The sequence below is a fragment of the Haemophilus sp. HN_Hi08 genome, assembly GCF_049824455.1.
Lineage (GTDB): Bacteria > Pseudomonadota > Gammaproteobacteria > Enterobacterales > Pasteurellaceae > Haemophilus > Haemophilus influenzae_D.
On the sequence record NZ_CP187493.1, the window covers coordinates 1,557,129 to 1,614,799 of the forward strand.

The window sequence follows — 57,671 nt, forward strand, 5'->3', positions numbered from 1 at the left end:
CGGGGGAAAGTGGCGCGAAGCAACGGAAGGGGGCTTTCGATAATATATTTCCTTTAGTCTTCGACAGCTCCTAAAGTAAACAAAGAAAATAAAAATTTCTTATTAATTTATAAAAAAGGTAAACAATATGTCAGAACAAGAAGTTAAAGAATTAGATCTCAATGGCGAAATGCTCGTTCGTCGTGAAAAATTAGCCGCATTACGTACAAAAGGTAATGCATTTCCAAACAAGTTTCGTCGTGATACTCTCGCACAAGATTTACACAATCAATATGATGCAGAAGACGGGGAAATCTTAAAAGAAAAAGGCATTGAAGTACAAGTTGCTGGTCGTATTATGACTCGCCGTGCAATGGGTAAAGCAACTTTTATCACTATTCAAGATATGAGCGGTAAAATCCAGCTTTACATTGCACGCGATAATTTGCCTGAAGGCGTTTATAAAGATGACGTTGGTACTTGGGATTTAGGTGATATCGTTGGCGTTAAAGGCACTTTATTTAAAACAAAAACTGATGAACTCACCGTTAAAACTACGGAAGTTCAACTTTTAACTAAAGCACTTCGCCCATTACCAGACAAATTCCATGGTTTAACCGACCAAGAAGTTCGTTATCGCCAACGTTATTTAGATTTAATTTCTAACGAAGAATCTCGCCGCACTTTTATTATTCGTTCTAAAGTTGTCGCGGGTATTCGTGAATATTTCATTTCTAAAGGCTTTATGGAAGTGGAAACGCCAATGTTACAAGTGATTCCAGGCGGTGCATCTGCACGTCCTTTCGTGACTCATCATAATGCATTAGATGTGGATATGTATTTACGTATCGCACCTGAACTTTATTTAAAACGCTTAGTCGTTGGTGGGTTTGAACGAGTATTTGAATTAAACCGTAACTTCCGTAATGAAGGGGTTTCTGTTCGTCATAATCCAGAATTTACTATGCTTGAATACTATCAAGCCTATGCAGATTACCACGATTTAATGGATAACACCGAAGAACTTCTTCGTAAATTAGCGATTGATATTCTTGGTACAACCATTGTGAAATACGGTGATTTAGAATTTGACTTCGGCAAACCATTTGAGCGTATTACATTACACGATGCAACCATTAAATATGGTGCAAACAAAGGTATCGTAAAAGAAGATTTATATGACTTTGATCGTGCAAAAGCCACGGCAGAACGCTTAGGTATTGAAGTACAAAAATCTTGGGGCTTAGGCAGCATTGTGAACGCAATCTTTGAAGAAGTAGCTGAACATCACTTAATTCAACCAACCTTCTTAATGGCTCACCCTGCGGAAATTTCGCCACTTGCACGTCGTAATGATGAAAATCCTGATGTAACAGATCGTTTTGAGCTATTTATCGGTGGCCGTGAAATCGGTAATGGTTTCTCAGAATTAAATGATGCAGAAGATCAAAATGAACGTTTTGATGCACAGGTTGCCGCAAAAGAAGCGGGCGACGATGAAGCGATGTTTAAAGATGAAGACTTTGTTGTTGCACTAGAACACGGCTTACCACCAACAGCTGGGGAAGGTTTAGGTATCGACCGCTTGGCGATGCTTTATGCAAATGCACCGTCAATTCGTGATGTGATCTTATTCCCTGCAATGCGTCAGAAATAATAAAGATATAAACAAAAGCCACCAAATGGTGGCTTTTTTATCGAAACATAAAAAAGGGAGCTAACTCCCCCTTATTTTTTAATGATTAACCATTAATAAATTTTTCGCCTAATTCAATATCTGCACGTAAAGTTGGCAACATATTTTCTAAGGCTTGTTGTTCAAAATTGCTTAATGGGCCAATTGGTAAAATTTCTTCTACACCTTCTTTACCTAAACGAACTGGCTGAGAGAAGAAACGAGCATATTTGCCGTCACCTTCAACATAAGTACATTCAACCACTGTCTCGCCACTTAATCCTTTCACTAAAGAACGCGCAAAACGTGCTGCAGCTTGTGCCATTGAAAGAGTTGCAGAACCGCCACCCGCTTTTGCATTGACCACTTCTGTACCTGCATTTTGGATACGTTTTGTTAATGGTTCGATTTCTTCTTCATTCCATTTTGCATATTGAACTTGAGAAAGTAATGGAAGAATAGTCACACCTGAGTGACCACCAATAACAGGAACGCTTGTACGAGAAACATTTAAACCTTTTAATTCAGCCACAAAGGTTTCAGAACGTAACACGTCTAAAGTTGTCACACCAAATAATTTACGTTTGTCGTAAACGCCTGCTTTTTTCAGCACTTCAGCCGCAATCGCAACGGTAGTATTTACTGGGTTAGTGATGATACCAACGCATGCTTTCGGACAAGTAACCGCGACTTTTTCAATTAAACCACGCACGATACCTGCATTAATATTGAATAAATCTGAACGATCCATACCAGGTTTACGTGCAACACCAGCAGAAATTAATACAACATCCGCACCTTCAAGTGCTGGAGTTGGATCTTCACCAGAAAAACCTTTCACATTCACTGCCGTTGGAATATGGCTCACATCCACTGCAACACCTGGGGTAACAGGGGCAATATCATACAATGCTAAGTCGGTACCTGCTGGCAACTGAAGTTTTAGTAATAACGCTAATGCTTGACCAATACCACCTGCGGCACCTAATACAGCAACTTTCATAAATACTCCTTATGTGTTAGTTAATTTAAAACAGACTGATTTTAAAATGTTCATCTTACAATTACAAATAGAGAAATATCATTCTATGATCTAGTTCACATTTCTGAGATAAATATTTTCTTCTCTTTGTTCTTATTCATATTTCAGTTGATGAAAGTGAATTTTTATGCAATTCTTATGCAAATTTTGACTATTGAAAAATAAAGATGACTGAGAATTTAACTCGCGCTTTTAAAGAATTACTCAACCAAGAACGCTTTGGTTCTCAAAGTGAAATTGTCGATGCCTTAAAAAAACAAGGCTTTACTGGTATTAATCAATCAAAAATATCAAGAATGCTCAGCAAATTTGGTGCGGTTCGCACCCGTAATACCAAAATGGAAATGGTCTATTGCTTACCAAATGAATTAAGTGTTCCCAATACCAGTAGTCCATTAAAAAATCTTGTCTTAGATGTTGATCACAATGCGATGTTAATCGTAATAAAAACGACGCCCGGTGCTGCTCAATTAATTGCACGATTACTTGATTCCATTGGAAAATCAGAAGGCATTTTAGGTACTATCGCAGGCGATGATACTATTTTTGTCACGCCCACAAACGATAAACCTATCGACGAATTATTGCAAAATATCCAACGTTTATTTGAAAACACATTGTAATGAATATTCTATTAACGGGAGGAACAGGACTTATCGGCAAAGCACTTGTCGAACAACTCTGTTTACGCAATGAACAAGTGACGATCTTAACGCGCTCAAGTTCGCCGCACACTCTCTCAAAGCACAAAAACATCAAATTTATTACCGCACTTTCAGAACTCGATTTACAAGAACAGTTTGATGCCATCATCAATCTTGCTGGCGAGCCAATTTTTCATAAAGTTTGGTCGAAAAACCAGAAATCTATTTTACGAGAAAGTCGTTTAAGCCTCACTACTCAACTGGTTGAATTCATCAATCAGTATCAGCAATACCCAATTTTTATTTCAGGTTCAGCAACAGGAATTTACGGCGATCAAGACGAACAAAAAATTACCGAAACAAGCAAAACAGCAAAAACCTTCACTGCACAATTATGCCAAGATTGGGAAAATATTGCACGACAAGCACATGCTAGAGTTTGTTTGATTAGAACAGGCATGGTCTTTTCTACAAAAGGTGGCGCACTTGCTAAAATGTTGCCTTTATACAAATGGGGACTTGGCGGTAAACTGGGCAAGGGAGAGCAATATTTCCCTTGGATTGCTTTGGAAGATATGGTAAACGGCATTTTATTTTTACTCGATCATTCAGAATGCAGAGGGGCGTTTAACTTCGCTGCCCCCAAGTCTATAAAACAGCATAAATTTAACCGCACCTTAGCTCAACTATTAAAACGTCCTGCCTTTGCAACCATTCCAAAATGGCTATTACATTTCATTCTTGGCGAGCGAGCAAATCTATTACTCGAAAGTCAAAATGTTGTACCTGAAAAATTACTTAACGCTGGATTCCAATTTCAATATGCTGATTGCGAAAACTATCTAAAAGACATCCTAAAAAACAAATAAAAAAATCACCGCACTTTTAATACGATGATTTTTATCCCTCTAAATGCCTAGCATTTATTGTTCATTATAAATTTCAAGATTGGATGCTTGTTTTTCTCGTTTTTTCTTTGCACTATCATTGCGTTGAGTTGCGATTTTATTAAGATATTCAGGGCTAATATCGCCTGTAATATATTCGCCTGTAAAAACAGAACAATCAAAACCTTGAATGGCTGGATTTTCCAATTGAACAGATTCAGTAAGTGCGGTCAGATCTTGGAAAATTAATTTGTCTACGCCAATCAAATGTGCAATTTCATCAACATTTCGTCCATAAGCGATCAGTTCATCACGGCTCGGCATATCAATACCATATACATTCGGATAACGAATTTCTGGGGCAGCAGAGGCGAAGTAAATTTTCTTCGCGCCAGCTGAGCGAGCCATTTCAACAATTTGCTCAGAGGTTGTACCTCGAACAATAGAATCGTCCACCAATAACACGTTTTTATCTTTAAATTCAGCTTTAATGGTATTCAATTTGCGACGAACAGAACTAATACGCTGTGCTTGTCCTGGCATAATAAAGGTACGGCCAACATAGCGATTTTTCACAAATCCTTGGCGATAAGGCTTCCCTAGAACACGAGCTATTTGTAACGCAATATCTGTTGAAGTTTCAGGAATAGGAATGACAACATCAATATTATCAATTTCATCAGCCCATTCTTTTGCAATTTTTTGCCCGAGTTTTTCGCCCATGTGAACACGCGCAGCATAAACCGAGACGCCATCAATCGTTGAATCTGGGCGTGCAAAATAAACATACTCAAAAATACAAGGATTTAACACCGCACTTTCGGCGCATTGCTGCGAATAAAGCTCGCCATTAAATGTCACATAAACGGCTTCACCTGCAGCAATATCACGCACAAACTCGAAACCTACAATATCTAAAGCCACTGTTTCAGAGGCAAACATATAATCAGTCTTGCCATTTTCTTCGCGTTTACCCAGCACCAAAGGACGAATACCAAAAGGATCACGAAACGCAACCATGCCATGTCCAATAATCATCGCTAAACAAGCATAAGCACCACGAACATCCTTGTGTGTTTTACGAACGGCATAGAAAATATCTTGTGGATCTAGGTGATCTTGAGGAATATGATCGAGATGGTTAGCGAGAATATTAAGAAGAAGTTCGGAATCTGAATTCGTGTTTACATGGCGGCGAGCTGTTTTAAAGACTTTTTCTTTTAACTCCACTGAGTTGGTTAAGTTGCCGTTATGCACCAAAGTGACACCATAGGGAGAATTCACATAAAAAGGCTGTGCCTCTGAGACGCTAGAACTCCCCGCTGTAGGATAGCGAATATGCCCTAATCCAGCATTTCCTTGCAAGCGTAGCATATGCTCTTGACGGAACACATCGCTGACTAAGCCATTAGCTTTACGTAAGCGGAAACGGTTTTCATCATCAACCGTTACAATACCCGCCGCATCTTGTCCACGATGTTGCAAAAGAGTTAATGCTGCATAAATAGATTCATTAACCGGACTTTGGCTAACAATACCGACAATACCACACATTTTGTGTTCCTTATTGATTAAGCGTTGGATTTAAAAAACTTGAACTTGACTGAAGCTGTTGAAAGAACCATTCAATAATAAAACCAAAATGCGGTATTAATTGAGATTCTTTCCACCAATCAGTTTGTTCAAAATTGGTAAAAGTATCCATAAAAAATAACAACGCAGCCACAATCAATGCACCGCGCACTAAACCGAAAGCTGCACCTAATACGCGATCAGTGCCGCTTAAACCCGTCTTATCTACTAATTGACTAATCACATAATTTACTATGGCACCCACAATTAAAGTCAGAACAAACAGAATGGCGATTGCAGTTCCATTACGCACATACATTGATTCAATTTGCGTAAGATAAGTGGCAAGATAAGGATAGAACTGGCTTGCTACGATAAATGCCACAACCCAGCTACCAAGTGAAAGTACTTCGCGTACAAAACCACGTAATAAACTGACAAGAATGGAAAAAGCGATAATGCCAATAATAATGTAATCGATCATTAAAAAATCTCTCAATGAAAAACGGCCGTTTAAAACGACCGAGGTATTCTACAAAAATACAGCCAAAAAGAAAACGTTTGCGTAAACTAAATTTCCTGCCAAAAAGCACGTTCAAATTTGCTTTGAGCTTTCCTTAAGACCTCTGCTAAATGTTGATATGTCGGTTTTTCTTGCACAAAAGGCAAGGGTTCATTTTGTTGTTTTAAGCGTTCGCAAATATCGTAAAACCATACCGCACTTTGATTTTCTAATGGCGAATTTGCACGCTTACCAAGCCAATAAAGCCCTTGAAAAGGAATAAGCAAGGCAAAAAGTGCGGTCAAAATTGCGATAGAAAATGCCATTAAATCATTTTTTGCATAAATCTGTTGCCACAGTATTGCAAATACAGCAACAAAAGGCATAAATTTTTGTGCAAAACTCGTGGCTTTCATAATACGGTTTTCAGGGAAAATAATCCCTAACTTCGCCTCCTGCGGCCAAGTATTAAGATAAATTTGTCCCTGTTTAAAAATGGAAAAAAACGCCATAAAAAACACCTCAAAAAATTGACCGCACTTATCATACGCTATTTTAAGTCTATTTTTAGTAAAAATAGTTTAATTTTTCAAAAAATACGATAAAGTTTGTATTTTTTCCTTACCGATGAATTTATTTTATTCATCAAAAGGTGTATCCTATACCTAATTTTTCAAACCATCTTAAATGATGGATTTCTATTAACCTCAATCAAATATAGGGTTCCTATGTCAAAACTTGTTCTTATCCTTAACTGCGGTAGTTCTTCACTAAAATTTGCAATTCTTGATCCAGCAACAGGGGAAGAAAAATTATCTGGCTTAGCCGAAGCATTTTTCTTACCAGAAGCACGTATCAAATGGAAACTCAATGGAGAGAAAGGTAACGCAGATTTAGGCGCAGGCGCAGCGCATACTGAAGCGCTTAATTTTATTGCATCTAACATTCTGACTGATGAACTAAAAAATTCTATCGCAGCAATTGGTCACCGTATCGTTCACGGTGGCGAAAAATACACCCAATCTGTTATCGTAACTGATGAAGTTGTTAAAGGTATTGAAGATGCTGCACAATTTGCGCCACTTCACAACCCTGCTCACTTAATTGGTATTCGCGAAGCATTTAACGCATTCCCACACTTAAAAGATAAAAACGTGGTAGTTTTTGATACAGCATTCCACCAAACTATGTCTGAAGAAGCATTCCTTTATGCCCTTCCATACTCTTTATATAAAGAACACGGCGTACGTCGCTATGGTGCACACGGCACAAGTCACTACTTCATTTCTCGTGAAGTCGCTGAATATGTAGGCAAACCCGCAGACCAAGTCAATGCTATTATTTGTCACTTAGGTAATGGTGGTTCTGTTTCTGTTGTGCGTAACGGTCAATGTATTGATACATCAATGGGCTTAACTCCACTAGAAGGTTTGGTAATGGGTACGCGTTGTGGCGATATTGACCCTGCAATCGTATTCTATCTATACAAAACACTAGGTATGTCTATGGAACAAATCGAAGAGACTTTAGTGAAAAAATCTGGTCTTTTAGGTTTAACTGAAGTAACCAGCGACTGCCGTTATGCTGAAGATAACTACGATAATGCATCTAAACCAGAAGCAAAACGCGCTTTAAATGTTTATAGCTATCGTTTAGCGAAATACATTGGTGCTTATATGGCTGTGTTGGGCGATGATCACTTAGATGCGATTGCATTCACTGGTGGTATTGGCGAAAACTCAGCGCACGTTCGTGAATTAGCATTGAATCACTTAAAATTATTTGGCATTCAAATCGATAATGAACGAAATCTTGCCGCACGTTTTGGTAAAGATGGCGTAATCACGACTGATGATTCCGCATTTAAAGCGATTGTTCTTCCAACTAACGAAGAATTGGTTATCGCACAAGATACCGCAAGACTTTGTTTCTAATTCAACAACAAACTGCCGAATTTTTCGGCAGTTTTTATTTATAACATATACATATTAAGGTTTAATTATGTCTCGCACGATTATTCTTATCCCTGTAAGTAAAGGCGTGGGTTTAACTAGCATTAGTCTTGGATTAATCCACTCTCTCGAACAAAAAGGCGCGAAAGTTGCTTTTATGAAACCCGTTTCTCAACCAAGCACTGGCGAAGATAAATTGGATCGCACAACCTCTATTATTCGCACTAGCACTAGCCTTGAAACTGCCGAACCCTTTATGTTAAGCGTGGCAGAATCATTAATTGGTCAAAATCAGTCTGACGTATTGTTAGAAAAAATTGTAGCTAACCACCAACAATTAACCAAAAACAACGATATCGTTGTGGTGGAAGGTTTAATTCCAACAAGAAAACACGGTTATGCAAATAATATCAACTATGAAATTGCACAAGCATTAGATGCAGAAATCGTATTAGTTGCAGCACCAGCAACTGAAACCCCAACCGAATTAAAAGATCGTGTAGAAGCAGCAGCCTCTTTATTTGGTGGTAAAAACAATCCAAATCTTTTAGGCGTAGTTGTAAACAAATTTAATGCACCCGTTGATGAATCTGGTCGTACACGCCCCGATCTTGCTGAAATCTTTGATTCATTCCAACACAATCATATTAGCGAAACAGAAGTAAACAAATTATTTGCAGATAGTGCCATCAAATTATTAGCTTGTGTGCCTTGGTCAGCAGATTTAATCGCAACACGCGCTATCGATTTAGTGAAATACTTAGGTGCATCAATTATCACTGAAGGAGATATTAACCGTCGCATCCGTGGTATCACTTTCTGTGCAAGAAGTTTACCAAATATGGTTGAGCATTTCCGTGCAGGCAGTTTATTAGTCGCTTCAGCAGATCGTCCAGATGTGCTTGTAGCAGCCGCTCTCACAGCGTCAAATGGTATTGAAATCGGCGGTATTTTATTAACAGGCGGTTATAAAATTGATGCTCAAATTAATAAACTTTGCCAACCTACTTTTGAAAAAGCAAAATTGCCGATCTTCCGTATTGAAGGCAATACTTGGCAAACGGCATTAAGTTTACAAAGCTTTAATCTTGAAGTGCCTGTTGATGACAAAGAACGTATTGAAAATATTAAACAATACATTAGCCAACACTTTAATGCTGACTTTATCAATAATTTAGTTGCAGATTCTAGCCGTTTACCTCGCTTATCCCCACCTGCGTTCCGTTTCCAATTAACTGAACTTGCTCGTGCGGCGAAAAAACGTATTGTGCTTCCTGAAGGCGATGAACCTCGTACAATCAAAGCAGCTGTACTTTGTGCAGAACGTGGCATTGCGGAATGTGTGCTTTTAGCAGATCCTGCATCAGTTCAACGTGTTGCAGAAGCACAAGGTGTTAAATTAGGCAAGGGTATTACAATCATTAACCCAGCAGATGTTCGTGAAAACTATGTTGATCGTTTAGTTGAATTACGTAAAGCGAAAGGTATGACCGAAACCGCAGCACGTGAACAATTAGAAGATACCGTAGTGCTTGGTACTATGATGTTAGAAGCAAATGAAGTAGATGGTTTAGTATCTGGTGCCGTTCACACTACAGCAAATACCATTCGCCCACCAATGCAAATCATCAAAACTGCACCAGGTAGTTCAATCGTTTCTTCTATCTTCTTTATGTTATTACCAGATCAAGTGCTTGTTTATGGCGACTGCGCGGTAAACCCAGATCCAACAGCAGAACAACTTGCGGAAATCGCAATTCAATCTGCGGATTCTGCGAAAGCATTTGGTATTGATCCAAAAGTCGCAATGATCTCTTACTCAACAGGTACATCTGGTAGCGGTGCTGATGTGGAAAAAGTGAAAGAAGCAACCCGTATTGCGAAAGAAAAACGCCCTGATTTATTAATCGATGGCCCATTACAATATGATGCAGCTGTGATGGAAGACGTGGCTCGCTCTAAAGCACCAAATTCACCAGTAGCAGGTAAAGCAACAGTATTCGTATTCCCTGACTTAAATACGGGTAACACCACTTACAAAGCAGTACAACGTTCTGCAGATTTAGTGTCTATTGGCCCAATGCTTCAAGGTATGCGTAAACCAGTCAATGACTTATCTCGTGGAGCCTTAGTTGATGATATTGTGTACACAATTGCCTTAACCGCAATTCAAGCAACACAATAGTTCAAGTAAAAACATAAAAGAAAATACCGCACTTTGCCCCAGTCAGTAAAAGTGCGGTATTTTTTATAACGTTTTTTACAAATCAACCAAAATCAAAATTGCGGCTTCGCCACCCCATTCTCTTGGTGCTTGATGTAATGCCCGCACTTTAGGATGTTGTACTAGCCAACGTGGAATTTGTTTTTTCAATGTAAAGGTGCCATAGCCCGTCATGATACTGGCACAATCAACATGCTCATTTTCACAAGCCAGTAAAAGTGCGGCTAATTCTTGCTTAGCTTGTTCACGGGTTAAACCGTGTAAATCTAAAAACAATTCTGGGAAAAAATCTCCACGACGAAGTTGTTTTAATAAATGGGAATCTTCCCCATCACGTAAATATTTCACAACACCATCATTGTCATTCAGTAACGGCTCATATTCATCAGAAAAATAAAATAACGTATCTTCTTTCGCTCGTAATTCTTTCAATTCTATTTTTTTCTGATCACGTTTTTGGTGAGGGGCAACAAAAGTATCTTGTTTCATTGGCTTAATGCCTTTGGTTTCCGCACGGAATAAATCAAATTCGTCTTGCATTTTTTTCTCATTAATTTCAAATTTTGCGTATCATATCATAGTTCTACATTCTCATCTGTGGTATAACTACGCCAAATTTTCATACCGAATTTTATGCTAACTTTTCTACTCACTTTTATGGAGAAATGCGATGGAAACTTCACATAACCAAGAATTAGTTGCAACTATCTTGGAAGATAATGTTGCAAACGAACTGCAAACCATCCAAGATTTTCTGCGTTGGACGTATAGCATTCTCAATCGATCCGATATTTACTTCGGGCAAGGGCACGATAATCCTTGGGATGAAAGCCTGCAACTCGTTTTAAGTGGCTTACATTTACCCATTGATTTACCTACCGAATTATTTAACAGTCGATTAACCCCATCTGAAAAAGAAACCTTAGTTCAACTTGCATTAACCCGAATCGAACAACGTGTACCAGTGGCATATTTAACAAATAGTGCTTGGTTCTGCGGTCACGAATTTTATGTCGATGAACGAACCATTATTCCACGTTCTCCAATTAGTGCTTTAATTCAAGATCGCTTTGAAAATTTAATTTCACAGGAACCTCATCATATTCTCGATCTATGCACAGGCAGTGGCTGTATTGCCATTGCTTGTGCTTATGCTTTCCCAAATGCGGAAGTAGATGCTGTCGATTTATCGGTTGATGCACTTAATGTGGCGGAGATCAATATTTCACGCCATCAATTAGAACATCGCGTATTCCCGATTCAATCAAACTTATTTACAAATATTTTAGGACAAAAATACGATCTTATCGTGACCAATCCACCTTATGTGGACGAAGAAGATCTCGCCGATATGCCAGAAGAATTCCATTTTGAGCCAGAGTTAGCCTTAGGTTCTGGCAGTGATGGCTTAAACATTACCAAACAAATTTTAAAACAAGCGCCAGATTACTTAACTGAAAATGGCTTGTTGGTATGTGAAGTGGGCAATAGCATGGTGAGCTTAATTGAGCAATATCCAGATGTGCCATTTGAATGGGTAGAGCTTAAAAATGGTGGGCTAGGCGTATTTGCTATTCAGCGTAAAGATTTAGTGAAATATCACGATCTGTTTTAATCTTTCAAGTGCGGTTGAAATTCTTATTAAATTTCAACCGCACTTCATTTATACATTGTTATCTTGTTTCCAATTCAATGCCTTCAAATAATTTTTTCACTGAATTGTTATCACGCAAACGCTCGGCTTTTTCTACGACACTACGAGTTAAATGCGGCGAAAAATATTCCATAAAATCATACATATAATTACGTAAGAACGTGCTATGTTTAAATGCAATATTCGTCATACTTGGGCGGAACAAATGGCTTGCATCAATCAGTACAAGATCCGTATCTAGTGCCGTATGTGCCATAGATGCCATAATGCCCACCCCTAACCCCAAGCGCACATAAGTTTTAATAACATCAGCATCGGTAGCCGTAAAGACTATATTCGGTAAAATACCGGCACTATTAAATGCGTAATCTAAATCAGAAACACCCGTAAAACCAAATGTGTAAGTCACAAGTGGGTATTTTCCTAATTCCTCAATGGTCAGTTCTTTCACTTTAGCAAGTGGATGATCGGGCGTAACAATCACGGCACGATTCCACCAATAGCATGGAATCTGAACTAAATCATCAAATAAATAAGGTGCTTCAGTGGTAATTACCAAATCCACTTCGCCTGACATTAAAGCATCGTGAATTTGTGTTGGAGAACCTTGATGAATATGCAAACTCACATCAGGATATTTTTTAGAAAAACGTTCAATCACGCTTGGCAACATATAACGTGCCTGAGTATTTGTTGTCGCAATACGTAACACACCGTGATTTGGCTGAGTATATTCATCGGCAACGGCACGGATACCTTGCGCTTTAACAAGTAACTCGCGTGCAATCGAAATAATTTTTTTCCCTGCTGGTGTAATTGATTTTATATGCTTGCCATGACGCTCAAAAATTTCCAGACCTAATTCATCTTCTAAGAGGCGAACTTGTTTACTGATACCCGGCTGCGATGTGTAAAGTGCATTTGCAGCTTCTGTAACATTCAAATTTTGGTTTACAATCTCAACGATATAACGCAATTGCTGCATTTTCATAAAAAAGTCCTTATTTTTTATAACGTTTATTCATCTCCGAATAACGTTTCACCGCTTTACGAATTTGCCCAGATTTTGGACGACGACTTGCCTGTTTTACATCTAATTTCGTTTCGGTTTCAGCAGGTAATCCCACCAATTCACGCAAATAATTGACGTTTTCAAGATCCATTTCTTCCCAGCCACCACGAGGCAAACCTTTCATTAATTTGACATTTCCATAACGAATACGAATTAATCGGCTAACTTGAATACCTTGGGATTCCCACAAACGACGAACCTCACGATTACGTCCTTCCATCAAGGTTACGTCATACCATTGGTTAATACCCACACCGCCTGTAAATTTAATTTCTTTAAAATTGGCAGGGCCATCTTCAAGCTGAACGCCTTTGCGTAAACGCGCTAACATTGCATCATCCACTTGACCAAATACACGTACAGAATATTCACGTTCAACTTCACGGCTTGGGTGCATTAAGCGATTTGCTAATTCGCCATCAGTAGTAAAAAGCAACAAACCCGATGTATTAATATCTAAACGCCCTACTGCAATCCAACGAGACCCCGTTAAACGTGGCAAACGATCAAACACTGTGGCACGCCCTTCTGGGTCGCTACGAGTACAAAGTTCCCCTTCAGGTTTGTAATACATTAATACACGGCAAATTTCTTTTTGTGCGTGGCTAAGATTAATGATTTGACCATCAATACGCACTTTTACGCCAGAATGTACGTCAATACGATCGCCTAAAGTCGCAATTTTACCCTCTACGCTCACTCGACCGGAGGCAATCATCGTTTCAATTTCACGACGGGAGCCTTGCCCAGCACGCGCTAAAACTTTCTGTAATTTTTCGCCCTCTATTTTAGGTTGATTCGAGGCTTTTACAACAGGTTTCGCTTTTGGCTTAGATAAAAATTTGTTATCAGAATTAACCGCACTTTTTTTCGTATTTGCCGTTTCTATGCGAGCAGTACGAGAGACTGAACGTCTATCATTTTTAACTGAAAAATCACTTTTCTTTGCTGAATCTTTGGAAAAGTGCGGTTGTTTTTGAGTTTGTTTTTGACTAGGTTTCATTGTTTTCCTTGAATAATGGAAAGGTCGCTTTCACAAGCGTCTATCTGTTACATAATATGTATTAAATAAAAGGATCAGTGCTTCCACTTCCCTCGCGTAAAATCACTGGCGATTCTTCCGTTAAATCCACCACTGTTGTAGGCTCTTGCCCTAAATATCCACCATGGATAATTAAATCCACTTGATGTTCTAAACGATCACGAATTTCTTCAGGATCGGATTGTGTAGTATGTTCTTCATTCGGCAACATTAACGAACAAGATAAAATAGGCTCGCCTAAAGCTGAAAGTAAATCTAAAGCGATCTTATTATCTGGTACGCGTAAACCTATGGTTTTACGTTTTGATGTCATTAAACGACGCGGTAATTCTTTCGTTGCTGTAAGAATAAAAGTATAACGCCCTGGCGTATTATTTTTAATCAAACGATAAGCAGTATTATTTACCGTTGAGTAAGTTGAAAGCTCCGACAAATCACTACACACCAAGGTAAAATTATGACCTTCAGGCAATTTACGAATTGCTATAATGCGATCCATTGCGTGTTTATCGCCCATCATACAGCCCAAGGCATATCCCGAATCGGTCGGATACACAATCACACCGCCTTTTTGTAAAATCTCTACGGCTTGATTAATCAAGCGCGCTTGTGGATTTTCAGGGTGGATATAAAAAAATTGGCTCATGTATTTCTTCCTTAAAAAATGTGCACTGATTATAGCAGTTTTGCGTTCACTTTATAATGGCGAGCATATAAAAATAAAGGCGTAGAGAGTCAATCTACGCCTTATCAAACTAAAGTGCGGTTAATTTTCTTAAATTATTTTAATATCTTTCTCAAAGCTGCACCAATTTCAGCGAGGCTTTTTACACAGGTCACGCCTGCGGCCTCAAGCGCTGCAATTTTTTCTGCGGTAGTACCTTTTCCGCCACTAATAATAGCACCAGCATGCCCCATCCGTTTGCCTTTTGGCGCAGTAATACCCGCAATATACGCAACCACTGGTTTAGTGACATTATCTTTAATGAAGATTGCCGCATCTTCCTCTGCGGAACCACCGATCTCGCCAATCATCACAATAGCTTCTGTTTCGGGATCTTGTTGAAATCTTTCGAGAATATCAATAAAACTAGAGCCAGGAATAGGATCTCCACCAATACCCACACAAGTCGATTGTCCAAAGCCTTCATCTGTAGTTTGTTTTACCGCTTCATAAGTTAAAGTACCAGAACGAGAAACAATCCCCACTTTGCCTTTTTTATGTATGTGTCCTGGCATGATGCCGATTTTACATTCATCAGGCGTAATCACACCTGGGCAATTTGGCCCAATCATCACTACGCCCGTTTCATTTAATTTTTGTTTCACTTTAAGCATATCCAATGTAGGTATGCCCTCAGTAATACAGACAATTAACTTAATCCCTGCATCAATAGCTTCAATTATGGCATCTTTACAAAATGGTGCTGGCACATAAATGACCGTCGCTGTTGCCCCCGTATTTTCGACAGCTTCACGAACTGTATTAAATACAGGCAAACCAAGATGACTACTGCCACCTTTATTTAGCGATACGCCACCAACTAATTGCGTTCCATAGGCTAATGCTTGTTCAGAATGAAAAGTCCCTTGTCCACCAGTAAAACCTTGGCAAATCACTTTAGTATTTTTATCAATTAAAATCGCCATTAGTGTTCTCCTTTTGCTGCATTCACAGCTAATTCTGTAGCTTGTTGTAAATTCTGTGCGGTAAGGATATTAACATCGCTTTGCGCTAAAATTTGGCGACCGATTTCAGCGTTCGTTCCTTCTAATCGAACAACCACAGGCACTCTCACGCCCACTTCATTTACTGCAGCAATGACGCCTTCAGCAATCAAATCACAACGAACAATGCCACCAAAAATATTCACTAAAATAACCTTCACGGAAGGATCGGTTAAAATGATTTTGAACGCTTCAGCAACCCGATCTTTCGTTGCACCACCACCCACATCAAGAAAATTCGCAGGCTTCCCACCATAGAGTTTCACAATATCCATGGTTCCCATTGCAAGCCCAGCCCCGTTTACCATACAACCAATATCACCCTCTAAAGCCACATAGTTTAACTGGAATTTTTCAGCTTCTGCTTCACGAGCATCATTTTGAGTTAAATCTTGTAGTGCTAAGAGATCTTTATGACGAAATAAAGCGTTATCATCAACAGATATTTTGGCATCGAGACAAATCAAATTCCCTTGTTTAGTAAGAACAAGCGGATTGACTTCCAGTAAAGATAAATCTTTTTCTAAAAACAAACGAGATAACCCCATAAAAATATCGGTAAACTGTTTGTTTTGCACACCAATTAACCCTAATTTAAACGCTAATTCACGCCCTTGATAAGGCAATCCTCCAAATAAAGGATCAATAGTGACTTTGTGGAGTAAGTGCGGTGAATTTTGCGCGATTTCTTCAATATTCATTCCACCTGCAGAGGAAGCAATAAACACCACTTTTTGAGAGGCGCGATCAACAACCGCACTTAAGTAAAATTCTTTATCAATATCGCAAGTTTCTTCAAAATAAATCTGGTTTACTGGCTGCCCCAATTTATCCGTTTGAAAAGTGACTAAACGTTGTCCTAGCCATTTTTCTGCAAAAGATCTTGCTTCCTCTACATCCTGTACCAATTTAACGCCACCTGCTTTGCCACGCCCACCCGCATGAACTTGGCATTTCGCTGCCCACTTATCGCCTGAAAGTTGAGCCAGTACCAAATCTACTTCATCAACAGATTGACAGACTGCCCCATTTTTTACGGGTAATCCATAATGCTCAAATAGTTGTTTTGCTTGGTATTCGTGTAAATTCATTCGCGACGTCCTTTTTGGTTATGAAAACAATTCACTCAAGGTTTTAATGCTATATGTACCGTGATTTCTTCACGATCGTGATATAAATGTTTTGCTTGAATCTCAAAATTCAAATTCTGCTCCGCCAACATAACAGCCAAGTTTTCTAAACATAATATCACTTCTTGATAACGTTTTTTCATGGGTAATTTTAAATTAAAGATGGTTTCTCGGCACCAACCATTCAACAACCATTTGCCAATTAATAAAGAAATACGACTTGGTTGTTCCACCATATCACAGACTAACCAATCCACTTTTTTCCTTTTGGGAGGCTGAAATTTAAAACCATCTTCCGCACAATGTTCAATGCGACCTGTATCATGCAAACTCGCCGCCATTTTTCCGTGATCAACCGCATAAACAAATAAACCACGTTTGACTAATTGATATGTCCAACCCCCAGGGCAAGCCCCTAAATCAACACCAATCATATTTTCATTTAAACGTTTATTCTCTTCTTTACGCGGAATAAAAGTCAAAATAGCCTCTTCTAGTTTTAACGTGGAGCGGCTGGGTGCATCTGCCGGAAATTTTAAACGAGGGATTCCCATAAAATGAGGGGAATGATTATCCACATAAGAATATCCCACATAACAGCAATTCGGTTTTACAAAAAAACAATGTAAAAATTGACCGCACTTTTGACTCGCTTTTGCAGAAAGCCAACCTTGTTTTTTCAATGCTTGACGCAAAGGCACGGTAAATTTACGGCAAAAAGTGGAAAGCTCTTTCGCTTCATTTGTATCTGCAGTTTCTACAAAAAGCTCGCTAGATTGAGCAAAATTAACTTGTTGTAATAATGCTTCAAACGCCGCCACGATAGGACTAATACGATCAGCGGGATCTAAATCTTCCAATAAATCGGAAATAACCATCATCTGACGAGCAAAAATCAAACGGTTAAAAGGAATTTCTCGGGCAAGGCGATCTGCCTCATTAGGTTGATAACATTCAAAAATCACATAGCCCGAATTATCTTGTACTCGAGCAAAACCAAATACACCCAAATTACTTGCTTGATCAGTGATCTCTGCGGCGACTTCTTTCTCAAAACCTGGGCGACAATATAATGCGAGTTTATTCATTTTCTTCTCGTTTAATTGAGTTAATAATCCATTGGCGGAATGCTTGAATTTTTTGGTCATCAAGGCGATCAAGATGATTGACCACATAAAATGATTTTGGATCAGGCAAATTAGTCGGCAACACCGCTTGCAATGATCCATTTTCAATTTCTTGCAAAGCTAATAAGCGATTAGCTAATACAATGCCTTGCCCGTGAATAGCCGCCTGTAACGCCATAAATGTATGGCTAAATAACGGCCCTTGCTGAATATTTAAATCATCTAACTGTAAATGATTTGCCATCGCTTGCCAATTATCACGGGTATGAATATGAATTAATGTGTGTTTTTTTAAATCTTCAGGCTGAATAATTGGATTTTTATCTAGTAATTCAGGCGACGCAAAAATCAATAAATTTTCTTCGCAAAGACGATCCACTTGAAGATTCTGCCAATTTCCCAAGCCATAATAAATAGCAAGATCAATTTCTTTATTTAACAAGCCTTCGTCTTGATCCACACCTGTTAAACGCACCTCAATTTGCGGATAAAGCTGATTAAATTCACTTAAATGTGGCACGAGCCATTGAATACCAAAAGTTTGTGGCACGCTAATATTTAAATGCGGATCCGTTTTTAACGTTAATAATCGCTCTGTTGCTTCATTTAAACGACGTAGAATTTTATTAATATCAACAAAATAAGCTTTACCAAGCTCAGTTAATTCTAAAGAACGATTCTTTCGCTTAAATAATTCAATTCCTAAAAATTCTTCTAATAATTTAATTTGATGACTAACCGCCGCTTGTGTCACACAAAGCTCATCTGCAGCTTTAGTAAAACTTAAATAACGAGCAGCAGACTCAAAAGATTTTAGCGAATTCAATGGGGGCAAACGTTTATACATAAGTATTTCCATTCATAAATTTTTCGTCTATAATGGACAAGATTTATTTCAAATTAGTTTTTCTAATACCTCAAATAAAAAAACGTCGCTTGTCCTTTCTTGCCCTTTTTTCTTAAAATATCGCCATACTTAATGATTGGTAATTCCTTACTAGTTAATGAGTTTCAGACTTAAGTATGATGTTGTGTTTGCATATAGTTCGGGAAACCGAACTTGAGTAACAATTTGTTACTCATTTACTTCCTGTATATTATTAAACCGATTTGGTTAAATCGCCGCTCCATTGAGCGGCGTTTTTTTCGTCCTAATTCTATCACAATTACATATTGATTTCCTGATCCACTTCACAATTTTGACAATTCCTTGTTGATTTCTTGAAATTTGAGCGATTTTGAAAATCTATTATTTTAATCAAAGAGAGAATATTGTAGATTAAGCAACACTTTCACAAAAATATATAACCGTGGGTAAACATACCCACGGCTAATTATAGTAATAATGGTTCCCCTTTGGGGAACATCCTATCTCCCCCAAAGGGGTAGTATTAAAACTAGCCTAGGGTATACTTACCCTAGGCGACATAACTTCATAAAAAAAGGAAGCAAAATGAAAAACTTAGACTGGAATAACCTTGGTTTTAGTTATATTAAAACAGATTACCGTTTCATCGCTCACTGGAAAGAGGGCAAATGGGAGGAAGGCAAACTCACAACAGACAATACCTTACATATTCACGAAGGTTCTACCGCACTTCACTACGGTCAGCAATGTTTTGAAGGTTTAAAGGCTTATCGTTGCAAAGACGGCTCAATCAACTTATTCCGTCCGCAGGCGAATGCAGAACGTATGCAACGTACCGCAGACCGTCTTTTAATGCCACGCGTACCAACTGAATTATTCGTACGTGCGTGTAAAGAAGTGGTTAAAGCTAACCAAGATTGGTTGGGCCCTTACGGTTCTGGTGCAACCTTATACTTACGTCCATTCTTAATTGGTGTGGGCGAAAATATCGGCGTGAAAGCAGCACCAGAGTTTATTTTCTCTGTTTTCTGTTGCCCAGTGGGTGCTTACTTCAAAGGTGGTTTGGCTCCATCAAACTTCATCACGACCGATTACGACCGTGCAGCACCAATGGGAACCGGTGGCGTAAAAGTGGGCGGAAACTACGCAGCAAGCCTTCTGCCACATGTATTAGCGGCAGAACAAGGTACGCCAGAACGTAAATTTGCGGATGCTATTTATTTAGATCCAAAAACTCACACCAAAATTGAAGAAGTCGGTGCGGCAAACTTCTTTGGGATCACAAAAGATAATAAATTCATCACACCAAAATCAGAATCAATTTTACCAAGTATCACCAAATACTCTCTTTTACATATCGCAAAAGAGCGTTTAGGCATGGAAACCATCGAAGGCGATGTTTATATCGATCAACTTGACGAATTCGCTGAAGCTGGTGCGTGCGGTACAGCGGCTGTAATTACCCCAGTAGGTGGTATTCAACATCACGGCAACTTCCACGTTTTCTATTCAGAAACTAAAGTAGGCCCTGTTACCCGTCGCCTTTACGATGAACTAACAGGCATCCAATTCGGTGATGTCGAAGCACCTGAAGGCTGGATTGTGAAAGTGGAATAATTTCTAGCAATATAAAAACCAAAAGAGTGGTTGAAATTAACCGCTCTTTTTTATTGATTCAATCCCCATTGGCGAGAATCTTTATCAAATTTAACACCTGAATGCGAACCTTCTGCGCCGTTAAAATACACATCTTTATTCGCACAAGCTGAAATAATAAATGCGCCTGCGATAATCAACAACCATTTTTTCATAAGTAAACCTTTTTGCTAAATTAAAAAACCTGCGAATTGTAGCACAACGGCTTTATATCCCAACAAAATATTTCACTTGCCTTGCTAAAATAGAACTTCCCCACTAGAATACCCCCCGTAGTTCGCAAACCTCCTACAATAAAAAACTAGGTAGAATATGAATATTTTCAATCCAAACCATGATCGTAAAGCGATTGTCATCTTTTCAGGTGGACAAGACTCCACGACTTGTTTATTCCAAGCTATTGCTGAATACGGCAAAGAAAACGTAGAAGCCATTACCTTTCAATATGGGCAGCGTCATGCTATTGAATTAGAAAAGGCGCGTGCCATTGCGCAAAATTTAGGTATTAAACAAACCTTGATTGATACATCTGTTATGAAAGCTATCACGCATAATGCCTTAATGGATGAACAGTCGCATATTGAGAAAAAAGAGAATGAATTACCAAACACTTTTGTTGATGGTCGCAACGCTCTATTTTTACTTTATGCAGCAATTTATGCGAAAGGTCAAGGCATTCAAGATATTATCACTGGCGTATGTGAAACAGATTTCAGCGGTTATCCCGATTGCCGAGATGTATTTATCAAATCCATGAACGTTACCTTAAATTTGGCTATGGATTATCAATTCAATATCAAAACGCCATTAATGTATCTCACTAAAGCCCAAACTTGGCAGCTTGCTGATGAATTAGGCGTATTAGATTATGTACAAAAACATACGCACACTTGCTATGAAGGGATTGAAGGGGGATGCGGAAAATGCCCAAGCTGTATTCTTCGCAATAAAGGCTTACAAGAATATTTTGCAAAAAAGTGCGGTAAAAAAACTCAAGGAATTTAAACCGCACTTTAAATAAAATAAAAATTTCTTATCCCTCTTGATCGCTATAAATTTATGTATATAATGAATTCTGTTTTAGATACTAGATAGTAATTTAATAGTAATGAAACTTGGCTAGTGCATTCCCCCACTCCTTTCGCACTAGCCATTTTTTTTGGAATTTTGTACCATATCTCACCTGTTTCCAATCAACTATCCATTATGAATAATCTCGAACTTGAACAACTCATTAACCAAAAACTTTCTTCCGATAAAATCAATGACTATGCGCCCAACGGCTTACAAGTCGAAGGTAAAACAGAAATCAAAAAAATCATTACTGGCGTAACGGCAAGTCAGGCTCTAATTGATTACGCAATCAGCAAAAATGCCGATGCAATTTTGGTTCATCACGGCTATTTTTGGAAAAGTGAAAACTCTTGTATTCGAGGAATGAAAGGCAAGCGAATTAAAGCCCTTTTACTGAACGACATTAATTTATATGGCTATCATTTGCCATTAGATGTGCACCCAGAATTAGGTAACAATGCACAATTAGCCAAACTGCTCGACATTGAAAATTTACAACCATTAGAAAAAAGCTCTGTGAGTATTCCTGTTTGGGGCGAATTAAAAGAACCGATGACAGGTAAAGACTTTGCAGAAAAAATAGAAAAAGTGTTAAATCGAAAACCGTTAATTTGCATTGAAAACGGACCGCACCTAATCCGAAAAATTGGTATCTGCACCGGTGGCGGACAAGGTTATATTGATCTTGCTGCAGAACAAGGCTGTGACGCATTTATTACAGGGGAAGTGTCAGAACAAACAATTCATTCTGCCCGTGAGCAAGGATTACATTTCTTCTCTGCAGGCCATCACGCAACAGAACGATATGGCATCAAGGCATTAGGTGAATGGTTGGCGAAAGAATATGGCTTTGATGTAGAATTTAAAGATATAGATAATCCAGCGTAAAATACAAAAGTGCGGTAAAAATATTTCTTTTTTACCGCACTTTTATCTTCTGAAATTATCGTTTAAACATTCCGCCTAAACCACCAAGACCACCCAAGCCTCCGCCCATTAAGCCTTGCATTCCACGCATCATTTTAGCCATACCGCCTTTACGCATTTTCTTCATCATGCGTTGCATTTCATCGAATTGTTTAAGTAATTTATTCACATCTTGCACTTGAGTGCCAGAACCTAATGCAATACGACGACGGCGAGATCCTTTGATAATATCTGGGTTTGCACGTTCTTTTAAGGTCATGGAGTTAATGATCGCTTCCATTTTAATAAACATTTTGTCATCCACTTGATTTTTAACTTGATCAGGCAAATTTTTTGCACCAGGTAATTTCTCAAGCATAGACATCATACCGCCCATTTTTTTCATTTCGATCAGCTGCTCGCGGAAATCATCTAAAGTGAAACCATCGCCTTTCTTGAATTTCTGTGCCATTTTTTCGGCTTTTTCACGGTCAACAGAACGTTCAAGATCTTCGATAAGGGAAAGCACATCGCCCATGCCCAAAATACGGGAAGCGACACGATCAGGATGGAAAGGCTCAAGTGCTTCTGTTTTCTCGCCCACACCCAAGAATTTGATTGGTTTACCTGTGATTTGACGAATTGATAAGGCTGCACCACCACGCGCATCACCGTCCACTTTTGTCAAAATAACACCTGTAAGCGGCAATGCTTCATTAAAGGCTTTTGCCGTATTGGCTGCATCTTGACCAGTCATCGCATCAACGGTGAAAAGGGTTTCAATTGGATTTAATGCTGCATGAACTTGCTTGATTTCATCCATCATTTCTGTATCAACGTGCAAGCGACCAGCTGTATCCACAATCAACACATCGTAGAATTTCAGTTTTGCATCAGCAAGCGCCGATTTAGCAATATCAACTGGATTTTGTTTAACATCCGATGGGAAAAAATCCACGCCAACGGATTGAGCCAAGGTTTCAAGTTGCTTAATCGCAGCAGGGCGATATACGTCAGCAGACACCACTAACACTTTCTTTTTATGGCGTTCACGCAAGAATTTTGCCAATTTACCCACGCTGCTAGTTTTACCCGCCCCTTGTAAACCAGCCATTAAGATAACTGCTGGTGGTTGGGTTGCAAGGTTTAAACTCTCATTCGCTTCGCCCATGGCTTTTTCAAGCTCACGCTGAACGATTTTTAAGAACTCTTGCCCTGGCGTTAAACTTTTATTGACTTCTTCCCCAAGCGCGCTTTCTTTTACTTTTGCGATAAATTCACGCACCACAGGCAAGGCAACATCTGCTTCAAGTAATGCCATACGCACTTCGCGTAAGGTTTCTTTAATATTATCTTCCGTTAAACGACCTTTTCCTGTGATATTACGTAAAGTTTTGGAAAGGCGATCCGATAAATTCTCAAACATGGCTAACAATCCTGTTTTCTTAAAAAATTGCGCTGATTATACCGAAATTTAGTCGTTTTTCATCATTTCAAATGAAAATGACTTTTTGAGTAGGCGATTTCATGAAGAAAGCATACGAGATAAGGAAAAAGAATGATTATTTAGCCAATTTCGGGTATCATTCTGCTCACTCTTGGCTATTTGAGTAGCCATTTGATTTAGCAAAATCAAATAACAGGTAAAAAGTGCGGTAAAAAATGACCGCACTTTTTGTTGATTAACGAACAAAAGGATTTTCTCTTGGATAGCATTCCCCTTAGTACTTTATTTATTATTCTTATTATCTGTTTAGTGTTATCTGCCTATTTTTCTGGTTCAGAAACTGGACTACTCTCCCTCAATAAATATCGTCTTCATTTTCTATCTGAACAAGGCAATAAAGGCGCGAAAAAAGCGGAAAAACTGCTCGAAAAGCCAGATACCTTGTTAAGTTTTATTCTTATTTTTAATAACCTTGTGAATATCAGTGCATCGGCAATTGCAACAGTCATTGGTATGCGTTTATATGGCGATGTCGGCGTGGCGATTGCAACGGGTTTGCTCACTTTCGTGATGCTCGTATTTTCTGAAATCTTCCCTAAAACTGTGGCAGCGATGCACGCAGAAAAAGTCAGTTTTTTTTCAAGTCATATTTTAACTTCATTGCTTAAAATCTTTTATCCGCTCGTTTGGTTAATGAATATTTTTACTAAATCCTTGATGCAAATAGTAGGGTTAAAACTTGATATGCAAAAACAAGTGATTAGTAGTGAAGAACTGCGTAGCATTGTGTCAGAGGCGGGCGAAGCAACGCCAAATGAACAACATCCACAAATGTTACTGTCTATTTTGGATATGGAAACAGTCACTGTTGATGACATTATGGTTCCCCGCAACGAAATCGGCGGTATAAATATTGATGATGATTGGAGAGCTATTATGCGCCAGCTCAATCACGCCGCACACAATCGTGTTGTACTTTATAAAGGCAGTCTTGATGAACAAGTGCTTGGCATTTTGCGCGTGCGTGAAGCATTCCGCTTACTGCTTGAAAAAAATGAATTTACCAAAGAAACCTTAATTCGTGCCGCAGATGAAGTGTATTTCATTCCTGAAAGCACGCCATTAAAAACGCAACTTGCAAATTTCCGTGCAAATAAAGAACGCATTGGCTTAGTTGTGGATGAATACGGCGATATTAAAGGTCTTGTAACTTTGGAAGATATTTTGGAAGAAATCGTTGGAGATTTTACCACTTCCACCGCCCCAAGCATTGACGAAGAAGTAATTCAACAGTCTGATGGTTCAATGATTATCGATGGCTCTGCCAACCTACGCGATCTCAACAAAATGTTCGGCTGGGAACTTGATACCGAAGATGCCCGAACCTTTAATGGTTTAATCCTAGAACACTTAGAAGAAATTCCCGATGAAGGCACGGTTTGCGAAATTGATGGCTTGCAAATTACCATTCTTGAAGTGGGCGATAATATGATTAAACAAGCGAAAGTAGTAAAACTTTAATCATAAAAACTCCGACAAATTAAACCGCACTTTTGACTTGGATCACAAGTGCGGTTCTTTTTTGCGCATTTTTTAGAAAAGATTTTTATAATTCTTTCTAGGTATATTTTGATAGAGAACAAGGATATGGAACACGAATATCAACGGGCGGTGACTCGCGTATGCGTACAAACAGCATTGCTCTTGTTACAACATGGGGCAGAAAGTACCGTAGTGGTGCAAATGGCGCAGCGTTTAGGCGTAGCACTTGGCGTAGAAAGTGTAGAATGTGCGCTTACGGCAAATGCAGTGGTGCTGACGACCTTATCCGATAATCATTGCATTACCACCGCACGAAAAAATACAGATAAAGGCATTAATATGCAAATGGTCACTGATGTTCAACGTATTGTGATTGCTGTTGAGCATCATTTGTATGACTTAGAAATCGCACAAAGAAAACTGAATCAATTAAAACCGCTTAAATATAACCGATGGTTGATTGTATTCATGATAGGCTTATCTTGTGCGGCGTTTGCTCATTTATCTGGCGGAGATTGGATAATTTGTGGCATTACCTTTGTGGCAGCAGCCATAGCAATGTTTGTGCGGCAAGAGTTTTCAAAACGGCACTATAATCCCATCATTGTTTTTTCTATCACGTCCTTTGTTGCCTCACTGATTTCTGGCGTTAGCTTGAAATATAACTTAGGTAATGATCCTCAAATTGCTTTAGCGTCTAGTGTGTTATTACTTGTACCAGGGTTTCCTCTGATTAATTCTTTGGCGGATATATTAAAAGGTTATGTGAATATGGGATTAGGTCGTTGGACGATTGCCACTATTCTCACTTTTGGCGCATGTCTTGGCATTGTATTTGCTTTGAGCGTATTACATATTACAACTTGGGGGCATTAAAATGTTATTAGATATCACAATATTTATATTGAAATTACTCGATGATATGTTATTTGCCGCAATTCCAGCGGTGGGCTTTGCTTTAGTATTTAATGTGCCGCCCAAGGCCTTAAAATATTGTGCAATTTTAGCCGCACTTGGGCATGTGACACGCACATTATTACTGCATATTAATATGCCTATTGTATTTGCCACCTTCTTTGCCACTTGCGTAATTGGATTTTTAGGCGTGCATCTTTCCCATCGTTATTTAGCCCATCCCAAAGCCTTCACCGTTGCGGCAATTATCCCCATGATCCCCGGTGTTCATGCTTATAAAGCAATGATTTCAATGGTACAAATTCATCACTTTGGTTTTTCTGATGCTTTATTTGAACAAATGATTAGCTCCTTTATTAATACCAGTTTTATCTTAGGCGCAATTGTATTTGGATTAGCTTTACCGGGCTTATTGTTTTATCGGCAAAAACCTGTTGTATAACACTAAAACGGTGCAACAAAAAAGCCGACATTTTGTCGGCTTTCTACTATTCTTGTGATTTTTTCTTGAGATATTCATAAAGCTCATCTTTAATCCGTAATTTTTCTTTTTTCAAAGCCTCAATTTCCATATGAGTAGCGAGCTGAATGTTTTCCTGCATATTCTTAATTTCATGATCTAATTCGTTATGCTTTTCAAAAAGACGATCAAAATAAGCATCATTACTTTTAAGCTTGGTAATTAAGTCTCGATATTCGGGAAACATAGCATTGCTCCTATAGTGGTTTTAACTGGTTTAAGTTTACTACATTCACCCCAAATAAACAGAACAGGATCTTAAAAATTTGACAACGATCACAAAAATTTATTTATCGAAAATTATCCTTTACTCTCTTGCTTTTTTCTTTCTTCCAGTACCTAAAATCAGCATCGCTAACAAACTAAACATAATTCCAAAGCCAGCCCCCCCATTGAAATAACATAATGTTTCTCTAACATCACAAGATTAGATTGTTATACAAAATGAAATGCCACCAAATTATTACCTAACGCTTGAATAGATTGCATCATCTTCAATTTATTTTGTGAGATGAAAACACTTCCCCGCAAAACCTAGCCCACCACCGATAAGCATAAACAGAAAAGAAAGAATAAATTTTCTCATAATTTACCTAAAATTCAGACTAAATGGAGCGTGGATTCTAACACAAAGTGCGGTCAATTTTTCTTTATTTTTATCCGCTGGCTTTTAAACTGGTTTATTTAAAGAAAGCACGCTAGAATAAGGCTATTTTCATTTCAACGAAAAAAGTAAGGAAATTCTATGATCGATCCAAATTTGCTCCGTAATAATTTATCCGAAGTCGCAGAAAAATTAAAAGTAAAACGCAACTTTATTCTTGATACGGAAAAACTCACTGCGTTAGAAGATCAGCGCAAAAACTTACAAATCACTACCGAAAACTTACAAGCTGAACGTAATACTCGTTCAAAAGCTATTGGTGCTGCGAAAGCACGTGGTGAAGATATCGAACCGTTATTGGCTGAAGTGGATAATATGGGCAACCAATTGACTGAAGCAAAAGCACAATTAGATGCGGTACTTGCGGAAATCAATCAAATTGTATTAAGTATTCCAAATCTACCTGCAGACGAAGTGCCATTAGGCAAAGATGACACCGAAAATAAAGAAATCTTACGTTGGGGCACACCACGTACATTTGATTTTGAAGTAAAAGATCATGTGGCTTTAGGCGAAGAAGCAAATGGCTTAGATTTTGCCGCAGGAGCTAAATTAGCTGGTGCGCGTTTTGCCGTAATGAAAGGTCAAATCGCTAAAATGCACCGTGCATTAGCGCAATTTATGTTAGATCTTCATACTGAACAGCACGGCTATTTAGAAACCTATGTGCCTTATTTAGTGAATCACGCCACACTTTATGGCACTGGGCAATTACCAAAATTTGGGGAAGATTTATTCCATACGCTTGCTTTAGAAGGCGAACAACCTTACGCATTAATTCCAACCGCAGAAGTACCAGTCACTAATTTAGTGCGTGATGTAATTATTGATGAAGCAGAATTGCCAATAAAAATGACCGCACATACGCCATGTTTCCGTTCAGAAGCAGGCTCTTACGGTCGTGATACTCGCGGTTTAATTCGTATGCACCAATTTGATAAAGTGGAAATGGTACAAATCGTTGATCCAGATAAATCTATGGAAGCACTTGAAGAATTAACAGGTCACGCAGAAAAAGTATTGCAATTATTAAATTTACCATACCGTAAAGTTTTACTTTGCACAGGCGATATGGGCTTTGGTTCTTGCAAAACTTACGACTTAGAAGTGTGGGTGCCTGCACAAAATACTTATCGTGAAATTTCTTCTTGCTCAAATATGTGGGATTTCCAAGCTCGCCGTATGCAAGCACGTTGTAAAGCAAAAGGCGATAAGAAAACCCACTTAGTGCATACCTTAAATGGTTCAGGCTTAGCGGTTGGTCGTACTTTAGTAGCTGTGCTTGAAAACTATCAAAATGCCGATGGTTCAATCACCGTGCCAGAAGTGCTACGTCCATATATGGGCGGATTAGACGTTATCGGAAAATAATCCTTCTATAAAATAAAAAAGCGTGGATTTTAAAATTTCCACGCTTTTTTATTAAGCTATTTCAACAGCGACATCGGATTCTGATTTAGATTTTAATTCACCTACTTCATATAAATCAATGCCCGCATCTTTGGCTATTTCAATGACCGTTTGAACGCTATTAGGCTCAACTGCCACTAATAAACCGCCTGATGTTTGAGGATCACACAAAATCGCTTTTTGTTCTTCCGTTAATACACCCACTTTATGCCCATAACTTTCAAGATTACGCCCTGTTCCTCCGGGGACGCAACCTTGAGCAATATAATCTTTTACGCCGTCCAAGGTTTTAATTTTGTCCGCAAAAACTACCGCACTTAGATTTGAACCTTCACAGATTTCAATTAAATGACCAAGTAAACCAAATCCTGTGACATCCGTCATTGCTGTTACGCCATCCACTTGGGAAAATTGGCTGCCAATGGAATTCATTTGGAACATAGCGGCAGTGGCTAAACCTTGATGTTCTGGCTTAAGTTTTCCTTTTTTCTCCGCCGTCGTCAAAATACCGATACCAAGCGGTTTCGTCATATAAAGCTTACAACCTGATTTTGCAGAAGCATTACGTTTCACTTTTTCAGTGTCAATCACGCCTGTCACCGCTAAACCAAAAATAGGTTCGGGTGAATCAATGGAATGTCCACCCGCCAAAGCAATACCCGCTTGATGGCAAGCAAAGCGACCGCCATCAACAATTTTCTGTGCAACTTCTGCAGGTAATACATTAGTTGGAAAACCTAAAATAGCGATTCCCATAATCGGCTTACCGCCCATAGCAAAAATATCACTGATGGCATTGGTTGCGGCAATTCGTCCAAAATCAAAAGGATCATCTACAATCGGCATGAAAAAGTCTGTGGTACTGATAATCGCAGTTCCATTCCCAAGATCATACACCGCTGCATCGTCTGCGGTTTCATTGCCGACGAGCAGATTTGGATCATAAAATTTTTCCAGTTCTGAATGTAAAATTGTCCCTAACACCTTAGGCGAAATTTTACAGCCTCAACCTGCACCATGGCTGTATTGCGTCAGCCGAATTTTTTCTTCCATTTCTTATTTACCTTGTTGAATATTCGTTTTCGAGAATATGACGTTTAAACCTATTCTTAATCATAAAGATCTTCGCCATCTTTCCTTGTACGCAATAATTGCAAAATCCAAACATATTGCTCTGGCGTTGGCGTAACAAAAGATTCTATTTCTTCGTTCATTGCTCGGGCTGATTGTTCAGGATCATCGCTTAAATTCATTGCAGGATGAATTTCCATTTCATATTTGCCGGTTTCAGCGTTATAACGAGGAAACATTGGAATGACAACGGCTTTAGAAAGTTTTGCCATTTTATTTAATCCTGGCAATGTCGCTTTATAAGTCCCAAAGAAATCAACAAATACGCTTTGCTCCGCACCAAAATCTTCATCGGGTAAGTAATAACCCATTTCGCCTTTACGAACATGATTTAAAAAGGGTTTAATACCATTTTGGCGAGCATGCATTTTTCCGCCGAAACGTTGGCGTGTAATCGTCCAAAGCCAATCCGCCAATGGATTACGGTGTGGATTATACATAGAAGTCATTGGCATACCTTGAATGTGCAAAATAATGCCTGAGGCATCAATTGCCCAGCCATGTGGCACCATAAGAATAATATTCTTGCCTTCAGCTTTTGCCTGTTCGATATGTTCAAGACCGATAAATTCGCTACGTTTTTGCAAATGTTTCTTTGAACGGATGGCAATCTCACCAATACCAAACATAACCTGAGCGACAACCGCAAACATTTTATCAATGACTTGCTCACGTTGTTGTTCAGTCCAATGAGGAAAGCAATATTGCAAGTTAGTTTGCGCGCGCGTACGCTGTTTCTTTGCTTTATGCCCAATCCAAATACCTAATTTTCCCGCCAATTTATCGCGCAGACGAAAAGGCACAAATGCTAACAACAATAAAAAGAAAATACCGAGCCAAATTCCCCAATATTGAGGCTTTAAATACGACCATGAAAAGTACGCTTCATAGCCCACTCTCGCCGTCAGACGTAAATTTTGTTGATTATCCGACATAATAAAATGAAATTAATTTTAACCGCACTTTTGTGCGCTTTCCGAATTAAAAATGAAACCAACCCTGATCGTAAACCATTTTGGCCGTCATCATAAAAGACATGATAACAACCATCGGTCGAATCAAGGTTTTACCTTTCGTCATCACCATTTTGGCGCCTAAATTTGCACCTAAAATGCTCCCAGCCATCATCACGAAACCCACTTTCCAAAGAATTTGTCCGCCCAATAAGAAAAGTGCAAAAGAAGCAAGGTTCGAAGTGAAGTTCATCACTTTTGCATGTGCTGTCGCTTTCGGGAGATTAAATCCTAGCAAAGTAACACAGGCCAAACTCATAATTGAGCCCGTTCCTGGGCCAAAGAAGCCATCATAAAAACCTAAAAATGGGCTAATTAAAAGACCAAATAACAGATAACTTAATCGTTGTTTCCGATCTTCATCACCTAATTTAGGGGTAAATAAAAAATACAGACCAATGACTAAAATCAGAAAAGGCAGAATTTTTCTGAAAATCGCCACGTCAATTGATTGAATTAATAATGTACCTAGGGCAGAACCTAAGAAAACCCAAATCAAAATAAACCAAATATCGCGTAAATTGACCGCTCTTTTTCGCAAGAAATAAAGACTTGCGGATAATGCACCGCCCATAGCTTGCAATTTGTTAGTGCCTAACGCCATTGCTGGCGGCATACCAGTCATGAGCAACGCTGGAATGGTGATTAATCCCCCACCACCAGCAATTGCATCGATAAATGATGCGACAAAACCAACACAAAACAATATTGCTAAAAGATCAATTCCGATATCCATATTGATTTACCTTAATTCTATTCTAACCATTCATTCCGATTCGGGGAATTTAAAATTTGTTGGCACAAAAACGGCTCAGGTGGTGTAACTTTAGGTTTGCTCACTGAAGCACCTGTTTTTGGTGGCTCAAACCAAGAATATAATTCGTCTCCACAACCATCACTGGGAGGAACGGGTGCTTGATTTTCACAATAAGACGCATCTGCTGGGCAAGTTAAACGAACATGAAAATGAGAGTCGTGTCCATACCAAGGACGAACTTTGTGTAACCAGCCGCGATCATTGCCAGCAGTTTGACATAATTTTACCTTAATCGCAGGATTAACAAAAATACGTGTCACATTTGGATCTTGCGCGGCTAATTTGATTAACGTCGCATGATTGCTATTCCATACGCGTTCATCCACTCGTTGTGCCTTTCTATCCACAACTAATAAACCTTTACCATCAGAATTCAGTGCATCGGCATCTGACATTTCGCCCATTCTTAACCAAATATCCGCATCTAATCCCATCTGATGGCTAGCATGACCCGTTAAAAATCGTCCACCACCTGGCATGGCAATATCGCCCACTAACATCGTTGGTAACCCAGCAGCTTTAGCACGTTGTCCCAAACGTTCAAGATACTGAATCATATTTGGATGACCATAATAACGATTGCGATTCATACGAATAACTTGGTAACCGTCTCCTTTCGGCGGTAGTGCTTGCGCCCCAATAATACATCCATTGGTATAACTACCAATAGGTTTTGCTTTCCCATCGCCACTTGGTATTGGACGTTTCACTTTTTGCCAATCTAGAGGAGACGCAGCAACGTTCAGAGAGAAAAGTGCGGTAAAAATTATGGTTGTTTTTAATAAAATTTTATTCATTCTAAAGTTTTGCTATGGGTAAGCATATCTTAGGTTTTGCCGTGGGTAAGTATACCCACGGTTAGAAAAATAGTTCCCCTTTGGGGAACTTTCCACTTACCCCAAAGGGGTAACATCAAACTAACCTAGGGTATACCTACCCTAGGCACAGACTCCCATCTTATACTAAGATTATTTACACTGTGCCTTAAAACGTAATAGATGATCTAATAAGACAATCGCCATCATTGCTTCTGCGATGGGTACAGCACGAATACCCACACAAGGATCGTGACGACCTTTTGTTACAACTTCTACGGGGTCTCCATTAAGATTAATTGAACGACCAGAAATTGTAATACTTGAAGTTGGTTTTAACGCAATCGTGGCGATAATTGGCTGTCCTGAACTAATTCCGCCTAAAATGCCGCCTGCGTGATTACTTTCAAAGCCATTAGGTGCCATTTCATCACGATGTTCCGAACCTCGTTGCTCAACTACAGCAAAACCATCACCAATTTCGACGCCTTTTACTGCATTAATTCCCATTAATGCGTGAGCAAGATCTGCATCTAAACGGTCAAATACTGGCTCGCCCAATCCTACAGGTACATTTTCTGCAATAACAGTAAGTTTTGCACCAATAGAATCTCCTTCTTTTTTAAGTTCACGGATCAATTCATCGAATTTTTCTACCGCACTTTCATCGGGGCAAAAGAATGGATTGCTGTTTACCTTTTCCCAATCAATTTCTCCGATGGTCTGTGGCGAAATTTTCACATGACCGATTTGACTTAAAAAACCACGGACTTCAATACCAAAATGTTCGCGTAAATATTTTTTTGCAATCGCTCCCGCTGCAACTCGCATCGCTGTTTCACGCGCTGAAGAACGCCCACCGCCACGGTAATCACGGATGCCATATTTTTGCTGATAGGTAAAGTCTGCATGACCAGGGCGAAAACGATCTTTAATCTCGCCATAATCTTGAGAACGCTGATCAGCATTTTTAATGATCATCCCAATACTTGTGCCTGTAGTTTTTCCTTCAAACACACCAGATAAAATTTGAACTTCATCGTCTTCACGACGCGGCGTGGTATATCGAGATGTACCGGGTTTACGACGATCTAAATCTGGCTGAATATCTTTCTCAGATAATTCGAGATTTGGCGGTACCCCATCAACGATACAGCCTAATGCAATCCCATGTGACTCCCCAAAGGTCGTCACACGAAAAAGTTGTCCAATTGTATTACCTGCCATAATTTCCCCTTATTTTTTTACATCAACAAAGGGAATTTCTTCGCCAGTGTCATTATTTTTGATAAATACATCTAATTGATTAAAGGCAATATCAATATTATGTTCTGCAAATAATTCATTAATACGGCGATTAATAGCATCTGTAGTACTGGTACGATCTCCAACTTGTTCTACATAAACACGTAATTCGTGATCCAAAGTACTTGCACCAAAAGTTAAAAAATAAGCAGATGGTTTAGGATCGCGTAAAACAGTCGGCTGTTCATCAGCTGCTTGAAGTAATAATTGACGAACGAGTGTTAAATCAGAACCATAAGCAACACCAACACTAATCACTAAACGTGTCATCGTGCTAGATAATGCCCAATTGGTTACTTGACCTGTCACAAAAGATTTATTTGGCACAATAATTTCTTTGCGATCAAAATCAATTAATGTAATTGCACGAATACGAATTTTCGCTACAGTACCGCTCACTCCATTAATGGTTACGACATCGCCAACTCGGATTGGGCGTTCAAATAGCAAAATAATGCCCGACACAAAGTTTGCAAAAATTTCTTGCATACCAAAACCAAGACCAACGGAAAGTGCGGCAAATAACCATTGTAATTTTGACCAAGACATTCCTAAGGTTGCAAATGCCCACGCACCACCAATGGCGATAAAAATATAAGTGAGCAATGTCGTAATCGTATAAGGCGTACCTTGTGAAAGATTCATGCGAGAGAAAATTAATACTTCCAAAATACCTGAAATATTACGAACCAACACATAAGTAATTCCTAGGATAACCAAAGCAACAAGAAGATTAAATAAAGTAATGCTTTCCATTACAGTGCCAGCATCGGTTGTCGTGGTTTGTTGCCAAAGTGTAATTTCACGTAAATAGCTCACTACTGTGACTAAATCTGACCATACATAGTAGAAAATCCCCAATAATGCTGTCCAAATAAAGAGATCTACAAAACGTAATAATTGGCTACGCACATCATTTAACGCTAAACCTTCCTCTGGCTCTCCCACTGCAACCACATCATCAGAGGAAATATTTTCATAATTATTTTCAAGTGCTTTTTGACGACGTTTTTCTGCTAAACGGCGATGTGCTAAACGACGAGAAGAAACCGTAATACCACGGTAAATCGTATTACGTACTAACCACCATACACACCAAGCAATATAAGAATGAATAAAATGCTCAATTAAATTTAAAGCAGTGTAATAATAGCCTAAAACAATAAGTACGATTAGTCCCACAGGAATTAATCTTAAACCAATTTGTACAATTCTTATTAACCAATGATGTTTATTTGTTTCAGGTTCATAAGAGCGAAGTACTCGATTAAAGCGAGGGGCAATAATCGCCGCACAGAAAATTAGAGCTGTAATAGTATTAATTTGACCTAACACATCATTAGCTAAACCTGCATCAGTGACATTGCTAAACACAGAAGTATTTAAAAGCAATACAATCACAATAATAATGCGTTGGATAACACCACGAAAACGTTGTGCATTCTCTTTTGAAGATTCAAAATGATTAACAAAAATACCATTTGGACGGAACAATGAAATCCAAAATGTAAAGAACCACCAATAACCCGCCATACTAAATGACCAATGCCAAAATTCTTCTGGATTTTTGAAGAAAAAGAAGCCGATCATTTGGCAAACTGCTAAAAACCAAAGTGTACTAGAAAGCGTTAAAAACGCAGTTAATAACAGGGCAAGTGGAGTACTCCACTGACTATCTGTATCTAAGCGATGTATTTCACGATTAATTTTGTTTAATTGTTGTTTAATACGATTTTTAAATTTAAAAATTGCACCGCCTACAATAAATAATCCTAAGAAATACATCAGCAAATAAGGTAAATTGTCATAATTAGTTGGAAAACCTAATTTTTTCAACATACCATTAAACTGTTCAATTAAAGCTCTTGGCAGCATTTTTACCCAATCTAAATTAATAGGATTATTACTTTTCACCCAAAAACTTTGCTGCTCTAATTTAGATTGAATTTGATCACTGATTTGTGTAATTTGCAGCTGTGTTAATTCCAAAGAAATCGCGAGATTTAATTGATTATTTAAAGATTTAATCAGATCAGATGTCATTTTCCGACGCTCAGTTAATAGCGTTTTAACTTGCGTTCTTTCTGCCTCAGTAAATTGTTTTCCATCTTCACTTTCAACTTTATTAATATAGTTATCTAGATCATAAAGTTCATTGCGTTTTTGAGTAATGTCAAAAATATGTACACGCAAATCGGCAATTTGTTTTGATAAACCTTGGATATTTAAGTTAGTCGGTAATTTTTGTTTTTGTTGCTGGATAATACGTGAAAGAACTAACGTGCCTTGTAATGCACTAATTTGTTCATCAATAGTACGTTGAGTTTGAGTGAGGCTATCTAAAATATTCCGCATTCTTAACTCATCTTGAGTTAATGAATTCGCTTTTTCTGTTTGTTGTAATAAATACTGACCAAGCTGTGCATTGCGATCAAGTTCTTTTTGAATGTAATCATTTTGCACAGTTTTTTGCTGTTGCTGAGCTTGTTCTACTTGATTTTGTGATTGCTGAAGATTTTTTTGATTAATGACTTCTTGAATCGCAATAATATTTTGCTGCTGTACTTGCAAACGTAAATTCAATAGGTCATAACGGCTTTGATAGAGTAAAGAAAGCTGATCATTATTTTTTAATAAATTTTGATTATAACTATTCTTTAAATCAATCAGTTGTAATTCAATCTGATATTGTTTTCGCAATATGCTACCAATATCATTATTGGCTAATTGTTGATTGATTTGCTGTGTGCGTACAACATTTTCTGTTAATGCCGCTTGTGCTCGTTCAGAAATAGAACTTTGCCCTGCCAATTGTGCATTTACTGTGCTTAATGCGTTTTGCGTATCTTGTAATTGATCATTTAACTTAGTGAGACTATTTTGTAAATAGTCCTGTGATTGCGCATTATAATCAGTACTTGTTGCCGTTTCTTGTTGTTTTTTTAATGCTTGAATTTCTGCATTATTCTTTCTAATTTCACTCTCTGAATGGCTTAATGTTGTTTGCAATGCATCATTGATTTTTTGTTGAGCTTGAATTTGCTGCAATAAATCAATTGATGTTTGTAATTCTGCTAACAACCTATTTTTTGCCTCCCCCTCACTCATTTTTTGAGCGTTAGCCAAATCGGCTTTAAGCGATTGCTCCGTTGGTAATACATTTGTTGAATTTGCCGCCAATACCCCTTGCGAAACGCTAAGGGTAAACATTGCCGAGGCAAAAAGTGCGGTAAAAAATGGAGGTGTTTTCATAAGTTTCCTAATCATTATTTTTCCCTAATCTAAATGGTAAATTAATTTATCTCATCTCGCTTTGCCAGCCAATCAGCAAGCTGTTTACGTGAGATCTTAATGCCTTTCTCAAGCATCAGTGGCAAAGGATAATATGCAATAGGTTGTTTAAAACGTGCAAGTTTATCTTGTAAAAAAAACATTAAATTTTCAACCGCACTTTTGCTAAAGGGTTCATTAAAATCCACTAAAGCGACAGGACGCTGACCAAATTCTTTGTTTTTTTGTGGTAAAACAAACACTTGATTAACTGAAGAATGTTGAATAATCACTTGTTCAATTTCTTCTGGCTGAATATTTTCGCCACCTGAAATAAACATATTATCAAGTCGTCCGATAATAACCAGTTCGCCCTCTTGCCAAATGCCTTTATCTTTTGTCTGAATCCAGCCTTGGTTATTCGTTAATGGAACAATTTGTCGATCTTTCCAATAACCCATCGCCAAACCTGCACCTTTCAGCCAAATTTCATCATTTACTAAACAATACTCTCTACCTAAGAGCGGTTGCCCTACGCCTTGTTTTTTATCAGATTGTTTGGCAAAAACTGTCGAAGCCATTTCCGTCATTCCATAACCAGAATAAGTTTTAATGCCATATTTTACCATTTTTTGTGTAAGTTCTGTCGGAATATGCGCACCGCCCAGTAAAATATGGCGTGTAGCAAATGAAATGCTCGGATTTTCCTGTAAATAATCTAATAAACGCTGTAATTGCGTTGGCACAAGAGAAACGTGGGTCGTCTTTAATAATGAAGCATAAAAATCATCTTCTGGGAAATGTAATTGTGCACCGCAATATAACCAACGCCAAACAATACCTTGCCCTGAAACGTGATATAAGGGTAATGAAAGTAACCAAGATTGATTACAATCAAACTTCATTAAGTTACATACCCCTTTTGCATTATCCAAATGCGCTTGGACATTATGCACAACTGCTTTTGGTAAGCCTGTAGAACCAGACGTTAGCGTCATTGTTGCAGGGCGAAAGAAATCAGCTTTTTGTGTAAAAACACCAATTTCTTGCAAATTCAGTAAATCTTTATCATAAAAACAAAAATCAATTTGATAAAACTCACATAATTTTGCAATTTTTTCTTGTGGAAAAGCAGGGTTTATGCCTAAAACTTTTGCACCAAGCTGAATTGTCGCCAGATATAAAAATAAAATTTTCTCTGAATTTTTTCCCACAAAAGCAACCACACTTTCCGCATTTACGCCTTTTTTTTGTAAAAAAGCCACTGTTTGGTTAATCTTTGTAGTCAATTCTATCCAAGTAAGCACATCGCCCTGCGTAGTATGCAAAGCGATTTTATTTGAGAAATCAGGTTGAATAGCAAAATCTTGCCAAGGATACATTATTAATTTACCGTGAAATATGATCGCACTTCATCAATCAATGTTTCAGGTAATTCCATAGATTGCATTGCACCTTCTAGCATTAACATTTTTCGTCCGCTATTTGTATTGGTAATAACCCAATAAGGCGTATCTGGAATTTGCTTTGGTTTAGTATGGTTACCCGCCATTAATAATGTCGCTTCATCACGAGCAAAATAGACCCGTGTACGTCCCTGTAAAGATTCTGTGGCTTGAGCAAAACTTTCAGGATTTGTACGATAAAGCACACGTAAAATCGCTAAGAAACGTACAACAGCCTTACTTTCTTCTTGAAATTCAGTTGAATTTAATAAAGTTTGGACTTTTTCTACAATCTGATTAATTGCGGTTATTGATTGCTTTTTTGTTGTTTTGATATTTACTTCTTTCACATTGATAGTCTGTTTTGGCTTTTGATCTGTTTCTACTGAAGTAATAATTAAATCATTAACAATTGAAGTATGCACAGGTAAACTAAGCAAACGGCGTAAAATATCCGAAGCACTTTCTCCAATAGAGCGGGTTTGGCTCGCAATATATTGGTATAATTCTTCATCTACTTCAATGATCTTCATTTTTATCTCTCTGTTTGCTAAAATTTTTTTCAATTATAACGACTTCTTTACAAATTCTCACGTAAAAATTATGGCAAAATCATTACTCAATTATCAATTTCATCAAGTAAAACAAACGATTAATACACCTGTTTTAATTTTTATTCACGGTTTATTCGGCGATATGGATAATCTCGGCGTTATCGCGAGAGCTTTTAGTGAACATTACAGTATTTTACGTATTGATTTACGCAATCACGGCCATAGTTTTCATTCGGAAAAAATGAATTATCAACTGATGGCTGAAGATGTTATCGCAGTAATCCGCCACTTAAATTTATCCAAAGTGATATTAATTGGTCATTCTATGGGGGGAAAAACCGCCATGAAAATCACCGCACTTTGCCCAGAATTAGTCGAAAAATTAATCGTAATTGATATGTCTCCTATGCCTTATGAGGGATTTGGTCATAAAGATGTTTTTAATGGTCTATTTGCGGTAAAAAATGCAAAGCCTGAAAATCGTCAGCAAGCCAAACCGATTTTAAAACAAGAAATTAATGATGAAGACGTTGTACAATTTATGTTGAAATCTTTTGATGTTAATTCAGCTGATTGTTTTCGTTTTAATCTTACCGCGCTTTTTAACAATTATGCCAATATTATGGATTGGGAAAAAGTACGTGTATTTACGCCAACTCTTTTTATTAAGGGTGGAAATTCCTCTTATATAAAAATAGAAAATAGCGAAAAAATTCTAGAACAATTTCCTAATGCAACTGCCTTTACGATTAATGGCAGTGGACACTGGGTTCACGCCGAAAAACCTGATTTTGTTATTCGTGCAATTAAACGATTTCTAAATAAGAATTAAGTAGTTTAAGTGAGAATGCTTTTATGATATAGTTCGCCAAATTTGGATAAGCCTTATAATCAATAGATTAAATTTAATATAAAAAAGGAAATAAAAATGGCAATAGTTGGTCTTTTTTATGGTAGTGATACTGGAAACACTGAAAACATCGCAAAACAAATCCAAAAACAATTAGGTAGTGATTTAATTGATATTCGTGATATTGCCAAAAGTAGCAAAGAAGATATTGAAGCATACGATTTCTTGCTTTTCGGTATCCCAACTTGGTATTACGGCGAAGCACAAGCAGACTGGGATGACTTTTTCCCAACACTAGAAGAAATCGATTTTACAGATAAACTTGTAGGTATTTTCGGTTGTGGCGATCAAGAAGATTATGCAGATTATTTCTGTGATGCTATCGGAACTGTGCGCGATATTATAGAGCCACACGGTGCAATTGTGGTAGGAAATTGGCCAACAGAAGGCTATAATTTTGAAGCTTCGAAAGCCTTATTGGAAGATGGCACTTTCATCGGATTATGTATTGATGAAGATCGCCAACCAGAGCTTACCGCAGAGCGTGTAGAAAAATGGTGTAAACAAATTTATGATGAAATGTGCTTAGCTGAATTGGCTTAGTATTTTGTGCATAATAGGAAGAAAAATTATGTCTGAAGAAAATATTAAATTACTCAAAAAAGCGGGATTAAAAATTACAGAGCCTCGCTTAACTATTCTCGCTTTAATGCAAAATCATAAAAATGAACATTTTTCTGCAGAAGAAGTTTATAAAATTTTGCTGGAACAAGGTAGTGAAATTGGATTAGCCACAGTTTATCGTGTGCTTAATCAATTTGATGAAGCGCATATTGTGATCCGTCATAATTTTGAGGGAAATAAATCCGTTTTTGAGCTTGCTCCAACAGAACATCACGATCATATTATTTGTGAAGATTGCGGTAAAGTATTTGAATTTACGGATAATATTATTGAACAACGTCAGCGTGAAATCAGTGAAAAATACGGCATAAAATTAAAAACGCATAACGTGTATCTTTACGGCAAATGCAGTGATATTAATCATTGTGACGAAAACAATTCAAAATAAATAATATCTAAGGCGACAAAATGTCGCCTTTCTTATATTCAAATTTCATCCTAAAAAATAACCGCACTTTATTACAGTGCGGTTATTTAGTTTAACTTTTTTATTTGTTAATAAACGCCTTGGGCTAACATTGCATCAGCCACCTTAACAAAGCCTGCTACATTTGCCCCAACAACATAGTTAATGTTTTCTTGACCTTCAATTGTGCCGTATTTTTTACAGTTTGCGTGAATATCTAACATAATGCGATGTAATTGAGCGTCCACTTCTTCCGCTGTCCAATATAAACGTTGTGAACTTTGTGCCATTTCTAAACCAGAAGTAGCAACACCACCAGCGTTGGCAGCTTTACCCGGGCCAAATAATACATCTGCAGCTAGTAATGCTTCTGTTGCTTCAATTGTTGTTGGCATATTCGCACCTTCAGCCACTAATTTCACACCATTTTTAATTAAACGTTGTGCATCAGAAAGTTCTAATTCATTTTGAGTTGCACAAGGAAGTGCAATATCAACTTGCACTTCCCAAGGGCGTTTACCTTCAAAATATTGCAAACCAAACTGTTCTGCATAATCTTTCACACGCCCACGTTTTGTATTTTTAATATCGAAAAGTACGGCTAATTTTTCAGTAGTAAATCCATTTGGATCATAAACATAACCTGATGCATCAGAACAAGTTACTACTTTTGCACCAAGAGATAATGCTTTTTCAATAGCGTATTGTGCTACATTACCAGAACCAGAAACTGAAACTACTTTACCTGCAAAACTATCGCCTTTTTCAGCAAGCATTGCTTGAGCAAAATAAACTAATCCATATCCCGTTGCTTCTGGACGAATTAAACTACCACCAAAAGAAAGACCGCGACCAGTGAAAACACAGGCTGATTGGTTTGATAATTTTTTCATATAGCCAGCTAAATAGCCAACTTCGCGCCCACCGACGCCTATATCGCCTGCGGGAACATCTGTATCAGCTCCTACGTGACGATAAAGTTCAGTCATTAATGCTTGGCAAAAACGCATAACTTCAGCATCAGATTTGCCTTTAGGATCAAAATCTGAACCGCCTTTTGCCCCGCCCATAGGCAATGTTGTTAAAGCATTTTTAAAGATTTGCTCAAAACCTAAGAATTTTAAGATAGATAAATTTACTGATGGATGGAAACGCATTCCCCCTTTAAATGGGCCTATGGCACTATTAAATTGTACACGAAATGCTCGGTTTACTTGCACTTGCCCTTTATCATCAGTCCACGCCACACGGAATTGAAATGCACGTTCTGGTTCAACTAAACGTTCTAATAATGCTTCTGAACGATATTTAGGATTGGCTTCTAAAAAAGGCCAAATTGATGTGAATACCTCGCGAACCGCTTGTAAAAATTCAGGTTGATGACCATCGCGTTGAACAACTTTTGTTAAAAATGCGTCTAAGGAAGCAACTTTTGACATAATGAATTTCCCTCTTTGTTGATGTTGTGTGTATTGTATTTTTATTGTCTTCGCCTTGTGAGGCGCATAGACAATATGCAATGGCTAATTTAATCTTGCAACCATTTTTATAAAGGAAATTTAAAGAAAAGGAAAAAGTAAAGAAATTATCTAAAAAATATCGTATTTATTAGATAAAAAATAAAAAACTACAATAAACCATCAAGTAATGATATTTTCAATAAAAATATAGAACAGACTACAAATCATATTTCTAGTAAATCACTACGAAAATATGTTTTATGAAAAAACAAAATTAGGGTTATATCAATATAATAAAAACGGGGGCAAAGCCCCCATACTATTAACAACTCAATTCATCATTGTGTTTTTTCTGATTCATCATTATTTTCAACCGCACTTTCATCGTCTTTTGGTTGATAAAATCGAGCAACCAATAGACCTAGCTCAAACAGCAAGCACATCGGTACGGCAAGCAAAGTTTGTGAAAAAACATCAGGAGGCGTTAAAAGCATTCCAATAAAAAATGCCGCAACAATAATATAAGGGCGTTTTTCGGAAAGAGCCTTTACAGTGGTAATACCAGTCCAGCAAAGTAGAATAATCGCAATTGGCACTTCAAAACAAACGCCAAAAGCTAAAAATAACGCTAAAGCAAAATCTAAATAACTACTAATATCTGTTGCGATGGCAACACCTTCTGGGGCTGTTTGTGTAAAGAAGCTGAATACAAAAGGAAAGACGACATAGTAAGCAAAAGCAACACCGCAATAAAATAAAATCGTACTAGAAAATAACAACGGATAAATCATCCGTTTTTCGTGCTGATATAAAGCAGGTGCAATAAAAGCCCAAATTTGATAAAGCAAATAAGGAACAGAAATAAAAATTGCAACAATCACAGTTAATTTAATTGGCGTAAAGAAAGGAGTTTGAATATTGGTTGCAATCATTGTTGCGCCTTTTGGCATAACAGCCGTTAAAGGTGCTGCAACAAAATGATAAATATCATTGGAAAAGTACACCAAAGCAACAAAAACCAATACCACACAAATTACACAGCGTAATAAACGGTTTCTTAGCTCAACAAGGTGCGTAATTAAAGGTTGAGATTCATCCACATTACTCATAAAAACTCGCTATGATTTAGTTTTTGAAGATTGAGATTTTGACGCTGGAGCGATTTCAATATCATCAGGAGGATAATAGCTAAATAAATGTGTGTTCAGTTCTGCTTTCTCGTGAGTTTCAAGTACGGTCAAATCTGTAGGTGTTTTTTCTGCTTCAGATGAAGTTTCTGCAGCCTCCTCAACTGAGATTGCATTTTGAGGCTTTTCTGCATTTTCAGCCACACTTTTGATTTCTTTGATTTGATCTTCCACCGTTGTACCAGCTTGAGCTGCTTTATCTTCTAGCTCCGCTTTCATCTTATCTGCTTGAGCTTTTAATTCTTCCACCGTTTTACTCAATTCTGGTGAAAGGGCTTGCAAGTTAAGGGATTCCGCTTTTTTAATGCTATCTTGTAATTCTTGCAATTTTAGTTCTTGTTTTAACTCATTTTGAACGTTAGCAGCTAAACCACGAATCGTTTTTACCCAATCCATTACGGTGCGAATTGCTATAGGCAAACGTTTTGGGCCTAATACAACTAATCCCAAAATCATTAGCAAAATAAGTTCTGAAAAACCAATATCAAACACGGATTAAGCCTGTTCTTTCTCTTTTATACTTTCTTTTTTTGCAGAAGCTGTTTCATTATCTATAGACTGAAATTCTGCATCTTTTACTTTTTCATCTTCTTTCATCGCTTTTTTGAAACCCTTCACTGCTGCGCCAAGATCTGAACCAGCATTTCTTAATTTTTTCGTGCCAAAAATCAATAAAATAACGACTAATAAAATAATCAGTTGAGCGGGGGACAAACCAAACATAATAAACTCCGTTCTGTAAAAAAGAAAAAATTTGGCTCGGAATATACTCTTTTTAGCCATTTAGAACAATAGCTATCGGAGATTATTTTTATGTTATCCTGATCTTGATCACAAAACCTGATTTTTAACTTATTTATGTAATAAAAAAGTTAAAATTTATCTATCTCTAAAAATTGTATTTTTCTTCTAATTCTGTGATGTGAGCACTTTTATCCTTTTAGCTTGTTTCAGGAATCTGCGGTAAATTCACGGCTTCCACCGAGCCTAATGCTTTGGCTTTTTGATAAAATGCTAACTTATATTCCAGTAAGTCTAAATAGCGTTTTAATTCGGCAATTTGACACTTCACATTTTCTGTTTGATTTTCAAATAAGGACAGGCGTTCTTCAATAGTATCGTCGCCAATGATAGTACATTCCGCAAAGCGTTTGATATCTTTTAAGCTCATTCCTGTATTTTTCAAGCATTGTAATAAACTTAACCATTGCAAATCCTTGTCGGTAAAACGGCGATTACCGTATTCATCACGTCCGACATTAGGTAACAAGCCTTCTTTGTCATAAAAGCGTAAGGTGTAGGCGGAAATGCCTATTTTTTCAGCAGCTTTAGCGGTGGTGTAAGTCACTTTTTATTCCCTTTAAACAAAAATGGTAAAAAACACTTGCTTTAGAGTGAACTCTAAAGTGTAAACTGTTGCTATCTTGCTTAGGCAAGGCAACTTTGTCAATGAATTAAGAGGAAAACAATGGAAATTAAACAAATCAACTCAACCATCAAATCTCGTGCGGCGGTGGCATTCTCACCAAACCAACCCTTACAAATTGTGGAAATTGACGTAGAAATGCCACGCAAAGGCGAAGTGTTAATCCGCAACACTCACACGGGCGTGTGCCATACTGATGCATTTACGTTATCAGGAAGCGATCCTGAAGGGGTATTCCCAGTGGTGCTAGGACACGAAGGTGCGGGTGTTGTTGTTGCGGTTGGCGAAGGTGTGTTAAGCGTAAAACCGGGTGATCACGTCATTCCTCTTTACACGGCTGAATGTGGCGAATGTGAGTTTTGCCGCTCGGGTAAAACCAACTTATGCGTCTCAGTACGTGATACGCAAGGTAAAGGCTTAATGCCAGATGGCACGACGCGTTTTTCTTATGAAGGTCAGCCAATTTATCACTATATGGGCTGTTCGACTTTCAGTGAATATTCTGTTGTTGCAGAAGTGTCACTGGCGAAAATCAACCCAGAAGCGAACCACGAACAAGTATGTTTGCTCGGCTGCGGCGTTACCACGGGTATTGGAGCGGTGCATAACACGGCAAAAGTGCAAGAAGGAGACTCTGTTGCAGTGTTTGGCTTGGGAGCGATTGGTTTAGCTGTGGTGCAAGGTGCACGTCAAGCCAAAGCGGGGCGTATTATTGCTATTGATACAAATCCTGCAAAATTCGATTTGGCAAAACAGTTTGGTGCAACGGATTGTTTAAACCCAAACGATTACAACAAACCGATCAAAGATGTGCTGTTAGACATCAACAAATGGGGCATTGACCATACCTTTGAATGTATCGGTAATGTAAACGTAATGCGTCAAGCATTAGAAAGTGCTCACCGTGGCTGGGGACAATCCATTATCATCGGCGTAGCGGGTGCAGGACAAGAAATTTCAACGCGTCCGTTCCAATTGGTAACAGGCCGAGTTTGGAAAGGTTCAGCATTTGGTGGCGTGAAAGGTCGCTCTGAACTTCCACAAATGGTGGAAGATTCAATGAAAGGCGACATTCAGTTAGAACCGTTTGTGACTCACACAATGCCACTCGATCAAATCAATGAAGCCTTTGAGTTAATGCACGAAGGTAAATCGATCCGCACAGTTATTCATTACTAAGGTACGTTATGAAACTGATTGAACAACATCAAATTTTTGGCGGTTCGCAGCAAGTTTGGGCACATAATGCCCAAACACTTCAATGCGAAATGAAATTTGCCGTTTATTTGCCAAATAATCCAGAAAATCGACCGCTTGGTGTGATTTATTGGCTTTCTGGCTTAACTTGTACAGAACAAAATTTCATTACCAAATCAGGCTTCCAGCGTTATGCGGCAGAACATCAAGTGATTGTGATTGCCCCCGATACAAGCCCTCGCGGAGAGCAAGTGCCGAATGATGCGGCTTACGATTTAGGGCAGGGAGCGGGCTTTTATCTTAATGCGACCGAGCAGCCTTGGGCGACGAATTATCAAATGTATGATTATATTTTGAATGAGTTACCTATTCTAATTGAAGCAAATTTCCCTACCAACGGCAAACGTTCTATTATGGGACATTCAATGGGCGGACACGGTGCATTGGTATTGGCACTGCGAAACCGAGAACTTTATCAAAGTGTTTCTGCTTTTTCACCCATTTTGTCGCCAAGCCTCGTGCCTTGGGGAGAAAAAGCCTTTACTGCTTATTTAGGGGAAGATCGTGAAAAATGGCAGCAATATGATGCCAGCTCTCTCATTCAACAAGGCTATAAAGTGCAAGGTATGCGCATTGATCAGGGCTTGGAAGATGAGTTTTTACCGACACAATTGCGTACCGAAGATTTTATCGAAACCTGTCGAGTGGCAAGTCAGCCAGTCGATGTGCGCTTCCACAAAGGCTACGATCATAGCTATTACTTCATCGCCAGTTTTATTGGCGAGCATATTGCCTATCATGCGGCATTTTTGAAGTAAGCTAAAGAGCGGTCAGTTTTCAAAGCAGTTTGGAATAGCCGGCACGAGGGCGGTAAAAAGTGCCGGCAATAGTTTATTCAGTCTGAACTAGAAGAACCAAGCCTGAAACAATATCAAAAAATTTCTTTAAATAATAATCTAACTCTTTGGAAAGGTAGATAATCTCTTTCTAGCCATTTTATCTTTATTTCCAAATGCGAGAATCAAATATTTTCTTACGCAATTCAGGGTGTTCGTCAATTTTAAACTCTGGTGTTTTTCCTTCTTTAAGCTGGCGTTGATAATCCTTCATTAATTTCCATACGATTGGCGACAACATCAAAATTGCGATCAAGTTAATGATTGCCATGACTGCCATTACAGTATCTGCGAAATTCCATACCACATTACCTGAACGAACCGAACCAAAATACACGAAGAATAGCACCATTAAACGGAACAACAATACAAACCAAGATTTGTTTTTAATAAAACGGATATTACTTTCCGCATAAGCATAGTTACCAATAATAGAAGAATAAGCGAATAACAATAAGATAAACGCTAGGAAATGCACCCCAAATTCACCTATGTGATATTGCAAAGCATTTTGCGTAAGTGAGATACTTTTGAGCGTTTCGCTACCATAATTATTGGAAAGCAAAATAATAACGGCAGTACAAGTACAAACGATCATAGTATCAACAAACACACCGAGCATTTGCACTAAACCTTGGCTAACTGGATGCTTCACGTGAGCTGCTGCAGCCGAATTAGGCGCAGACCCCATCCCCGCTTCGTTTGAGAATAAACCACGTTTAATCCCCATCATCATTGCTTTTGATACCAGCGCACCAAACATTCCGCCAGCTGCTGCGTCAAAACTAAATGCACTTTGAACGATACGATGAATCACGGAAGGAATCATATCTATATGCATTCCAAGAATAATCACCGCCATAATCAAATAGAAAAGTGCCATCATTGGCACAAGGTTGCTCGAAATAATCGCAATACGCTTAACGCCACCGAAAATAATAAGTGCGGTCAAAATTACTAATGAAATGCCGACATATTCTCCTTTCCAATTCCACGCATTGCTCGTCGCTTCAACAATAGAGTTCGCCTGCACAGAATTAAATGCGAAACCAAATGTAAAAATTAATGCAAGCGCAAAAGCCACTGCCATACAACGTGATTTTAAACCTTGTACAATATAATAAGCAGGGCCGCCACGGAATGATCCATCTTTATCTTGAATTTTAAATAATTGAGCAAGGGTAGATTCAGCGAAAGCACTCGACATACCAATAAATGCCGTTACCCACATCCAAAACACTGCGCCTTCGCCCCCTAAGGCGATCGCCGTTGCAACCCCACCAATGTTACCCACACCAACGCGGCTCGCAAGACCTGTTGTAAACGCTTGGAAAGGTGTTAATGAACTTCCCTCCACCGAACGACCAAACCACATTTCACGAAGGCTTGCAGGGAATAAACGGAACTGCACAAATCCTGTTGTAATGGTAAAAAATAGACCAGTCCCAAGCAAAATAATAATGGTGGCATCCCATAAAGGTCCATCAAGGTGTGCGACTATCCAAGTTAGCACTTCTTCTAACATTTTTGAAAATTCAAATTCCATAATCATCCCTCAAGCGATAAATAATTTGATTGTATAGTTTTTCAATGAAAAGGCGAGATTTTTTAATGATTTCTCTAAATAAAATAAACACAAACAAGAAAAAATCTAATAAATTTAGAATATTCTAAATATTTTCCAAAACAAAGGGCGTATTATTTGAATACGCCCCACTAGTTTGTTGAATTATTTGGTTAAAAACAACGCTGCCGCACCACGCACACCACCAGAATCGCCGTGTTTCGCTTTTTTGATTGGTGGAACTTTTGCTGTCCGCATCAAATGAGGCGGAAGCGCTTTTGGTAAAGCCTCATAAAGATAATCAAAATTAGATAATCCACCACCTAACACAATCATATGCGGATCAAATGCCGTAATGATATTGCCAATAGAAATCGCCGCCAACTCAACAAAAAGATTCACAAAATCTACCGCACTTTCATTGCCTTGATAGAACAAATTAATAATTTCACGAGCAGATAATGTTTCGCCTTTCAAATCTCGATAAAGCATTTCAAAACCACGCCCAGACAGATAATTATCCAAACAAGCCTTGTTGCCACAACCGCATTGATAAATGGGGGCTTTATCCCATCCTAATAATTTCAAGGCATGATAGTTTAGTTGTAAATGACCAAGCTCTCCTGCCATTCCCATTTGACCTGAATGAACGTTACCGTTTAAGACAAAGCCACCACCAAAACCAGTCCCAAGAATTAAACCAAGTACAGTCGGATATTGCTGATTTTCTACATCCCAGGCTTCAGATAACGCAAAACAATTTGCATCATTTTCTGCCCTCACTTCACGGCCTAAACGCACAGACAGATCGCGTAAAATTGGTTTATTATATGCCACACGAATATTGGTAATTTCGGCTAATCCAGTTTGTTGATTAACAAAACCAGGTACGCCCAAACCAACGGTGCCTATTTCACCAAACTTTTCATCAGCACGATTCACTAAATCCACAATCGTGTTAAGCCATTCTTCATAGTCGGTTTTAGGTGTTGGCACCCGTTCAGAATATAATTTTTCCAATTTTTCATTGAATACGGCAAGCTCTATTTTCGTGCCACCAATATCTAAACCATAATACATAATCTGCTCCTTTATAAAGAAGTGCGGTTAAAATTAGGCAAAATCTTAACCGCACTTTAATCATTATTTTATGACGAAGATCGCCTTTTTCTTCAAAAAGATCAAAATAATGCTATTAATTACTCAAAATAGCAAGTCTCAAATCTAAAAGATATTATGAATATAAGCATTCAACCTTTTTATATCGCAAGCTTTTTGTTTCCAACTTTGGCATTCCTAAAAATCTCCGCTAAAATAACCGCACTTTTTCTTATCCTCGAGGAAAGCAATATGTCAGATATTCTCAATAACCTTATTCATCTTCTTAAACTTGAAAAAATTGATGATTTAATCTTTCGTGGTGAAAGCCAAGATTTAGGTTTTCGCCAAGTATTTGGTGGGCAAGTTGTGGCTCAAGCATTATCAGCGGCAATGCAGGTGGCACCAGAAGATCGTATTTTACATTCTTGTCATGCCTATTTTCTTGCTCCGGGAGATAGTCAATATCCGATTATTTACGATGTAGAAACCTTGCGTGAAGGGCGTAACTTTTCTGCATTACGCATAAAAGCCATTCAACATAAAAATACCATTTGTCATGTAACCGCTTCTTTCCAAGTGCCTGAAAAAGGTTTTGAACATCAAAATACAATGCCAAATGTTGGCGCGCCTGAAGACTTTACGGATGAAAATGTGATGCTACAAAAAGTAGCTCAAACCTTGCCAGAACCACTCAATGAAAAATTTGCAGCAGAGCGTCCATTTGAGGTGAGAACCAAATATTTGAATAACCCATTTAACGGGACAAAATTGCCAGCCGAGCAATATTCTTGGTTTAAAACCAATGGTGAAACGCCGCTTGATATAAAAATTCAGCAATGTTTATTGGCTTATTTTTCCGATTTTCACTGTATTTTGACCGCACTTCATCCGCACGAAAAAGGCTTTTTACAAAAAGGAATGAAAGTGGCAACCATTGATCATAGTATTTGGTTCCATCGCCCGTTTGATTTAAATCACTGGCATTTGCACGCAATTGAAAGCAATAATGCCTTTGGAGGTCGTGGTTTGGCTCAAGGGCAGATTTTCTCGCAAGATGGTCAATTAATCGCAACAACACAACAAGAAGGCTTGATCCGTTTTAACGAATAAGAGAGAAAAAATGACCGCACTTATTACACAATTTTGGCAACAAGTTGAAACTGTGCTAAAAACAGCAAATCCACAAGAAAAATGTCGTTTAGTCAATGATCTCTACGATAATCTTCTGCCACAAATTCAGTTGATTAAATTAGAAGATTTTCCCGAAGTCGTTCCGCAAGATAATATTGCCGCTTTTCCTGAAAAACCGCTCTTAGTTGCACCAAAAGATGTACCAAAACGTTCTTTTGCCACAGAAGAAGGCTATGCTGCCACATTGCACGCTATCGCACATATCGAGTTTAATGCGATTAATTTAGGCTTAGATGCGGCTTGGCGATTCGGGCGTAATGCACAAGAAGAACTTGGCGAAGGTTTAGCTTTTGTGAAAGATTGGTTGCGTGTCGCTCGTGAAGAAAGCACGCACTTTTCCTTAGTCAATGAACATTTGAAAACATTGGGTTATCAATATGGTGATTTTGAAGCCCATGCTGGATTATGGGAAATGGCGCAAGCCACTGCTCACGATATTTGGGAACGAATGGCGTTAGTTCCTCGTGTATTAGAAGCAAGAGGCCTCGATGCAACACCTGTTCTGCAAGAGAAAATCGCACAACGTAAAGATTTTGCCGCAGTGAACATTTTGGATATTATTTTGCGCGATGAAATTGGCCATGTGTATATCGGCAATCATTGGTATCACGCCCTTTCTAAAAAACGGGGTTTAGATGCGATGAAATGTTTTACAGAGCTGTTACACAAATATCGTATTGTAATTTTTAAAGGTGTCATTAATACCGATGCTCGTATTCAAGCAGGTTTCACTCAACATGAGTTGGATTGGATTTATGAAGTGGAACAGACATTAAAATCCTATATTAAGAAATGATGAAAAAATAAAAAGACTAAGTTCGATTGAATACCGAACTTAGTCTTTTTAATGAAAGTGATTTAACGTTTAAATTTATTGCTTACGCCAAGTTGTTCCATTCGGCCCATCTTCTAATACGATGCCCATAGCTGTCAATTCATTACGTGCTGAATCTGCGGCAGACCAATCTTTAGCCGCACGCGCTTCATTGCGTTGTTTAATCAGTGCTTCAATTTTTGCCACTTCATCATCGTTAGAACCTGCTTGTAAGAATTTCTCTGGTTCTTGTTGAAGTAATCCTAAAATCGCACCCAATTCACGCAAACGTGCAGCAAGTCCATTAACTTTCTCAACATCTTCTGTTTTTAACTTATTAATTTCACGTGCCATTTCGAATAAAACAGAAAGTGCATTTGGCGTATTAAAATCATCATCCATTGCTTCACGGAAAGTTGCAACAAAATTTTCTCCGCCAAAAGCAACCGCACTTTGATCTGTTCCGCGTAAAGCCGTGTATAAACGTTCCAACGCACCTTGTGCTAAATTCAAGTTTTCTTCGCTATAATTGAGCTGGCTACGATAATGTGCTGTTAATAAGAAATAACGTACCGCTTCTGCATTGTAGTGGTTTAATACATCACGAATTGTGAAGAAATTGCCGAGGGATTTCGACATTTTTTCTTTGTCTACCATGATCATGCCGGAATGAATCCAATAATTCACATATTGTCCGCCATGCGCACAGCAAGATTGTGCGATTTCATTTTCGTGGTGAGGGAACATTAAATCAGAGCCACCACCGTGAATATCAAAATGTTCGCCAAGCTGTTTGCAGTTCATCGCTGAACATTCAATATGCCAACCTGGACGACCTGCGCCCCAAGGGGAAGCCCAACTTGGCTCGTTTTCTTTTGACATTTTCCAAAGCACGAAATCCATTGGATTTTTCTTGATTTCATTGATTTCAATACGTGCACCAGCTTGTAATTGCTCAAGATCTTGACGGGATAATTTGCCGTATTCTTTGAAGCTTTCTACATCAAACATCACGTCCCCATTATCCGCAACATAAGCATGTCCGCGTTTAATTAATTTTTCCACAATTTCAATAATTTCTGGAATATGATGCGTCGCACGAGGTTCAAAATCAGGGCGTAATACATTAAGTGCATCAAAATCTTTATACATTTCCTGCACCATGCGATCCACTAACTGATCGCAGGTTTCTTTGTTTTCTAACGCACGTTTAATAATTTTGTCATCTACGTCCGTAATATTACGTACATAAGTTAAATCGTAACCCAAAGAACGCAAATAACGGGCAATCACATCAAAACACACAAAAGTGCGTCCATGACCGATATGGCATAAATCATAAACAGTGACACCACAAACATACATTCCCACTTTATTTTCGTGGATAGGTTTAAAGATTTCTTTTTCTCTCGTTAAGGTATTGAAAATTTTTAGCATTTTTAAGCTCGTAAAATGAAATAAAAACAAACCGCACTTTTATAGCACTTTTACCTCGATTGTGGAATAATACAACCCTTAATTTTTTAGAGGGAAAACAAAATGGTTACATTACACACAAACTTTGGCGACATTAAAATTAAATTGGATTTTGATAAAGCTCCAGTTACAGCAGAAAACTTCTTAAATTACTGCAAAGAAGGTTTTTATAATAACACAATTTTTCATCGTGTTATTGATGGCTTTATGATTCAAGGTGGCGGTATGGAAAGCGGTATGCGCGAAAAAGCAACTAAAGCCCCAATCCAAAATGAAGCGAACAATCGTTTAAGTAACAAACGTGGAACCATTGCAATGGCTCGCACTTCAGATCCACATTCAGCGACAGCACAATTTTTCATTAACGTGGCAGACAATGATTTCTTAAATTATCGTTCAAAAGAAATGTTTGGTCGCGAAGTCGTTCAAGAATGGGGCTATGCAGTATTTGGCGAAGTGGTTGAAGGTATGGATGTTGTTGATAAAATCAAAAAAGTGAAAACAGGCAACAAAGGCTTTCATCAAGATGTTCCAACTGAAGATGTAGTGATTACATCGGTTTCAGTAGAATAATGGCAAATGGCGGATGAATTCCGCCATTTTTTATCGACCTAAAGGAAAATGCCCATGCCTTTCTTCGACACTCACACGCATCTCGATTATCTCCAACAATTTACAGGGGAACCTTTATCACAGCTTATTGATAATGCTAAGCAAGCCGATGTGCAAAAAATACTGATTGTGGCGGTGAAAGAAGCTGATTTTAAAACAATCCAAAATATGACCGCACTTTTTCCTGATAATTTGCACTATGGGCTTGGGCTACATCCTCTTTATATTAAAGCACACGCCGAAAATGATTTGATTCTGTTAGAACAAGCCTTAAAAAATCGTGATACAAATTGCACGGCGGTGGCAGAAATTGGTTTGGAACGCGCGATTCCCGATTTGCTCACCGATGAACTTTGGGCAAAGCAATGTCATTTTTTTGAAAGCCAACTTTATTTGGCAAAACAATTTAATTTACCCGTCAATATTCACAGTCGAAAAACACATGATCAAATTTTTACTTTTTTAAAACGTATTCCATTATCTAAACTTGGCGTGGTACACGGTTTTTCAGGAAGCTACGATCAAGCAAAACGCTTTGTTGATTTAGGCTATAAAATCGGAGTTGGCGGCACCATCACTTATGAACGAGCTAATAAAACTCGTCAAGCGATTACAAAACTACCACTTGACGCCTTAGTGTTGGAAACAGACAGTCCAGATATGCCTGTATTTGGTTTTCAAGGCCAACCTAATCGACCAGAACGTATTGTGGAAAGTTTCAAAGCCCTTTGTGTCTTAAGAAATGAACCTGCTGAATTGATTAAAAAAGTCACATGGGAAAATGCTTGCCAGATTTTTTCTTGATCCACGTCACATTACTGAAATTATTTTGAATTAAATAATAGAAAAAAGAAACTGAGCATAATAATATCCGCCTCGTAGAAAGTTTTTCTCAACACACAATAAAGATATATTATGTCGCAAATCTATACTCAGGTGAGAAAGTTAGCGGAACTACAATTTGCAAAACGTTTAATTACTCAAATCTTTGAGTATGCAAGAAATAAAAATATCAAAACCGCATTACATGTATGCCGTGGCAACTGGACCAAAGATGAAAGCGTATTACTGTGCGAGCCTTATACATCATTAGTAGATTTATTTGAATCGGCATTACCTGATATTTTAATGCTCGAATTTTCTATACCAAGAGCGGGAGAATTAAGTTCGTTATTAGAAAGTAAAATCTTAAGACAAAAATGTATTTTAGGCTTAGGCGTTATCAATCCTCGTTCTGATGAGGTAGAAACCGTAGATCAGATTGTTCAACGAGCAGAAAAAGCCTTTCCTTTAAATATAGAATTTGAGCAAGTGCTTTGATTAGCATCAGATTGTTTCTCAAAATATCAGATAAAAAAATTGCCCCATTAAGGGGCAATCTTATCAATGCTCTAAAGTTACTTATAACTTTAAGCAACGATTAAATATGTTGGTTAATGAAGTTAGCCAATTGAGTTTTTGGTAATGCACCAACTTGAGTTGCAACAACTTGACCGTTTTTAATCAATAATAATGTTGGGATACTACGAACACCAAATTGTGCTGGGGTTGCTTGGTTGTCATCCACATTCATTTTCACGATTTTAACTTTACCTGCAAATTCAGGCGCAAGTTTATCTAACACTGGAGCAATCATTTTGCAAGGACCACACCAAGGTGCCCAAAAGTCTAATAAAACGGGGATATTTGAATTAACTACAACACTTTCAAAATCTGCGTCATTAATGTGTAATACTTCGCTCATTTTGTTTTCCTTATTTTGTGAATGGAATCCCTATATAAGGGCTTTTTTTAAACTTACAAGTGCGGTGCAGAATAACACCGTTTAAAAAAATGTAAACTAATCGTTTTAATTGCCAAAAGCTAAGACGGCAAAACAATATTTTCACACACTTTGCCCAATTTCAATTTATAAACATTTGATAAAGTCACATCCGCAATATTCGTTAGTGCCTCTTCGGTTAAAAACGCTTGGTGACCCGTTAGCAACACATTATGGCAAGAAGATAAACGGCGGAAAATATCATCTTGAATCACTTCGTTAGACTTATCTTCAAAGAATAAATCACGTTCATTCTCGTAAACATCCATACCTAACGCCCCGATTTTACGCTGTTTTAACGCATCAATTGCAGCTTGAGTATCAATCAAAGAACCGCGACTCGTATTAACTATCATCACGCCATCTTTCATTTTTGCAAAAGCCTCGCGATTTAATAAATGATAGTTTTCTGGCGTTGCTGGGCAATGGAGCGTAATCACATGAGATTTAGCATAAAGCTCATCCAATTCAACATATTGTCCACCAAAGTCTTCCACCACTGGATTTTTGAAAGGATCGTACGCCAAGATATTCATGCCAAAACCTTTCAAAATACGCATCACCGCAATCCCAATTTTACCCGTTCCGATTACGCCGACCGTGCGTCCGTGCATATTGAAACCAATTAACCCCTCAAGAGAGAAATTCGCTTCTCGGGTACGCTGATAAGCACGATGAATTCGACGGTTCAGTGTCATCATCAAACCGATGGTATGCTCTGCCACTGCTTCAGGCGAATAAGCGGGAACGCGTACAACTTGAATGCCCAATTCTTGAGCGGCTTTTAAATCAACATTATTGAAACCCGCACAGCGCAAAGCCACGATTTTCACACCAAGTGCGGCTAATTTTTCTAATACTTTTCTACTACCATTATCATTCACGAAAATGCATACTACTTCGCAATGCTCTGCCAAACGTGCAGTACTCTCGTTCAACATAAAATCAAAAAATTCTAAATCGAAATTATATTTCGCGTTAATGAGCTCAATATATTTTCTGTCATAGCTTTTAGTGCTATAGATTGCAATTTTCATGGTTTGCTCCAATTATTTTAAGTTTGCAAAAGCCTGTAATAAATCCGCTTTAATATCTTCTACATCTTCAATACCGACTGAAAAACGCAGCAAGGTATTAGTAATCCCACGAGCTACACGCTCGGATTCTGGAATATCCATATGGGTTTGAGTGGCAGGATAAGTAATAAAACTTTCTGTGCCGCCTAGACTTTCTGCAAAAGTAATCAATTTGATGGATTTTAAGAATGTATTAACCCAAACTTCATCTTGCAAACGGAAAGACAGCATCCCACCTTTATTCGGATAAAGCACTGATTCCACTTGTGGTTGAGCTTTTAAAAATTCCGCAATGGCTTGTGCATTTTCTTGATGGCGTTTCATACG

Annotated in this window: 58 protein-coding genes and 1 riboswitch (1 of these 59 only partly in view); of the genes, 23 read left to right on the plus strand and 35 right to left on the minus strand. The window is 38.2% G+C overall.

Going from position 1 to position 57,671, the window contains the following annotated elements; translation table 11 throughout:
* Positions 1–127 precede the first annotated feature (127 nt).
* Positions 128–1,636 (plus strand): lysine--tRNA ligase, encoded by a 1,509-nt coding sequence (gene lysS, locus ACPT8O_RS07580; protein ID WP_021035019.1) that lies wholly within the window; start codon positions 128–130, stop codon positions 1,634–1,636.
* A gap of 85 nt (positions 1,637–1,721) precedes the next feature.
* On the opposite strand, the gene mdh is transcribed toward lysS, so the two are convergent.
* Positions 1,722–2,657 (minus strand): malate dehydrogenase, encoded by a 936-nt coding sequence (mdh, locus tag ACPT8O_RS07585; RefSeq protein ID WP_021035018.1) that lies wholly within the window; start codon positions 2,655–2,657, stop codon positions 1,722–1,724.
* 206 nt (positions 2,658–2,863) lie between these two features.
* Here mdh and argR point away from each other — a divergent pair, with 206 nt between their 5' ends.
* The gene (gene argR, locus ACPT8O_RS07590; protein ID WP_005660473.1) at positions 2,864–3,319 is read left to right on the plus strand and encodes a transcriptional regulator ArgR; all 456 of its coding nucleotides are present in this window, start codon (positions 2,864–2,866) and stop codon (positions 3,317–3,319) included.
* Complete coding sequence (locus ACPT8O_RS07595) at positions 3,319–4,209, plus strand: TIGR01777 family oxidoreductase (RefSeq protein WP_021035017.1); 891 nt, start codon at positions 3,319–3,321, stop codon at positions 4,207–4,209. The genes argR and ACPT8O_RS07595 overlap by 1 nt, the downstream gene beginning before the upstream one ends.
* Before the next feature lie 54 nt (positions 4,210–4,263).
* Here ACPT8O_RS07595 and purF read toward each other — a convergent pair whose 3' ends face one another.
* The 3 genes from purF to yfbV form a co-directional block, all read right to left on the minus strand.
* Positions 4,264–5,781, minus strand: coding sequence for an amidophosphoribosyltransferase (purF, locus tag ACPT8O_RS07600; RefSeq protein ID WP_021035016.1), 1,518 nt, complete (start codon positions 5,779–5,781; stop codon positions 4,264–4,266).
* A 10-nt stretch (positions 5,782–5,791) separates the two neighbouring features.
* Positions 5,792–6,283 carry a CvpA family protein gene (locus ACPT8O_RS07605; RefSeq protein ID WP_005657117.1) on the minus strand — a complete coding sequence of 164 codons (492 nt, stop codon included), beginning with the start codon at positions 6,281–6,283 and terminating at the stop codon, positions 5,792–5,794.
* 86 nt (positions 6,284–6,369) lie between these two features.
* Positions 6,370–6,813, minus strand: a complete 444-nt coding sequence (gene yfbV, locus ACPT8O_RS07610) for a terminus macrodomain insulation protein YfbV (protein ID WP_005657119.1) — start codon at positions 6,811–6,813, stop codon at positions 6,370–6,372.
* Positions 6,814–7,029: 216 nt separating this feature from the next.
* Between yfbV and ACPT8O_RS07615 the strand changes: the two genes are divergently transcribed.
* Positions 7,030–8,235: an acetate kinase gene (locus ACPT8O_RS07615; RefSeq protein WP_021035014.1), complete on the plus strand. Its 1,206-nt coding sequence runs from the start codon at positions 7,030–7,032 to the stop codon at positions 8,233–8,235.
* Positions 8,236–8,302: 67 nt separating this feature from the next.
* Positions 8,303–10,438, plus strand: a complete 2,136-nt coding sequence (gene pta / locus ACPT8O_RS07620; RefSeq protein WP_021035013.1) for a phosphate acetyltransferase — start codon at positions 8,303–8,305, stop codon at positions 10,436–10,438.
* A gap of 75 nt (positions 10,439–10,513) precedes the next feature.
* Here the strand turns inward: pta and smrB are convergent, their stop codons facing one another.
* Entirely contained in the window at positions 10,514–11,017 is a 504-nt protein-coding gene (gene smrB, locus ACPT8O_RS07625; RefSeq protein WP_021035012.1) for an endonuclease SmrB, read from the minus strand.
* Positions 11,018–11,147: 130 nt separating this feature from the next.
* Between smrB and prmB the strand changes: the two genes are divergently transcribed.
* A complete protein-coding gene (gene prmB, locus ACPT8O_RS07630) occupies positions 11,148–12,092 on the plus strand; it encodes a 50S ribosomal protein L3 N(5)-glutamine methyltransferase (RefSeq protein ID WP_021035011.1) in 945 nt (314 codons plus the stop codon).
* A 58-nt stretch (positions 12,093–12,150) separates the two neighbouring features.
* On the opposite strand, the gene cysB is transcribed toward prmB, so the two are convergent.
* From cysB to ACPT8O_RS07665, 7 genes are all read right to left on the minus strand, one after another.
* A complete protein-coding gene (gene cysB / locus ACPT8O_RS07635) occupies positions 12,151–13,122 on the minus strand; it encodes an HTH-type transcriptional regulator CysB (RefSeq protein ID WP_021035010.1) in 972 nt (323 codons plus the stop codon).
* Positions 13,123–13,132: 10 nt separating this feature from the next.
* Positions 13,133–14,206 (minus strand): 23S rRNA pseudouridine(2605) synthase RluB, encoded by a 1,074-nt coding sequence (rluB, locus tag ACPT8O_RS07640; protein WP_021035009.1) that lies wholly within the window; start codon positions 14,204–14,206, stop codon positions 13,133–13,135.
* 61 nt (positions 14,207–14,267) lie between these two features.
* Complete coding sequence (locus ACPT8O_RS07645) at positions 14,268–14,891, minus strand: L-threonylcarbamoyladenylate synthase (RefSeq protein WP_021035008.1); 624 nt, start codon at positions 14,889–14,891, stop codon at positions 14,268–14,270.
* A 134-nt stretch (positions 14,892–15,025) separates the two neighbouring features.
* Entirely contained in the window at positions 15,026–15,895 is an 870-nt protein-coding gene (gene sucD / locus ACPT8O_RS07650) for a succinate--CoA ligase subunit alpha (protein ID WP_021035007.1), read from the minus strand.
* Positions 15,895–17,064 carry an ADP-forming succinate--CoA ligase subunit beta gene (gene sucC, locus ACPT8O_RS07655; RefSeq protein WP_021035006.1) on the minus strand — a complete coding sequence of 390 codons (1,170 nt, stop codon included), beginning with the start codon at positions 17,062–17,064 and terminating at the stop codon, positions 15,895–15,897. The genes sucD and sucC overlap by 1 nt, the downstream gene beginning before the upstream one ends.
* A gap of 35 nt (positions 17,065–17,099) precedes the next feature.
* The gene (gene rlmM, locus ACPT8O_RS07660) at positions 17,100–18,191 is read right to left on the minus strand and encodes a 23S rRNA (cytidine(2498)-2'-O)-methyltransferase RlmM (RefSeq protein WP_021035005.1); all 1,092 of its coding nucleotides are present in this window, start codon (positions 18,189–18,191) and stop codon (positions 17,100–17,102) included.
* A complete protein-coding gene (locus ACPT8O_RS07665; RefSeq protein ID WP_021035004.1) occupies positions 18,184–19,077 on the minus strand; it encodes a transcriptional regulator GcvA in 894 nt (297 codons plus the stop codon). The genes rlmM and ACPT8O_RS07665 overlap by 8 nt, the downstream gene beginning before the upstream one ends.
* Before the next feature lie 606 nt (positions 19,078–19,683).
* Between ACPT8O_RS07665 and ACPT8O_RS07670 the strand changes: the two genes are divergently transcribed.
* A complete protein-coding gene (locus tag ACPT8O_RS07670) occupies positions 19,684–20,715 on the plus strand; it encodes a branched-chain amino acid aminotransferase (RefSeq protein WP_021035003.1) in 1,032 nt (343 codons plus the stop codon).
* A gap of 50 nt (positions 20,716–20,765) precedes the next feature.
* On the opposite strand, the gene ACPT8O_RS07675 is transcribed toward ACPT8O_RS07670, so the two are convergent.
* Positions 20,766–20,909 (minus strand): hypothetical protein, encoded by a 144-nt coding sequence (locus tag ACPT8O_RS07675; RefSeq protein WP_021035002.1) that lies wholly within the window; start codon positions 20,907–20,909, stop codon positions 20,766–20,768.
* A 111-nt stretch (positions 20,910–21,020) separates the two neighbouring features.
* Positions 21,021–21,065, plus strand: a riboswitch (PreQ1 riboswitch).
* Position 21,066: 1 nt separating this feature from the next.
* Here ACPT8O_RS07675 and queC point away from each other — a divergent pair.
* Together queC and ACPT8O_RS07685 are read left to right on the plus strand one after the other, a co-directional pair.
* Positions 21,067–21,759, plus strand: coding sequence for a 7-cyano-7-deazaguanine synthase QueC (gene queC, locus ACPT8O_RS07680; protein ID WP_021035001.1), 693 nt, complete (start codon positions 21,067–21,069; stop codon positions 21,757–21,759).
* Between the two features lie 201 nt (positions 21,760–21,960).
* Complete coding sequence (locus ACPT8O_RS07685) at positions 21,961–22,716, plus strand: Nif3-like dinuclear metal center hexameric protein (RefSeq protein ID WP_021035000.1); 756 nt, start codon at positions 21,961–21,963, stop codon at positions 22,714–22,716.
* 55 nt (positions 22,717–22,771) lie between these two features.
* Here ACPT8O_RS07685 and ffh read toward each other — a convergent pair whose 3' ends face one another.
* Positions 22,772–24,160, minus strand: a complete 1,389-nt coding sequence (gene ffh, locus ACPT8O_RS07690) for a signal recognition particle protein (RefSeq protein WP_021034999.1) — start codon at positions 24,158–24,160, stop codon at positions 22,772–22,774.
* Between the two features lie 99 nt (positions 24,161–24,259).
* The gene (locus ACPT8O_RS07695; protein WP_021034998.1) at positions 24,260–24,427 is read right to left on the minus strand and encodes a hypothetical protein; all 168 of its coding nucleotides are present in this window, start codon (positions 24,425–24,427) and stop codon (positions 24,260–24,262) included.
* 12 nt (positions 24,428–24,439) lie between these two features.
* Here ACPT8O_RS07695 and ACPT8O_RS07700 point away from each other — a divergent pair, with 12 nt between their 5' ends.
* The 3 genes from ACPT8O_RS07700 (at position 24,440) to ACPT8O_RS07710 (ending at position 27,080) form a co-directional block, all read left to right on the plus strand.
* The gene (locus ACPT8O_RS07700; RefSeq protein ID WP_041175307.1) at positions 24,440–25,702 is read left to right on the plus strand and encodes an HlyC/CorC family transporter; all 1,263 of its coding nucleotides are present in this window, start codon (positions 24,440–24,442) and stop codon (positions 25,700–25,702) included.
* A 126-nt stretch (positions 25,703–25,828) separates the two neighbouring features.
* Positions 25,829–26,599: a threonine/serine ThrE exporter family protein gene (locus ACPT8O_RS07705; RefSeq protein ID WP_021034996.1), complete on the plus strand. Its 771-nt coding sequence runs from the start codon at positions 25,829–25,831 to the stop codon at positions 26,597–26,599.
* Between the two features lies 1 nt (position 26,600).
* On the plus strand, positions 26,601–27,080 hold the full coding sequence (locus ACPT8O_RS07710; RefSeq protein WP_005628250.1) for a threonine/serine exporter family protein: 480 nt from the start codon (positions 26,601–26,603) through the stop codon (positions 27,078–27,080).
* Between the two features lie 46 nt (positions 27,081–27,126).
* On the opposite strand, the gene ACPT8O_RS07715 is transcribed toward ACPT8O_RS07710, so the two are convergent.
* Complete coding sequence (locus ACPT8O_RS07715) at positions 27,127–27,345, minus strand: YdcH family protein (RefSeq protein ID WP_005630674.1); 219 nt, start codon at positions 27,343–27,345, stop codon at positions 27,127–27,129.
* Between the two features lie 558 nt (positions 27,346–27,903).
* Here ACPT8O_RS07715 and serS point away from each other — a divergent pair.
* On the plus strand, positions 27,904–29,193 hold the full coding sequence (gene serS, locus ACPT8O_RS07720) for a serine--tRNA ligase (RefSeq protein WP_021034994.1): 1,290 nt from the start codon (positions 27,904–27,906) through the stop codon (positions 29,191–29,193).
* A 51-nt stretch (positions 29,194–29,244) separates the two neighbouring features.
* On the opposite strand, the gene selD is transcribed toward serS, so the two are convergent.
* The 8 genes from selD to seqA form a co-directional block, all read right to left on the minus strand.
* Positions 29,245–30,285, minus strand: coding sequence for a selenide, water dikinase SelD (selD, locus tag ACPT8O_RS07725; RefSeq protein WP_080228106.1), 1,041 nt, complete (start codon positions 30,283–30,285; stop codon positions 29,245–29,247).
* Between the two features lie 56 nt (positions 30,286–30,341).
* Positions 30,342–31,298 carry a lauroyl-Kdo(2)-lipid IV(A) myristoyltransferase gene (gene lpxM / locus ACPT8O_RS07730; protein WP_425623321.1) on the minus strand — a complete coding sequence of 319 codons (957 nt, stop codon included), beginning with the start codon at positions 31,296–31,298 and terminating at the stop codon, positions 30,342–30,344.
* Positions 31,299–31,344: 46 nt separating this feature from the next.
* Entirely contained in the window at positions 31,345–32,112 is a 768-nt protein-coding gene (locus ACPT8O_RS07735; protein WP_042593606.1) for a TSUP family transporter, read from the minus strand.
* Positions 32,113–32,129: 17 nt separating this feature from the next.
* Entirely contained in the window at positions 32,130–32,990 is an 861-nt protein-coding gene (mepA, locus tag ACPT8O_RS07740) for a penicillin-insensitive murein endopeptidase (RefSeq protein ID WP_021034990.1), read from the minus strand.
* 171 nt (positions 32,991–33,161) lie between these two features.
* Positions 33,162–34,235: a chorismate synthase gene (aroC, locus tag ACPT8O_RS07745; protein ID WP_021034989.1), complete on the minus strand. Its 1,074-nt coding sequence runs from the start codon at positions 34,233–34,235 to the stop codon at positions 33,162–33,164.
* A 9-nt stretch (positions 34,236–34,244) separates the two neighbouring features.
* Positions 34,245–37,565 carry a mechanosensitive channel MscK gene (gene mscK, locus ACPT8O_RS07750; protein WP_021034988.1) on the minus strand — a complete coding sequence of 1,107 codons (3,321 nt, stop codon included), beginning with the start codon at positions 37,563–37,565 and terminating at the stop codon, positions 34,245–34,247.
* Between the two features lie 41 nt (positions 37,566–37,606).
* Positions 37,607–38,965, minus strand: a complete 1,359-nt coding sequence (menE, locus tag ACPT8O_RS07755; RefSeq protein ID WP_021034987.1) for an o-succinylbenzoate--CoA ligase — start codon at positions 38,963–38,965, stop codon at positions 37,607–37,609.
* Positions 38,966–38,967: 2 nt separating this feature from the next.
* Positions 38,968–39,561 carry a replication initiation negative regulator SeqA gene (gene seqA / locus ACPT8O_RS07760; RefSeq protein ID WP_021034986.1) on the minus strand — a complete coding sequence of 198 codons (594 nt, stop codon included), beginning with the start codon at positions 39,559–39,561 and terminating at the stop codon, positions 38,968–38,970.
* A gap of 70 nt (positions 39,562–39,631) precedes the next feature.
* On the opposite strand from seqA, the gene ACPT8O_RS07765 reads away from it, so the two are divergent.
* From ACPT8O_RS07765 to fur, 3 genes are all read left to right on the plus strand, one after another.
* A complete protein-coding gene (locus tag ACPT8O_RS07765) occupies positions 39,632–40,414 on the plus strand; it encodes an alpha/beta fold hydrolase (RefSeq protein WP_005653834.1) in 783 nt (260 codons plus the stop codon).
* 96 nt (positions 40,415–40,510) lie between these two features.
* The gene (gene fldA / locus ACPT8O_RS07770; RefSeq protein ID WP_005648709.1) at positions 40,511–41,035 is read left to right on the plus strand and encodes a flavodoxin FldA; all 525 of its coding nucleotides are present in this window, start codon (positions 40,511–40,513) and stop codon (positions 41,033–41,035) included.
* Between the two features lie 28 nt (positions 41,036–41,063).
* Positions 41,064–41,504, plus strand: a complete 441-nt coding sequence (gene fur, locus ACPT8O_RS07775; RefSeq protein ID WP_005664329.1) for a ferric iron uptake transcriptional regulator — start codon at positions 41,064–41,066, stop codon at positions 41,502–41,504.
* Between the two features lie 107 nt (positions 41,505–41,611).
* Here fur and gdhA read toward each other — a convergent pair whose 3' ends face one another.
* The 5 genes from gdhA to ACPT8O_RS07800 form a co-directional block, all read right to left on the minus strand.
* Positions 41,612–42,961: an NADP-specific glutamate dehydrogenase gene (gene gdhA / locus ACPT8O_RS07780; protein WP_021034985.1), complete on the minus strand. Its 1,350-nt coding sequence runs from the start codon at positions 42,959–42,961 to the stop codon at positions 41,612–41,614.
* 359 nt (positions 42,962–43,320) lie between these two features.
* Complete coding sequence (gene tatC, locus ACPT8O_RS07785; protein ID WP_021034984.1) at positions 43,321–44,091, minus strand: twin-arginine translocase subunit TatC; 771 nt, start codon at positions 44,089–44,091, stop codon at positions 43,321–43,323.
* A gap of 9 nt (positions 44,092–44,100) precedes the next feature.
* Positions 44,101–44,661, minus strand: coding sequence for a Sec-independent protein translocase protein TatB (tatB, locus tag ACPT8O_RS07790; protein WP_054249370.1), 561 nt, complete (start codon positions 44,659–44,661; stop codon positions 44,101–44,103).
* A gap of 3 nt (positions 44,662–44,664) precedes the next feature.
* Positions 44,665–44,892 carry a twin-arginine translocase TatA/TatE family subunit gene (gene tatA, locus ACPT8O_RS07795; protein ID WP_021034982.1) on the minus strand — a complete coding sequence of 76 codons (228 nt, stop codon included), beginning with the start codon at positions 44,890–44,892 and terminating at the stop codon, positions 44,665–44,667.
* Positions 44,893–45,109: 217 nt separating this feature from the next.
* Positions 45,110–45,517 (minus strand): MerR family transcriptional regulator, encoded by a 408-nt coding sequence (locus ACPT8O_RS07800; protein ID WP_005671199.1) that lies wholly within the window; start codon positions 45,515–45,517, stop codon positions 45,110–45,112.
* A gap of 120 nt (positions 45,518–45,637) precedes the next feature.
* Between ACPT8O_RS07800 and ACPT8O_RS07805 the strand changes: the two genes are divergently transcribed.
* Together ACPT8O_RS07805 and fghA are read left to right on the plus strand one after the other, a co-directional pair.
* Positions 45,638–46,774 (plus strand): S-(hydroxymethyl)glutathione dehydrogenase/class III alcohol dehydrogenase, encoded by a 1,137-nt coding sequence (locus ACPT8O_RS07805; protein ID WP_021034981.1) that lies wholly within the window; start codon positions 45,638–45,640, stop codon positions 46,772–46,774.
* 8 nt (positions 46,775–46,782) lie between these two features.
* Positions 46,783–47,610 carry an S-formylglutathione hydrolase gene (gene fghA, locus ACPT8O_RS07810; protein WP_021034980.1) on the plus strand — a complete coding sequence of 276 codons (828 nt, stop codon included), beginning with the start codon at positions 46,783–46,785 and terminating at the stop codon, positions 47,608–47,610.
* A 184-nt stretch (positions 47,611–47,794) separates the two neighbouring features.
* Here the strand turns inward: fghA and ACPT8O_RS07815 are convergent, their stop codons facing one another.
* Positions 47,795–49,234: an alanine/glycine:cation symporter family protein gene (locus tag ACPT8O_RS07815; protein ID WP_021034979.1), complete on the minus strand. Its 1,440-nt coding sequence runs from the start codon at positions 49,232–49,234 to the stop codon at positions 47,795–47,797.
* Positions 49,235–49,417: 183 nt separating this feature from the next.
* Positions 49,418–50,332: an N-acetylglucosamine kinase gene (gene nagK, locus ACPT8O_RS07820; RefSeq protein WP_021034978.1), complete on the minus strand. Its 915-nt coding sequence runs from the start codon at positions 50,330–50,332 to the stop codon at positions 49,418–49,420.
* Positions 50,333–50,602: 270 nt separating this feature from the next.
* On the opposite strand from nagK, the gene tesB reads away from it, so the two are divergent.
* Both tesB and ACPT8O_RS07830 read left to right on the plus strand, forming a co-directional pair.
* Positions 50,603–51,463, plus strand: a complete 861-nt coding sequence (gene tesB / locus ACPT8O_RS07825) for an acyl-CoA thioesterase II (RefSeq protein WP_041175306.1) — start codon at positions 50,603–50,605, stop codon at positions 51,461–51,463.
* A gap of 10 nt (positions 51,464–51,473) precedes the next feature.
* Positions 51,474–52,340 carry a ferritin-like domain-containing protein gene (locus tag ACPT8O_RS07830; protein WP_021034976.1) on the plus strand — a complete coding sequence of 289 codons (867 nt, stop codon included), beginning with the start codon at positions 51,474–51,476 and terminating at the stop codon, positions 52,338–52,340.
* Positions 52,341–52,415: 75 nt separating this feature from the next.
* Here ACPT8O_RS07830 and cysS read toward each other — a convergent pair whose 3' ends face one another.
* Positions 52,416–53,795, minus strand: a complete 1,380-nt coding sequence (gene cysS, locus ACPT8O_RS07835) for a cysteine--tRNA ligase (protein WP_021034975.1) — start codon at positions 53,793–53,795, stop codon at positions 52,416–52,418.
* A gap of 102 nt (positions 53,796–53,897) precedes the next feature.
* On the opposite strand from cysS, the gene ACPT8O_RS07840 reads away from it, so the two are divergent.
* The 3 genes from ACPT8O_RS07840 (at position 53,898) to ACPT8O_RS07850 (ending at position 55,766) form a co-directional block, all read left to right on the plus strand.
* A complete protein-coding gene (locus ACPT8O_RS07840) occupies positions 53,898–54,407 on the plus strand; it encodes a peptidylprolyl isomerase (RefSeq protein WP_005690982.1) in 510 nt (169 codons plus the stop codon).
* 54 nt (positions 54,408–54,461) lie between these two features.
* The gene (locus ACPT8O_RS07845; protein WP_021034974.1) at positions 54,462–55,250 is read left to right on the plus strand and encodes a TatD family hydrolase; all 789 of its coding nucleotides are present in this window, start codon (positions 54,462–54,464) and stop codon (positions 55,248–55,250) included.
* A 111-nt stretch (positions 55,251–55,361) separates the two neighbouring features.
* A complete protein-coding gene (locus ACPT8O_RS07850) occupies positions 55,362–55,766 on the plus strand; it encodes a hypothetical protein (protein WP_227894290.1) in 405 nt (134 codons plus the stop codon).
* Positions 55,767–55,866: 100 nt separating this feature from the next.
* Here ACPT8O_RS07850 and trxA read toward each other — a convergent pair whose 3' ends face one another.
* From trxA to ACPT8O_RS07865, 3 genes are all read right to left on the minus strand, one after another.
* A complete protein-coding gene (trxA, locus tag ACPT8O_RS07855) occupies positions 55,867–56,190 on the minus strand; it encodes a thioredoxin (RefSeq protein ID WP_021034972.1) in 324 nt (107 codons plus the stop codon).
* Between the two features lie 119 nt (positions 56,191–56,309).
* Positions 56,310–57,305 carry a 2-hydroxyacid dehydrogenase gene (locus ACPT8O_RS07860; protein ID WP_021034971.1) on the minus strand — a complete coding sequence of 332 codons (996 nt, stop codon included), beginning with the start codon at positions 57,303–57,305 and terminating at the stop codon, positions 56,310–56,312.
* Positions 57,306–57,317: 12 nt separating this feature from the next.
* Positions 57,318–57,671, minus strand: partial view of a methionine biosynthesis PLP-dependent protein gene (locus ACPT8O_RS07865; RefSeq protein WP_041175305.1) — the final stretch only. 756 nt of this gene lie beyond the right edge of the window; the window shows 354 of its 1,110 coding nt (coding positions 757–1,110); the start codon falls outside the window, past its right edge; the stop codon is at positions 57,318–57,320.

Coding starts and splice junctions, on each gene's coding strand:
- lysS (WP_021035019.1), top strand. CDS start 128: ATGTCAGAACAAGAAGTTAAAGAATTAGATCTCAATGGCGAAATGCTC.
- mdh (WP_021035018.1), bottom strand. CDS start 2,657: ATGAAAGTTGCTGTATTAGGTGCCGCAGGTGGTATTGGTCAAGCATTA.
- argR (WP_005660473.1), top strand. CDS start 2,864: ATGACTGAGAATTTAACTCGCGCTTTTAAAGAATTACTCAACCAAGAA.
- ACPT8O_RS07595 (WP_021035017.1), top strand. CDS start 3,319: ATGAATATTCTATTAACGGGAGGAACAGGACTTATCGGCAAAGCACTT.
- purF (WP_021035016.1), bottom strand. CDS start 5,781: ATGTGTGGTATTGTCGGTATTGTTAGCCAAAGTCCGGTTAATGAATCT.
- ACPT8O_RS07605 (WP_005657117.1), bottom strand. CDS start 6,283: ATGATCGATTACATTATTATTGGCATTATCGCTTTTTCCATTCTTGTC.
- yfbV (WP_005657119.1), bottom strand. CDS start 6,813: ATGGCGTTTTTTTCCATTTTTAAACAGGGACAAATTTATCTTAATACT.
- ACPT8O_RS07615 (WP_021035014.1), top strand. CDS start 7,030: ATGTCAAAACTTGTTCTTATCCTTAACTGCGGTAGTTCTTCACTAAAA.
- pta (WP_021035013.1), top strand. CDS start 8,303: ATGTCTCGCACGATTATTCTTATCCCTGTAAGTAAAGGCGTGGGTTTA.
- smrB (WP_021035012.1), bottom strand. CDS start 11,017: ATGCAAGACGAATTTGATTTATTCCGTGCGGAAACCAAAGGCATTAAG.
- prmB (WP_021035011.1), top strand. CDS start 11,148: ATGGAAACTTCACATAACCAAGAATTAGTTGCAACTATCTTGGAAGAT.
- cysB (WP_021035010.1), bottom strand. CDS start 13,122: ATGAAAATGCAGCAATTGCGTTATATCGTTGAGATTGTAAACCAAAAT.
- rluB (WP_021035009.1), bottom strand. CDS start 14,206: ATGAAACCTAGTCAAAAACAAACTCAAAAACAACCGCACTTTTCCAAA.
- ACPT8O_RS07645 (WP_021035008.1), bottom strand. CDS start 14,891: ATGAGCCAATTTTTTTATATCCACCCTGAAAATCCACAAGCGCGCTTG.
- sucD (WP_021035007.1), bottom strand. CDS start 15,895: ATGGCGATTTTAATTGATAAAAATACTAAAGTGATTTGCCAAGGTTTT.
- sucC (WP_021035006.1), bottom strand. CDS start 17,064: ATGAATTTACACGAATACCAAGCAAAACAACTATTTGAGCATTATGGA.
- rlmM (WP_021035005.1), bottom strand. CDS start 18,191: ATGAATAAACTCGCATTATATTGTCGCCCAGGTTTTGAGAAAGAAGTC.
- ACPT8O_RS07665 (WP_021035004.1), bottom strand. CDS start 19,077: ATGTATAAACGTTTGCCCCCATTGAATTCGCTAAAATCTTTTGAGTCT.
- ACPT8O_RS07670 (WP_021035003.1), top strand. CDS start 19,684: ATGAAAAACTTAGACTGGAATAACCTTGGTTTTAGTTATATTAAAACA.
- ACPT8O_RS07675 (WP_021035002.1), bottom strand. CDS start 20,909: ATGAAAAAATGGTTGTTGATTATCGCAGGCGCATTTATTATTTCAGCT.
- queC (WP_021035001.1), top strand. CDS start 21,067: ATGAATATTTTCAATCCAAACCATGATCGTAAAGCGATTGTCATCTTT.
- ACPT8O_RS07685 (WP_021035000.1), top strand. CDS start 21,961: ATGAATAATCTCGAACTTGAACAACTCATTAACCAAAAACTTTCTTCC.
- ffh (WP_021034999.1), bottom strand. CDS start 24,160: ATGTTTGAGAATTTATCGGATCGCCTTTCCAAAACTTTACGTAATATC.
- ACPT8O_RS07705 (WP_021034996.1), top strand. CDS start 25,829: ATGGAACACGAATATCAACGGGCGGTGACTCGCGTATGCGTACAAACA.
- ACPT8O_RS07710 (WP_005628250.1), top strand. CDS start 26,601: ATGTTATTAGATATCACAATATTTATATTGAAATTACTCGATGATATG.
- ACPT8O_RS07715 (WP_005630674.1), bottom strand. CDS start 27,345: ATGTTTCCCGAATATCGAGACTTAATTACCAAGCTTAAAAGTAATGAT.
- serS (WP_021034994.1), top strand. CDS start 27,904: ATGATCGATCCAAATTTGCTCCGTAATAATTTATCCGAAGTCGCAGAA.
- lpxM (WP_425623321.1), bottom strand. CDS start 31,298: ATGTCGGATAATCAACAAAATTTACGTCTGACGGCGAGAGTGGGCTAT.
- ACPT8O_RS07735 (WP_042593606.1), bottom strand. CDS start 32,112: ATGGATATCGGAATTGATCTTTTAGCAATATTGTTTTGTGTTGGTTTT.
- mepA (WP_021034990.1), bottom strand. CDS start 32,990: ATGAATAAAATTTTATTAAAAACAACCATAATTTTTACCGCACTTTTC.
- aroC (WP_021034989.1), bottom strand. CDS start 34,235: ATGGCAGGTAATACAATTGGACAACTTTTTCGTGTGACGACCTTTGGG.
- mscK (WP_021034988.1), bottom strand. CDS start 37,565: ATGAAAACACCTCCATTTTTTACCGCACTTTTTGCCTCGGCAATGTTT.
- menE (WP_021034987.1), bottom strand. CDS start 38,965: ATGTATCCTTGGCAAGATTTTGCTATTCAACCTGATTTCTCAAATAAA.
- seqA (WP_021034986.1), bottom strand. CDS start 39,561: ATGAAGATCATTGAAGTAGATGAAGAATTATACCAATATATTGCGAGC.
- ACPT8O_RS07765 (WP_005653834.1), top strand. CDS start 39,632: ATGGCAAAATCATTACTCAATTATCAATTTCATCAAGTAAAACAAACG.
- fldA (WP_005648709.1), top strand. CDS start 40,511: ATGGCAATAGTTGGTCTTTTTTATGGTAGTGATACTGGAAACACTGAA.
- fur (WP_005664329.1), top strand. CDS start 41,064: ATGTCTGAAGAAAATATTAAATTACTCAAAAAAGCGGGATTAAAAATT.
- gdhA (WP_021034985.1), bottom strand. CDS start 42,961: ATGTCAAAAGTTGCTTCCTTAGACGCATTTTTAACAAAAGTTGTTCAA.
- tatC (WP_021034984.1), bottom strand. CDS start 44,091: ATGAGTAATGTGGATGAATCTCAACCTTTAATTACGCACCTTGTTGAG.
- tatA (WP_021034982.1), bottom strand. CDS start 44,892: ATGTTTGGTTTGTCCCCCGCTCAACTGATTATTTTATTAGTCGTTATT.
- ACPT8O_RS07805 (WP_021034981.1), top strand. CDS start 45,638: ATGGAAATTAAACAAATCAACTCAACCATCAAATCTCGTGCGGCGGTG.
- fghA (WP_021034980.1), top strand. CDS start 46,783: ATGAAACTGATTGAACAACATCAAATTTTTGGCGGTTCGCAGCAAGTT.
- ACPT8O_RS07815 (WP_021034979.1), bottom strand. CDS start 49,234: ATGGAATTTGAATTTTCAAAAATGTTAGAAGAAGTGCTAACTTGGATA.
- nagK (WP_021034978.1), bottom strand. CDS start 50,332: ATGTATTATGGTTTAGATATTGGTGGCACGAAAATAGAGCTTGCCGTA.
- tesB (WP_041175306.1), top strand. CDS start 50,603: ATGTCAGATATTCTCAATAACCTTATTCATCTTCTTAAACTTGAAAAA.
- ACPT8O_RS07830 (WP_021034976.1), top strand. CDS start 51,474: ATGACCGCACTTATTACACAATTTTGGCAACAAGTTGAAACTGTGCTA.
- cysS (WP_021034975.1), bottom strand. CDS start 53,795: ATGCTAAAAATTTTCAATACCTTAACGAGAGAAAAAGAAATCTTTAAA.
- ACPT8O_RS07840 (WP_005690982.1), top strand. CDS start 53,898: ATGGTTACATTACACACAAACTTTGGCGACATTAAAATTAAATTGGAT.
- ACPT8O_RS07845 (WP_021034974.1), top strand. CDS start 54,462: ATGCCTTTCTTCGACACTCACACGCATCTCGATTATCTCCAACAATTT.
- ACPT8O_RS07850 (WP_227894290.1), top strand. CDS start 55,362: ATGTCGCAAATCTATACTCAGGTGAGAAAGTTAGCGGAACTACAATTT.
- trxA (WP_021034972.1), bottom strand. CDS start 56,190: ATGAGCGAAGTATTACACATTAATGACGCAGATTTTGAAAGTGTTGTA.
- ACPT8O_RS07860 (WP_021034971.1), bottom strand. CDS start 57,305: ATGAAAATTGCAATCTATAGCACTAAAAGCTATGACAGAAAATATATT.